Genomic DNA, 50,518 nt, shown 5'->3' on the forward strand with positions numbered 1-50,518 from the left:
TCGAAGTCCCCCGTGCCGAATCAACTTGGCACCAGGGAATCAGAACTCGCTAATTAGGTACAGACCCTAACCCGACCGCGCGAACCTGTCTACTTGGTGCCGAACATCCGGTCGCCGGCGTCGCCCAACCCCGGCACGATGTAGCCGTGGTCGTTGAGCCGCTCGTCGATCGCGGCGGTCCAGACCGGCACGTCCGGATGCTCGCTCTGGAACTGCGCGATACCTTCAGGCGCGGCCAGAAGGCAGACGAAGCGGATGTCGCGGGCGCCGCGCGCCTTCAGCAGCGAGGCGCCGGCGCAGGCCGAGTTGCCGGTCGCCAGCATCGGATCCATCAGGATCACGGTGCGATCCGACAGGTCCTGCGGCGCCTTGAAGTAATACTCCACGGCCTGCAACGTATCAGGATCGCGGTAGAGCCCGATATGAGCGATGCGCGCCGAGGGCATCAACGCCAGCATGCCGTCGAGGAAGCCGACGCCGGCGCGCAGGATCGGCGCCAGCGTGAGCTTCTTGCCGGCGATCTTGGGCGCCCGCATCGGCGCAATCGGCGTCTCGATCTCGACCAGCTCCAGCGGCAGGTCGCGCGTCACCTCGTAGCCGAGCAGCATCCCGATCTCGTTCAGGATTTCGCGAAAGCTCTTGGTCGAGCGGTCCTTCTCCCGCATCAGGGAGAGCTTGTGCTGGACCAGGGGATGGGCGACCACGTTGACGTTGCTGATGCTCATGAAACCGATCTACACGGTTCCGTGAAACTGCGCCAGATCGGCCGAGTGTTTTTGGTGTGGGAGACGTGCCCTCAGCCGGGCGTCGCGACCGCGCTGCGGAGCCGGTTGCTCGCCCCGTAGGCAGCCATGGTCAATTCGCGGTCGATGGGCGTGACGGTTTATGCTCCGAGCCCGCGCGCCACGAGTGTGATGACGAGCGTCAGGACCGCGCCCACTAGCCGAAATTTTCGCAGCCTACCGGCTCGTAGAGCGGGTCAGGCGCGGGGCGAACAGTGGGAACACTCGGACGCGAAACTTCCAGGGCCAATGCCTGAACCTCGATGAAAGCCGACAGCAGTGCGAGCGCGAGATCGGAGTAGCGCGCCTCGACCGCGGCGTCGAGCCAGTCCGGCAATTCGCGCTCGCGCGAGAGAGCGCAATGCCATTCACCCTCGTCATAGGCGATGCGGCGGACTTGCCAGAGCGGCAGCTCCAGCTCCATCAGTGCGCGGCATCGGCCCAGGCCTCTGCTTCGATCAGGCGCGTGACGCGCGCGGTGGGCTCGATCTGTCCGAGCTGAAGGGAAGTGCCGACACGCCTTGTCGATGATCTCGAGCATCAGCGGTTGCGTCATCACCTGCGCATTGCGCAAGCGGTTGCCAAGTGACGGTGGATCGTAGTGTCGGAGAGCGGCGGTGGTCATGTCAGGCCTCCTGGAGGTGGCGTCGGTCAGTCGGCCGGCCTCTCCAAGATGGCCAAAACGGCATTTGAAAACGAGATGGGGGCGGGGCGGGAGATATAGGGATTTCATAAGTGCGGGATGGGGGCGGTCGCGCGCCATTCTCCGCCTTCGCCGGGACGACGATGTGATGTGCCTCGCGAGCGTTGTCCGACCAGGCCAGCCTCGGCCTTTTATGAGATTCCTATAACTTCGCCACGGCCCTCGTCTCGAAAACCTATGCCTGGGGTGGCACTTCAGCACGGTCAAAGGTCCCGGTGGGCGCGGTGGAAATGCACTGGCATTTCCTTTCACGCGCCGACCGGGTCTCCCGAGAAACGGTTGCGTCCAAATCAATGGCGCAACGAGGAGTATCTCCATGATGGACATTCTGATGCTGGCGCTGGGCTTCGGCTTCTTCGCCCTTGCGATTGGCTACACCTACGCCTGCGAACGGCTTTGAAGGAGCGGCCATGATCTTCGATTATTCGCTCGCCGGCGCCGTTTCGCTCGGCCTCCTGTTCTACCTCACTTACGCGCTGCTGCGGCCCGAGCGGTTCTGACCGTGCTCACGAAGCCTGAAGGGTTGATATCATGACTATGATCGGTTGGCTCCAGATCATTCTCTTTTGCGTCATTACCGTCGCGCTCACAAAACCGCTCGGCTGGTACATGACGCGCGTGTTCAACGGCGAGCGGACCTTCCTGTCTCCGGTGCTGCGTCCGATCGAGGCCGGCATCTACCGGTTCTCCGGCGTCGACGAGAAGCGCGAGCAGCATTGGCTGACCTATACGGTCGCCATGCTGTTGTTCCATGTCGGCGGCTTCCTCATCATCTACGGCGTGATGCGGTTGCAGGCCGTCCTGCCGTTCAATCCGGCCGGCCAAAGCGCTGTCGCCGCGGATCTCTCCTTCAACACCGCGATCTCCTTCATCACCAACACCAACTGGCAGAATTACGGTGGAGAGAGCACGCTGTCCTATCTCGTGCAGATGCTCGGCTTGACGCACCAGAACTTCTTGTCGGCGGCAACCGGCATCGCGCTGGCGGTCGCCCTGATCCGCGGCTTCTCGCGCGCGTCGGCGCGCACCGTCGGAAATTTTTGGGTCGACGTCACCCGCTGCAGCCTCTATGTGCTGTTGCCAATCGGTATTGTCTATACGCTGTTCCTGGTCTGGCAGGGCATCCCGCAGACGCTCGGTGACTATGTCGAGGCCACCACGCTCGAGGGTGCCAAGCAAACCATCGCGGTCGGCCCGGTCGCCTCCCAGGTCGCGATCAAGATGCTCGGCACCAATGGCGGCGGCTTCTTCAACGCCAATGCGGCGCATCCGTTCGAAAATCCAACCGCGCTGTCGAACTTCGTGCAGATGCTGTCGATCTTCGTTCTGGGTGCGGCGCTGACCAACGTGTTCGGCCGCATGGTCGGCAACCAGCGCCAGGGCTGGGCGATCCTGTCCGTGATGGGTGTGCTGTTCGTCGCCGGTGTCGCCATCACCTATTGGGCGGAAGCCAACGGTACTTCGACCCTGCACGCGCTCGGCCTGACCGGCGGCAACATGGAAGGCAAGGAGGTTCGCTTCGGCATCGTCGCGTCCTCCCTGTTCGCGGTGATCACGACGGCCGCCTCCTGTGGCGCGGTCAACGCCATGCATGACAGCTTCACGGCGCTCGGCGGCATGATTCCCCTGATCAATATGCAGCTCGGCGAAATCATCGTCGGCGGGGTCGGCGCCGGCCTTTATGGCATGCTGCTGTTCGTCGTGCTCGCGATCTTCGTGGCAGGCCTGATGGTCGGCCGCACGCCGGAGTATGTCGGCAAGAAGATCGAGGCGCGCGAAGTGAAGATGGCGATGCTCGCGATCCTGGTGCTGCCGCTGATGTATCTGGGATGGACCGCGGTCGGCGTGGTCTATCCGGCGGCGGTCGCCTCAATGGCGAATGCCGGGCCGCATGGCTTCACCGAGGTGCTCTATGCCTTCACCTCGGCGACCGGCAACAACGGCTCGGCCTTCGCGGGCCTCACCGGCAACACCTTCTTCTACAATCTCACGCTCGCAAGCGCGATGTTCGTCGGCCGCTTCTTCATGATCATCCCGGCGATGGCGATCGCGGGTTCGCTGGCCGCCAAGAAATCGATCCCGCCGTCCGCGGGCACCCTCCCGACCACGGGCGGGCTGTTCGTCGGCCTCGTCGTCGGCGTGATCCTGATCATCGGCGGCCTCACCTTCTTCCCGGCCCTCGCCCTCGGCCCCATCGTCGAGCATCTCGCGATGAACGCCGGCCAGGTGTTCTGAACGACTAGTGTTCTGATCGACCGCCTTCTGATTGTTTGGAGTGACCTCCATGGATACCACGAAACTGCAAAAACGCGCGTCCGTCTCGGCGATGCTCGATCCCAAGATCGTCGTGCCTGCGATCCGCGCGTCCTTCATCAAGCTCGATCCGCGCTTGATGATCAAGAATCCGGTGATGTTTGTGGTCGAGATCGTGGCCGCGCTCACCACTGTGATCTTCCTGCGCGATCTCCTCACCGGCGGTGAGAATCTCGGCTTCACCTTCCAGATCATCGTCTGGCTCTGGTTTACGGTGCTGTTTGCCAACTTCGCCGAAGCGGTAGCAGAAGGCCGCGGCAAGGCGCAGGCGGAATCGCTGCGCAAGACCCGCACCGAGAGCCAGGCCAAGCTACTGACCGGCTCTGACCGCACCTTCAAGTTGGTGCCCGGCACCAGCCTCAAGGTCGGCGACATCGTGCTGGTCGAGGCCGGCGATACCATTCCCTCCGATGGCGAGGTGATCGAGGGCGTCGCGTCCGTCAACGAGGCCGCCATCACCGGCGAGTCCGCACCCGTGATCCGCGAATCCGGTGGCGACCGTTCGGCGGTGACCGGCGGCACCCAGGTGCTGTCCGACTGGTTTCGCGTGCGGATCACGGCAGCGCAGGGCTCGACCTTCATCGACCGTATGATCAAGCTGGTCGAGGGCGCCGAGCGGGCGAAGACTCCGAACGAGATCGCGCTCAACATCCTGCTGGCGGGCCTCACCATCATCTTCGTGTTCGCCACCGTCACCATCCCGAGCTACGCGGCCTATGCCGGCGGCTCGATCTCGGTGGTTGTGCTGGTCGCGCTGTTCGTGACGCTGATCCCGACCACGATCGGCGCACTGCTGTCGGCGATCGGCATCGCCGGCATGGACCGTCTGGTCCGCTTCAACGTGCTGGCGATGTCCGGCCGTGCGGTCGAGGCCGCCGGAGACGTCGACACGCTACTGCTCGACAAGACCGGAACGATCACGCTCGGCAACCGCCAGGCGACCTCCTTTCGCCCGGTGCGCGGGGTCACCGAGCAGGAGCTCGCGGACGCGGCCCAGCTCGCCTCGCTCGCCGACGAGACCCCGGAGGGCCGTTCGATCGTGGTGCTGGCCAAGGAAAAATACAGTATCCGTGGCCGCGACATGGCCGAGTTGGGAGCCACCTTCATCCCGTTCACGGCGCTGACCCGCATGAGCGGCGTCGATGCCGGCGGCTCGTCGGTGCGCAAGGGCGCGGTCGATGCGATCCTCAACTATGTCGGTGGCGGTGCGCCGCTGGTGGTCGCCTCCGGCAACACGGCTCGTTCCATCCAGCCCGCCGGGCTCTCGGACATCGGCCGCGAGATTCAGACCATCGCCGACGACATATCGAAGGCCGGCGGCACGCCGCTGGCGGTCGCCCGGGACGGCAAGCTGCTCGGCATCATCCAGCTCAAGGACATCGTCAAGGGCGGTATCCGCGAGCGCTTTGCCGAGCTGCGACGCATGGGCATCCGCACCGTCATGATTACCGGCGACAATCCCATGACGGCGGCCGCGATTGCAGCGGAAGCCGGCGTCGACGACTTCCTGGCGCAGGCAACTCCCGAGGACAAACTCAAGCTGATCCGCGACGAGCAGGCCAAGGGTAAGTTGGTGGCGATGTGCGGCGACGGCACCAACGATGCGCCGGCGCTCGCGCAGGCAGATGTCGGTGTCGCCATGAACACGGGCACCCAGGCGGCTCGCGAGGCCGGCAACATGGTCGACCTCGACTCCAATCCGACCAAGCTGATCGAGGTGGTCGAGATCGGCAAGCAGCTCCTGATGACGCGCGGCGCGCTGACTACATTCTCGATCGCCAACGACGTCGCGAAATATTTCGCGATAATCCCGGCGATGTTCCTGGCGTTCTACCCCCAGCTCAATGTGCTCAACATCATGAATCTGTCGAGCCCGCAGAGCGCCATCCTGTCGGCGATCATCTTCAACGCGCTTGTTATCATCGCGCTGATCCCGCTGGCGCTGAAGGGCGCCGCCTATCGCGCGGTCGGGGCCGGCGCACTGCTCCGGCGCAACCTGCTGATCTACGGCCTCGGCGGAATCGTCATTCCCTTCATCGGCATCAAGGCGATCGACCTCGTGGTGACCGCTTTGCATTTGGCCTAACCCCGTCATTGCGAGCGAAGCGAAGCAATCCAGAATTCTTGCCGCGGCTGAGAGACTGGATTGCTTCGTCGCTTCGCCCCTCGCAATGACGAAAGAAATAGGAGAAACACATGCTCAGAGAAATCCGCCCCGCCATCGTCCTGCTGCTGGTGCTCACCGCCATCACTGGCTTAGCCTATCCGCTCGCGATGACCGCTATTGCCGGCGCGATCTTCCCCGCGCAGGCGCAGGGCAGCCTGATCGAGCGCGACGGCAAGGTGGTCGGCTCCGCCCTGATCGGGCAGGAGTTCAAGGACGACAAATATTTCCACGGCCGTCCCTCGGCGACGGTGGCGCCGAATCCGAACGATTCGACCAAGACGGTACCGGCGCCCTACAACGCCGCGAATTCGGGTGGCTCAAATCTCGGCCCGACCAGCAAGGCGCTGGCCGACCGGCTGCAGGAAGACGTGGACAAGCTCAGGGGCGAGAATCCGAATGCCGCCGTGCCGGTCGACCTCGTGACGACCTCAGCCAGTGGCCTCGATCCGGATATCTCGCCGGAAGCGGCGCAATTCCAGGTGCCGCGCGTCGCGAAGGCGCGAAACGTGCCGGAGGATCAGGTCAAGCAACTGGTGGCTTCCAACACCCAGGGCCGCCTGCTCGGCCTGATCGGCGAGCCCCGGGTCAACGTGCTGACTCTGAATCTCGCGCTCGATCGTGCCACGAAGTAGTCTAGGCTAGGTCCGCGCGGATGATTATATTGATCTGATGGTCCGAGAGCGCCGCGATCCCGAACAACGTCCTTCGCCCGAGGCGCTGCTGGAGGCCGCGCGCCGGGAGGAGGGCGTGAGCGGCAAGCTGAAAATCTTCGTCGGCGCCGCTCCCGGCGTCGGCAAGACCTACGAGATGCTGCAAAGCGCCCACGCCAAGCGCAAGGCCGGCATCGACCTCGTGGTCGGCTTCGTCGAGACCCATGGCCGGGCCGAGACAGAGGCGCTGGTGCGTGGGCTGGAAGTGATCCCGCGCAAGAAGCTCGACTACCGCGGCCAGATTGTCGAAGAAATGGATCTCGACGCCGTGATCGCGCGCCGCCCGAAAATCGCGCTGGTCGACGAGCTCGCCCACACCAATGCTCCCCTTTGCCGCCATCCAAAACGCCATCTCGATGTCGAGGAGCTGCTGTCCCACGGCATCGACGTCTACACCGCCGTCAATATCCAGCACATCGAGAGCCTGAACGACGTTGTCGCGCAGATCACCCATGTGCGGGTGCGCGAGACCGTGCCGGATTCGGTGTTCGACCGCGCAGACGCCATCGAGCTGATCGACCTCACGCCCGACGACCTGATCCAGCGCCTGAAGGAAGGCAAGGTCTATGTCCCCAGGCAGGCCGAGCGGGCGCTGGAGCATTATTTCTCGCCGGGCAACCTGACCGCGCTGCGTGAACTCGCGCTGCGGCGCACGGCCGAACGGGTCGACGAGCAGCTACTCAGCCACATGCAGGCGAACGCGATCGCCGGTCCCTGGGCCGCAGGCGAGCGCATCCTCGTCTGCATCAGCGAAGATCCGCGCGCGGCCAGCCTCGTGCGTTACACCAAGCGGCTGGCCGACCGGCTGCACGCGCCGTTTATCGCGGTGTCGATCGAGACGCGGCGGTCCCTGCAAATGTCCGATGAGGAGCGCGACCGGCTCGCCGATACGCTGCGGCTCGCGGAATCGCTCGGCGGCGAGGCACTGACGATTCCGGGCGTCGGCCGCCGCCTCGCCGACGACGTGGTCAACTTCGCGCAGGGCAACAACGTCACCCAGATCGTGATCGGAAAGTCCACGCGCTCGCTCTGGTTCGAGATGACGCGCGGCTCCGTCGTGCACGATCTGGTGCGCCGCGCCGGTAACATCAGCGTGCATGTCATCCCTGGCGACGAATTCACGAACGAGCCGCCGCCGAAGACGGCGGTACAGACCGCAACGCGATCGGACCCGTTCGATGGGCGGCCCTATCTGAAGGCGGTCGGGATCACCGCGCTTGGCCTCGCTGCCGCCGTGGCGATCAAGCCGTATTTCGGCATTGAGAACGTCGACCTGATGTTTCTGACCGCCGTGGTGACGGTTGCCGTGCGCTACGGATTGTGGCCGTCGTTGCTTGCGAGTGTCGCGGCGTCCCTCGCCTACAATTTCTTCTTCCTGCCGCCGGTCTATACCTTCACCATTACCGATCCGACCAATGTCGCGGCGTTCTTTTTCTTCATGCTGATTGCGTTCGTGGTGTCGAATGTGGCGGGGCGGGTCCGCACCCAGGCTGATGCTGCGATCGGCCGCATCCGGACCACCGAGCAGCTCTATGCTTTCAGCCGCAAGCTCGCCGGCACCGGCACGCTCGACGACGTGCTGTGGGCGACCGCCTACCAGATCGCGCTGATGCTGAAAGTCCGCGTGGTGCTGCTGTTGCCGGACGAAGGGCTGCTCACGGTGAAGTCGGGCTATCCGCCCGAGGACGATCTCGATCAGGCCGACCTTGCGGCCGCCAACTGGGCCTGGAGCAATGACCGGCCTGCAGGCCGCGGCTCGGACACGCTGCCTGGTGCAAAACGGCTATTCCTGCCGATGCGCACCGGGCGCGGCCCGATCGGGGTCATCGGAATCGACAACGACCGCAGCGGTCCCTTGCTGACGCCGGACCAGCGCCGGCTGCTCGACGCGCTGGTCGACCAGGGCGCGCTGGCGATCGAACGCGTGCTGCTGGTCGAGGACGTCGATCGCGTCAAGCGCTCCGTCGAATCCGAGCGGCTGCGTTCCGCATTGTTGACCTCGATTTCACACGACCTGAAGACGCCGCTCGCATCCGTGCTGGGTGCGGCCTCGACCATGCGCGATCTCGCCAGCGCGCTCTCCGACACCGAGAATCGCGACCTGCTCGCGACGGTCATCGACGAATCCGAACGGCTCAACCGCTTCATCGCCAATCTGCTCGACATGACCAAGCTCGAATCCGGCGCCATCGTGCCCAACGCTGCGTTGCACGATCTCGGAGAGATCGTCGGCAGCGCGCTCCGGCGGGCAGCCAAGATCCTCACCGCCCACAAGGTGGAGCTGGAGTTGGCCGCAGACCTTCCTATGCTCCAGCTCGATGCGGTGCTGTTCGAGCAGGTGCTGTTCAACCTGCTCGACAACGCCGCCAAATATTCGCAGCCCCACGCGACGGTCTCGATCCGCAGCCGGCGCGACAGCGATCATGTGGTGCTCCAGATTGCCGACGAGGGCGACGGCATTCCGTCTGAGGAGCTCGAGAGGGTGTTCGACAAGTTTTATCGCGTGCAGAAGGGCGACCATGTCCGTCCCGGCACCGGGCTCGGGCTCGCCATCTCCCGCGGCTTCGTCGAGGCGATGCGTGGCACGATCTCGGCGGCGAATCGCAGCGACCGGAGCGGCGCGGTTCTGACCATCCGTCTGCCCATTCCCGCCCGGACCCGTGCATTGGATACCGCCGCATGAGCGCCGCCCCGATCAAAGTGCTGGTCATCGACGACGAGCCGCCGATCCGCAAATTGCTGCGGATGGGGCTCTCGACGCAAGGCTATGAGATCCTGGAGGCGTCGAACGGCAAGACCGCGCTGGAGAAGCTCAGCGAGGATCCCGCGCTGATCATCCTCGATCTCGGCCTGCCCGACATCCAGGGCCATGAGCTGTTGCGTACCATCCGCGCCCGCAACGAAGCTGTGCCGATCGTGGTGCTGTCGAGCCGTGGCGATGAGGCCGGCAAGGTGCAGGCGCTGGATCTGGGTGCCGACGATTACCTGACGAAGCCGTTCGGCATGGACGAGCTGCTGGCGCGCCTGCGCGCCGCGCTGCGCCACCAGCTTCAGATCCAGGGCGAACGGCCGGTGTTTCGTGCCGGCGATCTCTCGGTCGATCTGGTGCGCCGGGTCGTCAGGGTCGGCGAGCGCGACGTCAAACTGTCGCCGAAGGAATATGACCTCCTGCGTGTGCTGGTGCAGCACGCCGGCAAGGTGCTCACCCACCGCTTCCTGCTGAGGGAGTTATGGGACGAGCTGACCGACGCGCAATATCTCCGCGTCTATGTCCGCCAGCTCCGGCAAAAGATCGAAGCGGATCCGGAACGGCCGCAACATGTGCTGACGGAGACGGGGATCGGCTATCGGCTGAAGGCGGGGGATTGACGCTGCATCCCTCATCCTGAGGAGCGCGGAACGCGCGTCTCGAAGGATGAAGGTCCCGACTGTTGCAGCGAGGCCTGCATGGTTCGAGACGGCGCTTCGCGCCTCCTCACCTTGAGGGAAGAGAGTGAGGTGCGCGGTGGAGAGCTAACCCGCCTTCCTCTGCCGCGCTGTCGACCGATGCGTCTTCTTCGCGGCGCCCGTTCGCCCCGACGCCCGGCGCGCATGGGACTTCGCCGCCGTCTTCTTCCCGCCGCGTCCCTTCAAGCTCTGCTTCAGCGCATCCATCAGGCTGACCACATTGCTCGGCTTCTCCTCGGGCTCCGGCAGTTCGATTGTCTTGCCGCTGGCCTTGCGCTTCACCAGGGCCTTCAGCGCGGTCTCGTAGTCGTCCTTGAACTTGCTGGGATCGAAATGGGAGGTCTTGGTCTGGAGGATATGGCCGGCGAGCTCAACCATGTCCTTGGTGATCTTCGGGCTCTTGATGTCGTCGAAGAACTGGTCCTCGTCGCGCAGTTCGTAGGGGAAGCGCAGCGTGGTGCCAAGCAGGCCCTTGCCGAGCGGCTCGATCGCGATGATGTGCTCGCGATTGGTGAGCACGATCTTGGCGAGCGCGACGCGATCCTGGTCCTTCATGGCGTCGCGGATCACGGCAAAAGCATCGACCGCGGCCTTGCCGTCGGGCGCGATGTAGTAGGGGTGGTTGAGATAGCGCTGGTCGATCTCGTCGCTCGGCACAAAGCTCTCGATGTCGATGGTGTGGTTGCTCTCGATCTGGACCGCTTCGAGCTCCTCCGGCTCGATCTCGACATATTTGCCCTTGCGCAGCTCGTAGCCGCGCCCCTTCTGGTCGCTCTCGACGACGTCGCCGGTCTCGGCGTCGATCATCTGCTGCTTCAACCGGTTGCCGGTCTCCCGGTTGATCATGTGAAACCGCGTCTTCTCGGCCGCGGTGGTCGCCGGATAAAGCACAACGGGGCAACTGACCAGCGAGAGCTTCAACGTTCCCTTCCAATAGGCGCGCGGTGCCATTCCGTTCTCCAGCGTCTGCGAGTCATTTTGGAACCCCAACCGTCCCGCGGGGTTTTGGTTCCGGGTGGGATGCGGGCCGTGATAGGCTTCACGCCAAAGAGAATCCGGGACCAGTCGTGCTGCAAAAGCTCTCCAAGTATCGACAGAAACGTGATTTCGAGAAGACGCCCGAGCCATCGGGCAAGACCGCGGTGGCGCCGTCGAAGCAGCGCCGCTTCGTGATTCAGAAGCATGACGCTTCGCGGCTGCACTACGATCTGCGGCTCGAGTTCGATGGCGTCTTCAAGTCCTGGGCGGTGACAAAAGGGCCCTCGCTCGATCCGCACGACAAGCGGCTGGCCGTCGAGGTCGAGGACCATCCGCTCGACTATGGCGACTTCGAAGGCACGATTCCGGAAGGCCAGTACGGCGGCGGCACGGTCATGCTGTGGGATCGCGGCACCTGGGAATCCGATGATCCCGAACGCGGTTTCAAGAAGGGCGATCTGAAGTTCACGCTGCACGGCGAGAAGCTGCACGGCAGCTGGGTCCTGGTGCGCATGCGCAACGACCGCACCGGCGGCAAACGGACCAATTGGCTCCTGATCAAGCATCGCGACGAATATGTTCGCGAGGGCGCAGACAACGACATTCTCGAGGAGGACAAATCGGTCGCCTCCGGCCGCGCGATGGATCAGATCGCCGAAGGCAAGGGCCGTGCGCCAAAACCGTTCATGCTGGCGAAGGGCACCAAGGCCAAGGCCGACGCGGTCTGGCAGTCCAACCGGGCGGACGAGGCGAAAGAGCGCACGGTCAAGCCGGCGCCCCGCGCGGCGTTGAAAACCGGCAAAACAGTCAAGAAGAAAGCGACGACCGCGACGACCGCGAACAAGGCGGCGGAGATGCCGGATTTCGTGGCGCCGCAGCTCTGTACGTCGGTCGAGCGCCCGCCGAGCGGCGACGGCTGGTGCCACGAGATCAAGTTCGACGGCTACCGCGTGCAGCTGCGGGTCGAGGGCGGCAAGGCGACGTTGAAGACGCGCAAAGGCCTCGACTGGACCGAAAAATTCGCAACTATCGCGAAGGAGGCGGGCGCGCTGCCGGATATGATGGTCGACGGCGAGATCGTCGCGCTCGACCACAATGGAGCACCCAATTTTTCGTCGCTCCAGGCGGCGCTGTCGGACGGCAAGACCGAGGAGCTCATCTTCTTTGCGTTCGACCTGCTGTTTGCGGAAGGCCTCGATTATCGCCGGCTGCCGCTCGGCGAGCGCAAGGCGCGCTTGAAGGAGCTGCTGGAAGCGCGTAAGCGCAAATCGAGCCAGATTCGCTATGTCGAGCATTTCGAAAGCGGCGGCGACGCCGTGCTGCAATCCGCCTGCAAGCTCGAGCTCGAGGGCGTGGTGTCGAAGAAGCTGGACGCGCCCTATCGTTCGGGGCGGACAGAAAGCTGGACCAAAGCAAAATGCCGCGCCGGCCATGAGGTCGTGATCGGCGGTTACAAGACCACCAATGGCAAATTCCGTTCGCTGATGGCCGGCGTGCACCGCGGTGATCATCTCGCCTTCGTCGGCATGGTCGGCACCGGCTTCGGCGCGGACAAGGTCAAGCGCATCATGCCGTCCTTGAAGGCTATGGAGGCGAAGCAAAGCCCCTTCGGCGGCAAGAACGCACCGAAAAAGACGCGCGAGGTGCACTGGCTGAAGCCGGAGCTCGTGGCGGAGATCGAGTTCGCCGGCTTCACTGCCGACGGCAATATCCGCCAGGCCGCCTTCAAGGGTCTGCGGCAGGACAAGCCGGCGGAGGAGGTCGAGGCCGAGACACCGGTCGATACCGAGCTTGCCGAGCCCTCGACGAAGCAGCGCGCGAAGCCGCGCGCGCAAGCGAAGACCGGTGCACGAACAGCGCAAGCCGGCACTGCCGAAGTGATGGGTGTCGTGCTCTCGAAGCCGGACAAGGCGCTGTGGCCGGACGACGGCAATGGCGATCCCGTTACCAAGCTGGATCTCGCGCGCTACCTCGAAGCCGTCGGCGAATGGATGATCGTGCACCTCAAGGGCCGGCCGTGCTCGCTGATCCGCGCCCCTGATGGCATCAAGGGCGAATGCTTCTTCCAGCGCCACGCCATGCAGGGCACCTCGAACCTTCTGGAGCTCGCGCGGGTCTCCGGCGACCGCAAGCCCTATTTGCAGATCGACCGCATCGAAGGGCTCGCGGCCGTGGCGCAGATCGGCGGCGTCGAGCTGCATCCCTGGAATTGCGCGCCCTACGCCTACGATACCCCGGGCCGGCTGGTGTTCGATCTCGATCCCGCGCCCGACGTCGTCTTCGCCGAGGTCGTCGAGGCCGCCAAGGAGATGCGGCAGCGGCTGACCGACATCGGCATGGACAGCTTCTGCAAGACCACCGGCGGCAAAGGTCTGCACGTCGTGGTCCCGCTGCGTCACGGCGCGCGCGACCAGGTGAGCTGGAAGGAGGCCAAGGCCTTCGCGCAAGGCGTCTGCCAGTGGATGGCGGACGACGCTCCCGAGCGCTATCTGCTCAACATGTCGAAGAAGCTGCGCAACGGAAAGATCTTCCTGGACTATCTGCGCAACGATCGGATGTCGACGGCGGTGGCGCCGCTGTCGCCGCGTGCGCGAGATGGTGCGACTGTGTCGATGCCGGTCACGTGGGCGCAGGTGAAGAGCGACCTCGATCCGAAGCGGTACACGGTGCGGACGGTGCCCGGCTTGCTGGCGCGATCGAAGGCGTGGGATGGTTATGACGATGCAGCGGCGTCGATCAAGGCGGCGATCAAGAAGCTCGCCGGGAAAACGAAGTAGGGTGGGTAAAGCGAAGCGTGCCCACCATCTTCTCTCAGCCGAGCAAAAAGGTGGGCCCGGCGCATTCCGCCTTTGCCCACCCTACTAGATCTTCGTTTGGTGGCTAGATCCGTCCCAGCAGGAGCAGGATCAGCAGGATCACGATGACGAGCCCGAGACCGCCGCCGCCGTAATAGCCGGTGCCGTAGAACGGGCCGCCGCCGATGCCGCTGAAGCCGCCGAGCAGCGCGATGACCAAAATGATCAGAATGATCGTACCGATAGACATGCGGAAATCTCCTCCAGCCCTTCGTTAGAAGGGTCGTTTGCAACCTGTCCCGTGGTGCGAGGGCAACTTGCCGCAGGTTCTAAAGTTCCGCCAATGAAACACCGTGCACGCGCAACTTGCATGGAACCTTTGTGGTACCGCCGGGCATGACTATGTGAGGTTCAATCACTAACCGGGCAGAGCCATGTCAGCACCGCTTGTCGTCTCCATTCCCCACCGCTTGGGCCGCGAGGAGGCGGTGCGCCGGCTCAAGACTGGGCTAGGCCGTGCTGCGGCGAGCATTCCCGTGATGCAGGTCGAGGAGGAGAGCTGGAGCGGCGACAGCATGAATTTCCGCATCCGCGCGCTCGGGCAGATCGCGACGGGGCAGGTCGACGTCGCCGACGACCATGTCAAGGTGCAGGTGGTGCTGCCCTGGCTATTGCAGCGCTTTGCGGAGATGGCGCAGGCCACGATTCGCAAGCGCGGCCAGCTGCTGTTGGGCAAGGACGGGAAAAGCTAGCGTTCAAGCGCGGGTGCGCTGTCGCACCGGCTTCGCCGCGCCCGCTGGGCGCGCGGGGATGACCGAAGCGGGAAAACCGCGAAGCGCCTGCGCGAGCGGCAGATCGTTGCCGGCGAAACCCGGCACATTATAGCCCGTGACGTCAATAGTGGCGTCGGCCCCATCGAACGCCGGCCATTCGCGGCCTGCTTGCGTGAAAGGTGCGAACTGGCGCCCGACCACGACGATCGCCGCAGCCCGGCCGTGGCGGCGGGCAAACGCTACGACATGGTCGGCATGTGCGCCCCGCACCTGAAGCGGCTGGTAGTCACCTCGCGCGAAGACGTCGGGCAGCTCGTTGCGCAGCTTGAGCAGGTGCCGCGTCCAGGCCAGCTTGAGCTGACCGTCCGGCCAGCTCTTGATCAGATGATTCCAATCCGGGTTGTCCAGCGTGCCCAGCGCCGCGTGTCGCGCGGAAAAATCCACCGGGCGGCGGTTGTCGGGATCGACCAGCGACAGATCCCAGAATTCGGTGCCCTGGTAAAAGTCGGGCACGCCCGGCAGTGTCGCCTTGAGCGTGAGCTGGCTCAGCGCGTTCAGCGCGCCGAGCAGCGCGACGCGGCGAGCCAGCGTGTTCAGCGCCTCCAGGAATTCGCCTGATTGCGCGGGATCGAGGATCTTCGCGATGAAGCTCTTGACGCCGTTCTCATAGGCCTCGTGCGGGTTGAGCCAGCTGGTCTCCTCCTTGCCCTCGCGCGCGGCCTTGAGCGCATAGGCCTGGATACGCGCGACGAAACCGGCATCGGCCGGCTCCACGAGCGGCCAGGCGCCGAGCAGGGTCTGGTAGAGCATGTATTCGAACGTGGCCGACGGAGCGCGCAGATTGCCGTCGAGCGCGAGGTGCGGTGCGTTCAGGACTTTCCAGCGTGCCACAGCGCTGGTCCATTCGCCGGGAATTTCACTTAAGGCAGCGATCCGCGCCCGGGCGTCCTCGCCACGTTTGGTGTCGTGCGTGGCGGTCGCCGTCATCCCTTGCGGCCATTCCCTGGCGCGGGCCTGCATGGTCTCGTGGAAAGCGGGAATGGTGAGGCCCTTGCTCGCGGGATCGCCGCCGACTTCGTTCAGGGCGAGCAGCCGGTGAAATTGATAGAAAGCAGTGTCCTCCAACGACTTCGCCATCATCGGCCCGGTGAATTGCTGCACCTTCAGCGCAAAGCGGCGCACCCGCGGGGCACTGTGCGGGGGACGGCCAGGCTTGAGCAGGTCCATGGTGAGGGCGTCGCGCAGGAAGTCGAAAATGCCTTCGTCCGCGGCGAACCATTCCCGGCGAGCGTGCTCGATGGTGTTGTCGATCAGCTTACGATCGTTCGCCGTTGGCGCGCTTGTCGTCAAATAGGTGCGGTACACCGGAAAATGCAGCACATAGAGCTCGAGCGCCTGCCGCAGGCTGTCAGCGGAAAAGTCGCGGGTCGAGTAGTGCCCGTTGGCGATGCGCGCAAGCAGGCGCGTCAGAACCGTGAATTCGCTGGTCAGCAGCGTCTCCAGCACGCGCCGTTTGGCATCCTTGACGTAAGGCGCGAGCCGCGGCGGCCGGTTGCTGATCTGTCGCCAGGTCTCGTCCATGGCCTCCAGCCCCTTGGCGTCGACCAGAACGTGAGTGATGGCATTCATCCACTCATAGCCGGTGGTGCCCTGGACGCCGGCGAAATGCGGCAGGCGCTCGTGCTCGCACAGGATTTTCTCGATCACCGTATAGAACGGCTTTGTGGTGCCCTGAGCGTCGCGCACCAGCCGGCGCAGCCGCTGGCAATATTGCGCGGGATCGCGCAGGCCGTCGATATGATCGAGCCGGATGCCTTGCAGTTTGCCGTCGGCAATGAGTTGCTTCACCAGCCGGTGCGTGGCGGCGAACGTGCCGGGATCCTCGACGCGCATGCCGGCGAGCCCGTTGACGTCGAAGAAACGTCGATAGTTGATGTCGCTGGAGGCAAGCCGCCAGTGCCCCAGCTTGTAGTGCTGGCGCTCCAGCAAATGATGCAGCGCCAGCGTCTGCGCGGGACGGTCCTTGGCCGCGCGATAGGCGCCGAGGCCGCGCCCGATGATATCGGCGCTGCCTGCGATCTCCCTGAGCTCCGCCTTGAAGCCGGGTGCTTCCTTGCGGTTGGGGCGGCGCAGTCCCGTGTAGCGCGCCGCGAGCGACAGCAGGCGCTTGCCCGTCTCGGTCTCGGCGGCGTCGGCGTCCTTCACGATCATCCGCAGCACCTCGCCATAGCGCTCCGGCGCGATCGGCAATCGATGTTCGAAATACCAGGCGGAAAAACTACCTTCGTTGGGATCGTAGCGCAGCTCGATATCGCCGCTCTCGAGCGCTTCGCCATAGGACGCTCCGAGGATCGGCAGCAGCACGCCGCCGCGGGCGCGGAAGGCCAGTTGATCCCAGTCGATATCGAAGGAGACGGCGTGCGGCGAGGCCTGGCCCCATTCCAGCACGTCCAGCCACCAGGGATTGTCGGCGAAGTGCACGCCGACATGGTTCGGTACGAAGTCGATGATGAGGCCGAGGTCGTGTCGCGTCAGCGCCTCGCTCAGCCGCGCGAAGCCGGCCTCGCCGCCGAGCTCCGGATTGAACTGGCTGTGGTCGACGGTGTCATAGCCGTGCGTCGAGCCCTTGCGGGCCTTCATCACCGGCGAGGTGTAGAGATGCGTGATTCCCAGCGCCTTCAGGTAGGGCACCACCGCGGCGGCCTTGTCGAAGTCGAAATCCGCGGTGAGCTGAAGCCGGTAGGTTGCGAGAGGAATGGCTGGAGGCATCTCAACCTCCGAGGCGCCAGACCACCGACCAGGGCGCAAGCCGGTCGCCGGTTGCGCCGCCCCAGATCAGGGTCCCCACACCGCCGTCGGAACACGCGATGTCCTTGTCGGAGAGATTGGCCACGAGGCGCAACGTCGCGCCATCTCCCATGTGCCAATGTGCGGTGAGCAGGCCGCTATCGGCCACGGCGGCATCACCGAAGCGCGCACCTTTCAGTCGTGGCGCGATCTCCTTGTGGCGGAGTGCGAGCAGCTCCCGCACCAGCGCGAGACGCGCATCCTGCTCCGGCGTGTGGTCGGTCCAGTCGAGCACGGCCGATTGCAGTGTTGCCGGATCGAGCGGGTCGGGCACCTCGTCGCCGTACTTTTCATAGGCCCAGGCGTATTCCTGCCTGCGCCCCCTGCGGACGGCATCAGCCAGTCCGCCCTGGAAGTCGCAGAAGAACGGGAAGGGCGCGATGGAGCCCCACTCCTCGCCCTGGAACAGCATCGGCACCATCGGTGCGAGCAGGGTCACCGCGAGTGCGGCTTCGATCTGCTCGGGCGATGCCAGGCTTTCGAGCCGGTCGCCAAGCGGCCGGTTGCCGATCTGGTCGTGGTTCTGCAGGAAGTTGACGAAGGTTGCCGGCGGCAGCTCGCCGCTGTTCTCGCCCCGCGGCTTCTTGCCCCAGAATTCCGAGATCTCGCCCTGATAGACGAAGCCGGAGGCGAGCGCGCGTGCGAGATCGAGCCGCGGCGTTTGATAGTCCGCATAATAGCCGGCGAGTTCGCCCGTCAGCATCACGTGCCAGACGTGGTGGTAGTCGTCGTTCCACTGGCCGCGATATTTGCCGTTCGGAGGCTCCTGCGCCGCGTCGAGCAGGCTCGCGCGGTTGTCGCCGTTCTCCAGCACGAGATGGATATGGCGCTCCGTCGCCTTGGCAAGCTCGCCCGCGGCGACGCTAAGGTCTTGCAGCATCGATTGCTCGCCGGGGATCGCCATGATGTGATTGGCGGCATCGAGCCTCAGGCCGTCGAAGCGATAGTCGCTGAGCCACGACAGCGCGTTCTCGACGGCAAAAGCGCGAACCTGCGGCACGCGATAATCGATCGCACTGCCCCATGGCGTGTGCGCGTCGGTGAAGAAGGCCGGCGCGTAGCGGCCGAGGTAATTTCCCTCGGGGCCGAAATGATTGTAGACGACGTCGAGGAACACCATCAGCCCGCGCAGATGGGCTTCGTCGATCAGCGTCTTCAATTCATCGGGATGACCATAGGCGCTGTCGGGCGCGTACCACAGCACGCCATCATAACCCCAGCCGCGGCGACCGGCGAAGTCAGCCAGCGGCATCAGTTCGATCGCGGTGATGCCGGTCGCGACGAGATGATCGAGCTTGTCGATCATGGCACGATAGGTGCCTTCCGCAGTGAAGGTGCCGACATGCGTCTCGATCAGCACCGTCTCTTCCCACGGGCGGCCGCGCCAATCGGATGCGCGCCAGGCGAAGGCGTCATGATCGATCACCTCGCTCGGGCCGAACACGTCGTCGGGTTGGAATGCAGACGCCGGATCGGGCACGTCGATCTCGTCATCGATCCTGAATTTGTAGTTGCTGCCGACGGGCAGATTGGCAATCTCGGCGACATACCAGCCATCCTGCCGGCGCTGCATCGCGTGTCGTCTGTCGAGCAGGAGATCGACACGGCGCGCGGCAGGCGCCCACAGCCGGAACGATACGCCGTCCCTCGTCGGCCTCGCCCCGAAGGATGGCCTCATAGCGCCCCCGCGAAAGCGAGCACGGAGCGCGGCGGCGCCTTGCTGTCGCTCCCGGGCTGGAAGTCGATCGTATTCAGCTTGGCGTCGGTCGTGTTCAGGATCTGCTGCCAGCTCTTGTATTCAGTCATTTTTGGCAATTTGAATGCGATCTCTTCGGGGGCTGCGTTGAGTACGATAAAGATCGCGGCGCTGCCCGGTTCCATCGGCCCCATCACATAGGAGAGGAACCGCCCTTCCGGGAATTTCCAGTCGCTTTCCGTCATTTCGTCGCCGGCCGGCGTCAGCCACAGCGCGCCATAGGAGATGCCGTCCTTGGGGCGGCCGTCGAGCCAGCGATGGCTGCGAAGCTGCGAGAACCGGCGGCGGATATCGGCGAGTTCGGCGACAAAACCGACCATGTCGTCGCCGTCCTTGCCGAGATTGTCCCAGCCGACCCAGCCCACCTCGTTGTCCTGGCAATAGGCGTTGTTGTTGCCTGATTGCGAATTCCCGACCTCGTCGCCTGCGAGGATCAGCGGAATGCCCTGCGCCAGCATGAGGCAGGCCAGTACGTTCTTGCGAAGCTGCCGGCGCAAGCTGACGATTTGGGGATCGTCGGTCGGACCCTCGACACCGCAATTGTTGCTGTGGTTGTCGTTGGAGCCGTCGCGATTGTCCTCGCCATTGGCCTCGTTATGCTTCTCGTTGTAGCTGAAGAGATCGGCCAGGGTGAAGCCGTCATGCACGGTGATGTGGTTGATGCTGGCGCGCGGCCGCCGTCCGTCGTGGTTGAACAGGTCGGAGGACGCCGTCATGCGGCTGGAGATATCGCCGATCAGGCTGCCTTCGCCGCTCCAGTAGCGGCGCATGGCGCTGCGGTAACGGTCGTTCCACTCCGACCATTGCGAGGGAAATGCGCCCACCTGATAGCCGCCAAGGCCGAGATCCCAGGGTTCGGCGACGAGCTTGACGCTCGCCAGCACCGGGTCCTGGCGGATCGCGGTCAGGAACGAGCTGCCTCGATCATAACCGTTCGGTCCGCGGGCCAGCGTGGTGGCGAGGTCGAAACGGAAGCCGTCGACGTGGCAGACCTCGACCCAGTAGCGCAGTGAATCCATCACCATCTGCAGCACGCGCGGGTGGGTGAGGTTCACCGACGAGCCGCAGCCGGTAAAATCGTCGTAGTAGCGCGGGTTTTCGCGGTTCAGCCAGTAATAGGAGGCGTTGTCGATGCCGCGATAGCACAGCGTCGGACCGAGATGATTGCCCTCGGCGGTGTGATTGTAGACGACGTCGAGCATCACCTCGATGCCGGCATCGTGCAGACGTGCGATCGTGGTGCGGAAGGAATCGAGAGCGTTGTCCTGGGCGTAGCGCTGCTCGGGCGCGAAGAAGGACAGGGTGTTATAGCCCCAGTAGTTGACGAGCTTCTTCTCCACCAAGATGCGGTCGTCGACGAAGCTGTGCACCGGCAGAAGCTCTACCGTGGTGACGCCGAGCTTCTTCAGGTGCTCGATCATCGCGGGCGAGGACAGGCCGCCATAGGTGCCGCGCAAATTCGGCGGCACGTCGTCGCGCTTCTGTGTCAGTCCCTTGACGTGGGCCTCGTAGATGATGGTATCTTCCCAGGGAATGTTGGGCCGGATCTCGCGGCGGCCCCAGTTGAAGGTCTCGTCGACGACGACGGCCTTCGGCATGCCGCGCGCGTTGTCGCGCCGGTCGAACGACAGGTCTTCGCGCGGGCTTCCGGTGCGATAGGCGAAATGCGCGTCACTCCAGACCAGCCGCCCGGAAAGCCGCTTGGCATAGGGGTCTAGCACGAGCTTGTTGGCATTGAAGCGGTGGCCGTGCTCCGGCTCGTAGGGGCCATGCACGCGGTAGCCGTAGAGCTGGCCGGGCGAGACGTCGTTGAGATAGCCGTGCCAGACATCCTCGGTGCGCTCCGGCAGCTCGACGCGCTCGAGTTCGCGGCGGCCCTGCATGTCGAACAGGCACAGCTCGACCTTCTGCGCGTTGGCGGAGAACAGCGCGAAATTGGTGCCGCGTCCGTCCCAGCTTGCGCCGAGGCGTGCGGGCGATCCAGCAGTCAGGCGCATCGTTCAGCTTTCCGGAACGAGGAAGATCGCGGCGAGCGGCGGAATGGTGAGGCGGAGCTCGCCATTGACGGCGTGGACTTCGCCGATGTTGCCGACATTGCTGCCGCCGTAATGAGCGGAGTCCGAGTTGAACACTTCCTTCCACTTGCCACCGAACGGCGCGCGAACGCGGTAATTGCGATAGACATTGGGTGAGAAGTTGACGATCACCATGCACCGGGCGTGCTCGTCAAATCCCTTGCGCAGCCAGGCGAACACGTTGCGGTTGGCGTCGTCGGTGATCAGCCATTCGAAGCCGGCCTGCTCGCAGTCCATCTGGTGCAGGGCGGGCACCGCGCGATAGAGCCGGTTGAGATCGCGGATCAACGCCTGGATGCCTGAATGGGGCTTGTACTCGAGCAAGTGCCAGTCGAGCGATTGGTCGTGATTCCATTCTCGGCTTTGCGCGATCTCGGCGCCCATGAACAGCAGCTTCTTGCCGGGATGGCCGAACATGAAGCTGTAATAGGCGCGCAAATTCGCGAAGCGCTGCCATTCGTCGCCGGGCATGCGCCCGAGGATAGAGCGCTTGCCGTGCACGACTTCGTCGTGCGACAGCGGCAGGACGAAGTTCTCCGAGAAGGCGTAGTGCAGGCCGAACAGGATGTCGCCGTGATGATGCTTGCGGTGGATCGGGTCCTTGCTGATGTAGTTCAGCGTGTCGTGCATCCAGCCCATATTCCACTTGTAGCCGAAGCCGAGCCCTCCGAATTCGACCGGGCGCGAGACCTGCGGCCAGGCGGTGGACTCTTCGGCGGCCGTGGTCGCCTGCGGGAAACGCGCGAACAGCTCGGTGTTGAAGCGGCGCAGGAACGCGATCGCCTCGATGTTCTCCCGGCCGCCATGCTGGTTCGGAATCCACGCGCCGGGCGGACGGCTGTAGTCGAGGTAGAGCATGGACGCGACGGCATCGACGCGCAGTCCGTCGATCGCGTAGCGCTCGAGCCAGAACAGCGCGTTCGAGACCAGGAAGTTCGTCACTTCGGTGCGGCCGTAATTGTAGATCAGCGTGCCCCAATCGAGATGCCGGCCCTGGAGCGGATTGGCGTGCTCGTACAGCGCTGTGCCGTCGAAGCTGCCGAGCCCGTGCGGATCGTCCGGGAAGTGGCCGGGCACCCAGTCGAGCAGCACGCCGACGCCCTCGCGGTGGCAGGCATCGACCAGCGCGGCAAAATCCTCCGGCGTGCCGAAGCGGCTGGTCGGCGCATACAGCCCCGTCGGCTGATAGCCCCACGAGCCGTCGAAAGGATGCTCGCTGACGGGGAGGAATTCGAGATGGGTGAAGCCCATGTCGCGGGCGTAGGCCGGCAGCTGCTCGGCCAGCTCGCGATAGGTCAGCCATTCATTGCCGTTCTTGCGCCGCCATGAGCCGAGATGGACCTCGTAGATCGACATCGGCGCGGACAACGCGTTGATGCCGTCGGGCGCCGGTCGCGGCCGGGGCAGATGTGCTTCGTCGAACACGATAGAAGCGGTCTTCGGGCGCACCTCGCTTGCAAAAGCCATCGGATCGGACTTCAGCGGAAGCAGATGGCCATGCGGTCCGATAATTTCGAACTTGTAGTGGTCGCCGGCCTTGGCGTGCGGGATGAACAATTCCCAATAACCCGCGCCGCGCACCCGCATCGGATGGCGCCGTCCGTCCCAAAAATTGAAATCGCCGACCACGGAGACGCGCCGGGCGTTGGGCGCCAGCACCACGAAGCCGATGCCATCGATGCCTTCGAGCCGCATCGGATGCGCGCCGAGCTTGTCGTAAAGGCGCTGGTGGGTGCCTTCGCCAAGCAGATAGAGGTCGAAATCGGTCAGGATCGGCGGAAAGCGATAGGTGTCCTCGAATTCGATGACGTTGTCGCCGAACTTCGCGCGGAGCTGGTAGTGCTTCGCGCCGTTCGGCAGAGCTCCGATGAACAGGCCGGCATCATGGACGCGATCGAGCTTCGCCACCTCGCCGTGCTCGCCCACCGCCTCGACGTTGGAAGCATCGGGAAGAAACGCGCGCACCACGCTCTTGTCGCCCTCGGGATGCAGCCCGAGATAGTGGAACGGATCGGAGTGGCGACCCTCGATGATCGCATAGGCCTCGGCAGGGAGTTTAGGCATGGGCTTCGCTCTCGATACTGGACAGAATGCGAAGCAGTCCGGACAGCGGCGCATGGAGCCCCTCAGGCCGGTGGGACAGCTCGTACTCTACTTCCTCGAACGCTTGATCAAGCAGGAAAAACCTTAACAGGCCAGCCGCAGATTGCGGATCTTCCGGCCACAGCCGCCGATCGGTCATGGCTTCGCGGTAGGCGGTGAGGAACGTCGCGGTGGTGCGCTCGCGCCATTCGTCGAGCGCTGCCGTGAGACGGCCCTGTTCGTCGGAGGCGCCCGTGAGCGCGCGGTGAAGCGCCGCGTTAACCGAAAGATCAATCGAGCGGATCAGGCCGGCAACGTCACGCGCCGCAGGCAGCTTGCGCCGCTTGTCGGCCAGCGGCAAACGCGGATCTCCGTCGAAGTCGATGATGAAGATATCGTCCTTCACAATCAGAGTTTGCCCGAGGCGGAAATCGCCATGATGACGGATGTTCAACCCGCCGAGCTCGGAAGGTAAGAGCGCGTTGAGCCGGCCGGACAGGGTCGCGCGCTCCGCGGCGAGCTGATTGATCAGCGGTCGGTCCACCTCCCGCAGGCGGTCGGTGCTGGCGGCCAGCCGCTCGAAAACCCGCTCGGCCCGTGTCTCGAGCTCGGATGACCAGCGCTTGACGTGTGCGGAGCCAATGGGCTCCGGCGCGAGATCTCCGGGCTTTGCAGCGGCCAGAGCCACATGCAGCTCGGCGAGCCGTCGGCCGATCTGCGTAATGAAGTGCAGATAGGGCGCTTGCTCCTGGGTCTCGCGGGGCATCTCGCCCGGTGGCAGCACCCGTTGCTCGTCGATATAGCGGTCGAGATAGCCCGCGGTGACGCCCCAGCCGTCGCCCTGGTTCTCGACATAGGCGTGCAGCACGCCGACTGCGCTGCGACGGTCGTCTTCGACCAGCTCGACGCTGCCGAGCAGTGCCGGCGTATTGGCAAAGCGGGCGATCTCGGTGAGGTAGGAGCCGATCTCGATCTCGGGATTGATGCCGGCTTCGAGCTGACGATAGATCTTGGCGACATACTGGTTGTCGACCAGCGCGGTGCTGTTCGACTGCTCGATCGTGCGGATGCGTTCGGGCTCCTTGATGGTGTACTCGGCAAACCGGCTGGTCGCCTTGAACTCCAGCCGCAGATTGTTTTCTTCCACCACCAGGTTCTGCGACAGATTGCGCAGGAACAGGCCGATGAAGATCTGCTCGGTTGCCACGTCCAGCAGCGTCCCTTCGCGGGCCCCCTGACGCACGGCGGCGAGCGCCCTGGGATTGAAGCGTTCGCGGTCGAAGCGCACCCATTCGATCTGCATCGGCAGCACGTAGCGCGTGGTGACGTCGCCCTGCGCCGCCTCGAAGAACGCGATCCAGGGCCTGTTGTCGCCGATGTCGCAGAACGGCACCGCCGAGGTCAGCGTCGGCTTGATGTGCTTGGGATTGTGCTCCGGATACCAGCGCGTGCGCGACAGGAATCCCGGCAGCACCTCGTGCTCGAACACGCCGCGCTCGCGCGCCAGCGACACCCAGGTCGAGTTCACCGGCACCACCAGCGTCTCGAATTCGGGCACTGCGCGCGGCGTCACCGGCTCGGACTTGTCGCGCTCGGTGAGCTGGAACCAGTAGAAGCCATAGGGCCCCAGCGTGACCATGTAGGGCAGTTCGCCGATCGCCGGAAAACGCGTGCGGCCGAGCATCTCCTGCGGGATGCGGTCCTTCCAGGGCGACAGATCGAGCTCGGTCGCCTGGGCCGCGCGCGACAGATTGGCGACGCAGAGGATCACCTCGTCGCGGTACTGCCGGACATAGGCCAGCACGGCGCGGTTGGCCGGGCGGATGAAGGTCATGGTGCCGCGGCCGAAGGCGAGCGTCGATTTGCGCACCGAGATCAGACGCTTGGTCGCGCTGAGCAGCGAGGACAGGCTGCGCGACTGCGCCTCCACGTTCACCGATTCATAGCCGTAGACCGGATCCATGATCAGCGGCGCGTAGAGGCGGGCCGGGTCGCAGCGCGAGAAGCCGCCGTTGCGGTCCGGGCTCCACTGCATCGGCGTGCGCACGCCGTTGCGGTCGCCGAGATAGATGTTGTCGCCCATCCCGATCTCGTCGCCGTAGTAGATGATCGGCGTGCCGGGGAAGGACAGCAGCAGCGAGTTCATCAGCTCGATCTTGCGCCGGTCGTTGTCCATCAGCGGCGCGAGGCGCCGGCGGATGCCGACATTGATGCGGGCGCGCGGATCGTTGGCGTAGGTGGTCCACAGATAGTCGCGCTCGACGTCGGTCACCATCTCCAGCGTCAGCTCGTCATGGTTGCGCAGGAACAGCGCCCATTGGCAGCTCGCCGGAATATCCGGCGTCTGGCGCAGGATGTCGGTGATCGGGAAACGGTCCTCCTGGGCGATCGCCATGTAGATGCGCGGCATCAGCGGGAAGTGGTAGGCCATGTGGCACTCGTCGCCGCGGCCGAAATATTCCTGCACGTCCTCCGGCCATTGATTGGCCTCGGCCAGCAGCAGCTTGCCCTTGGAGTAGGAATCCAGCTCGTGGCGGAGCCGCTTGATGATGGCATGCGTCTCGGGGAGGTTCTCGTTCGAGGTGCCTTCGCGCTCGCAGAGATAGGGAATGGCGTCCAGACGGAAGCCGTCGACGCCGGCATCCAGCCAGCGCTTCATCACCTGGATCAGCGCGCTGACGACGCGCGGATTGTCGAAATTGAGATCCGGCTGGTGCGAGAAGAAGCGGTGCCAGTAGAACGCGCCGGCCTCGTGATCCCAGGTCCAGTTCGACTTCTCCGTGTCGGTGAAGATGATACGGGTGCCCTGGTATTTCTGGTCGGTGTCGCTCCAGACATACCAGTTGCGGGCGCTCGAGCCTGCCGGGCTGCGGCGAGCACGCTTGAACCAATTGTGCTGGTCCGAGGTGTGGTTGACGACGAGCTCGGTGATGACGCGCAAGCCTCGCTTCTGGGCCTCCTGGATGAAGCGCTTGAAATCCTTCATCGTCCCGAAATCGGGATTGACCGAACCGTAGTCGGCGATGTCGTAGCCGTCGTCGCGGCCGGGCGAGGGATAGAACGGCAGCAGCCAGAGCGCGGTGACGCCGAGCTCCTGGAGATAGGGCAGCTTCTCGGTCAGCCCGGCGAAGTCGCCGATGCCGTCATTGTTGCTATCGGCAAACGCCTTGACGTGAAGCTGATAGATAATGGCGTCCTTGTACCAGAGCTCGTCCACGATCTCGGCAGCCTCGGCTTTCTTGGTGTCGACGGAAGACAATACGTTCATGGCGTGCGCCCTTACGCCAGGCAGCGGAACAGCAGCGCCGGATCGCGCTCGGGATCGATACGCAACCTGATCCCGCCCCATTCGATGCGGGCCTGTTCGCCGGTGAGGAGGTTTTCGAGTGCCGACACATGGTGTCGCTGCCCGCCGGCGTCAACCGTGACGTCGCCGAGCGGCAACCAGAATTCGCGCACGTGGCACGAGAGCGCAACCACGGCCACGACGATGTTGGCCGGGTCGGTCGCTTCCTTGACGAAGGCGATCGTCTCGCCGTCTTCGATGCCGAGGAAGCGCAGGTTCGCCGTCTGCTGAAGCGCAGCATTCTCGTTGCGGATGCGATTGATCTCCGTGATGTAGGCCTTGATGTGGCCGGGCTTGTTCCAGTCGCGCTGCTTGATCTGGTATTTCTCGGAGTTGAGATATTCCTCGCGGCCGGGGATCGCGTCGTGCTCCAGCAGCTCGAACCCGCTGTAGACGCCGTAATTGCCGGACAGCGTCGCCGCCAGCGCGACGCGCGATTTGAACGCCCATGTCTCGCCGCCCTGGAGATGATAGGGCAAAAGATCGGGCGTATTCACGAACAGGTTCGGCCGATAGAAGTCACGTTCGGGATAGCGCGTCAGCTCGCCGAGATATTGCTCCAGCTCCCACTTCGCCGTGCGCCAGGGGAAATAGCTGAACGATTGCGCAAAGCCGAGCTTGGCGAGGCCCTTCATCAGCTTCGGGCGCGCGAACGTCTTGGAAAACAGGATCACCTCGGGATGCCGGCGGCGGATGTCACGGATCAGCCACTCCCAGAAGGCGAGCGGCGCGGTGTCGTGATTGTCGATGGCGAAGATGGTGACGCCGTGGTCGATCCAGAACAGCATGGCGTCGCGAAACGCGTTCCACAGTCCAGCCCGGTCGACGGACGCGAAATCGGGGATGACGATATCGGAATAGGGCCCGTCAGCCGTCCGCACCGACCGATCCGGGCGCCATTTGAACCATTCCGGATGCTGCGTCAGCCACGGGTGGTCCGGCGAGCATTGCACGGCGAAGTCGAGCGCGAGTTCGAGGCCGTATTCCAGGCAGGTCGCGACCAGCGCGCGAAAATCCTCGATCGTGCCGAGTTCGGGGTGCAGCGCGTCGTGCCCGCCCTCGATGGCGCCGATCGCATAAGGCGAGCCGGGATCGCCGTCGCCCGCCACCGGCATGTTGTTGCGGCCCTTGCGCCGGGTGCGGCCAATGGGATGGATCGGCGTGAAGTACAGCACGTCAAAGCCCATCGCGGCGATGTCGGGCACGCGCGCGATGCAGTCGCGAAGCGTGCCATGCTGTCCTGGCACCACGCTCTGGCTGCGCGGCATCATCTGATACCAGGCGCCGAAGCGTGCCTTGTCGCGGTCGACGAACAGTGGGAATAGCGCCGAGCGCGTGAGATCAGGCCGCAACTGGCTCTCGGCCATGGCTGCGCCGAGCTCGGTTGCCAGCAGCGGGGCAACGTCGCCGGTCTGAAGATAGTCCTCGCATCGCCTGACGATGACGGCGGCGGCGTCCTGCTGCGCGCCATGCGCCTTGGTCAAAAGGCCGGCGCCCTCGATCGCATCGAGCGTGACGTCGGCACCGGAGCGCTGCTTGCGCGCGACCGCGTGCGACCAGGTGGCGAATTCGTCGGTCCAGGCTTCGATCGCATAGACATATTTGCCGGGCTCGACGGGTGTGAACGCGCCGGACCAGCGGTCATTGCCGTGAGGGATCATCGGCTCGCTCTGCCATTCGCGGTCCTGCTCCTGTCGCCAGATCAGCGCTGCGCCGATCACGGCGTCGCCGTCCCGGTAGATGTCGGCCCAGACCTCGACCGGTTCGCGCGCGATCCGCTTCACGGGGAAGCGCCCGCCGTCGATCAGGGGATAGACGTCCTCGATGAGGAAAGTGCTGCCGGCTGCGGCACTCTCGACAGTTTGAATTGTCTTGTTCACGGTGATGCCATTGACAAGAAAGCAGGAGCCCGTTTCCCTTGCCGGGAACCTACGCTTGATACCACTATAGAAAGCCGCTTGTGTGTCATTGGTTCCCTGGGGAACGGCAGGCGCGGCTCGCGAGTTAACCCTGACTAACTTCTTCCGCGACCTCGTTAAAATCGATGCCCCCGGCCACAAAATGGCCTGCAAGCTGCGTGCCGAATGGATCTTTTAGCTCAAGCCCGGATCAAGGGCGTTCAATCCGAATTCGTCGATGCCCTCGGAAAGCTGCGGGTCACCGATCCCGTGGCCCTCAAATCCATCCTCGACGCCTTGCCGGAAAAGCGGGTTTACCGCTTCGTCAGCGGGCCTGTGGTGGTACGCGCCTTGGGCCATCCGCGCACCGAATTGGTGACGATCGGTGCGCCGCCGCTCAAATGGAAGATGACCGGCAACGGCAATTTGATCGCGCAAGGTGAGACGCGCGAGCCCGTGATTGCCTGGCCGGCCGGCCTGCCGCTCGGCTATCACCGGCTGACGCTGACGGATGCCGGAGGCGTGACGGAAGAGGTGCCGATGATCGTGGCGCCGGAGCGGGCCTTCGGCGGCGATTTCGACCGGGGCTGGCTGCTTGCCGTGCAGCTCTACAGCGTCCGCTCGGACCGCAATTGGGGCATCGGCGATTTCACCGACCTCGCCGGTCTGGTCCGGCTCGCGAAGCAGTTGGGCGCCGACGGCGTCGGGCTCAATCCCCTGCATGTGTTGTTCGATGACCATCCGGCCGATTGCAGCCCCTATTCGCCGAACAGCCGGCTGTTTCTCAATCCGCTCTATATCGACGTCGAGGCGATCCCGGAATTTTCCCCCGACCTCGTCCCCGATGCGGCCGCGACCGCCGCGCGGCTCCGCGACGGTGATCGTGTGCCCTATCCGGACATGGCGGCCTTGAAATGGTTGGCCTTGCGTGCCGCCTTCGACAGCTTCGCGAAAACCGCGAGCGGCGTCCGCCGCAACCAGTTCGACGCCTTCCGGGCGGCTCGCGCGCCGCTGTTGTCCCGTTTTGCCTGCTTCGAGGTGCTACGCCATCGCTTTGCGGCGCCGTGGTGGGAATGGCCGCAGGAATGGCAACAGCCGGATGAGACGAAATGCGCCGAGCTGCGCAACGGCCCGGACAAGCACGAGGTCGAGTTCGTCGAATTCGTGCAATGGACCGCCGATAGCCAGTTGCATGCGGCCAAGGAGCTGGCCGGCCAGCTCGGCATGCGGGTCGGGCTCTATCTTGACGTTGCCGTCGGCGTGCAGTCGAACGGCTTCGATGCTTGGAACGAACAGGGGGCGATCTCCCGTCATCTCGCCGTCGGCGCGCCGCCGGACGTGCTCAATACCATTGGCCAGGATTGGGGCTTGGCCGGCTTCAATGCCGGCGGCCTGGAGGCGCAATCCTTCGTGCCATTCGCCGATATGCTCGCGGCTTCGATGCGCCATTCCGGAGCCATCCGTCTCGATCACGTGCTCGGCTTGAAGCGGCTTTATCTGGTGCCGCGCGGCTTCAAGCCCGACAACGGCGCCTATGTGCAGATGCCGTTCGAGGCGCTGCTGGCGACCGTGGCGCGGGAGAGCGCGGCCCATAAGTGCATTGTGATCGGCGAGGACCTCGGCACGGTGCCGGAAGGTTTTCGCGAGACCATGCAGGATTTCGGCATCTGGTCCTACCTCGTCATGATGTTCGAGCGCGACGATGCCGGTCACTTCCGGCCCGTCGATCACTACCGGCCCAACGCGCTGGTGACGTTGAACACGCATGATCTGTCGACCTATGCCGGCTGGCGCTCTTTCAGCGATCTCAGGATGAAGCGCTCGCTCGGGCTCGATCCGGGCGAGAACGATCAGGCCCGCTGGGATGCGCTCGGCCTGCTCGACGAGATCCTGCGTGCCAACGGCATCCGTGCCAATGATGTCTATTCGGTGCTCGCCTTCCTGTCGCGCACGCCGTCGCGGCTGCTTGCGGTGTCGCTGGAGGATCTGCTCGGCGTGATCGACCAGCCCAACATTCCCGGTACGATTGACGAGCATCCGAACTGGCGCCAGCGCCTGCCTGTGACGCTCGACAAGATCGTTTCGAAGGTCGATGTCGCAGCCTTGAAGGCCGCGACACGGGAACGCTCGTTACCCGGCGGGCGTTGATCGCCGGGGTCTCCGGACGTCGTTTTCGAGGCTCGCACGACATTGTCTCAGAGGATTGAAGATTATGCGCTGATCGGCGACTGCGAGACCGCGGCGCTGGTCGGCCGCAACGGCTCGATCGACTGGCTGTGCTGGCCGGCCTTCGATTCCGACGCCTGTTTTGCAGCGCTCCTCGGCATGCACAAGAACGGCCGCTGGCTGATCGCGCCGGACGAGGGCGTCACCGCCACGTCGCGCCGCTATCTCGGCGACACCCTCGTCCTCGAAACGCGCTTTGAGACTGACGGCGGCACCGTTGCGCTGATCGACTTCATGCCGCCGCGCGGCAAGGCCTCCGACATCGTGCGGCTGGTCCGCGGTGTCAGCGGCACGGTGAAGATGCGGATGGAACTCGTCATCCGCTTCGGCTTCGGCGTCGACATCCCTTGGGTGCGGCGGATCGATCATTCCCTGCTGGCGGTCGCCGGGCAGGACATGACTGTGCTGCGGACACCGGCCAAGACCCGAGGCGAGGATCTGACCACGGTTTCCGATTTCGAGGTGAAGGCCGGCGAGACCGTGCCGTTCGTGCTGACCTACGGCCCCTCGCATCTCGAGCCGCCCGCGCCAATCGATCCGGAGGTCGCACTCAAGGAGACCGAGAAATTCTGGCAGGACTGGTGCAGCCACTGCAATCGCGATGGCGACTATCGCGACCTGATCGTGCGCTCGCTGATCACACTCAAGGCGCTGACCTTCGCTCCGACCGGCGGCATCGTCGCGGCGCCGACCACCTCGTTGCCGGAGAAGCTCGGCGGCGCCAGGAATTGGGACTACCGCTTCTGCTGGCTGCGCGATGCCACCTTCACGCTGCTGGCGCTGATGAACTCGGGTTACACCGAGGAAGCCTCGGCCTGGCACAATTGGCTGTTGCGTGCGGCGGCAGGCTCACCGGCGAACATGCAGATCATGTACGGCATCTGGGGCCAGCGGCGGCTGCTGGAATGGGAGGCCGGTTGGCTCGATGGCTACGAGGGCGCACAGCCGGTGCGCGTCGGCAATGCCGCGCATGCGCAGCTCCAGCTCGACGTCTACGGCGAACTGATCGACGCCTTCCACCAATCGCGGATGGCCAAGCTCAAGCTCGACGACGAGAGCTGGGCGCTGGAATGCGCCGTGCTCAAGCATCTCGCCGAAGTCTGGGACCAGCCCGATCACGGCATCTGGGAGCGGCGCGGACAGCCGAAGCACTATGTCTTCTCCAAGGTGATGACCTGGGTCGCCTTCGACCGCGGCATCAAGAGCGCCGAGACCTTCGGCTTCAAGGCGCCGCTGCTGCACTGGCGCACCTTGCGCGACGCCATTCATCGCGACGTCTGCAACCGGGGCTTCGACGCGGAGGAGAATGCCTTCGTGGAGTCCTACGGCTCGAAGCTGCTCGATGCCAGCGTGCTGCTGCTGCCGTCCGTTGGCTTCCTGGAAGCGTCGGATCCGCGCATTCGCGGCACCATCGCGGCGATGGAAAAGCACATGATGCCTGACGGCTTTGTGCTGCGGCACGATCCGCGCGAAGTGTCCGAGGAGAAGCAGCCGATCGAGGGCGCCTTCCTCGCCTGCAGCCTGTGGCTGGCCGATGCCCATGTACTGGCGGGCGATCTCGACAAGGCGCAAGCCTTGTTCGATCGCGTGGTCGGTGTCGCGAATGATGTGGGACTGCTGGCCGAGGAATATGATTCAGGCGCCAGGCGTCAGACCGGCAATTTCCCGCAGGCGCTGACTCATATCGCGCTGGTCAACACCGCGCATAACCTGTCGGCCGCAAGGCAGGGCAGCAAGAAGCCTGCAATGCAGCGGTCGAAGCAGTGACCTAGGCGACCTCGTTCCGCTTCAAAATCATCTCCATCGCTTCCGCAAAACCGTCGTGCTCGTTGGTCGCGGTGACGTGGGTGGCCTGGTCCTTGACGTTGTCGGCCGCATTGCCCATTGCGATCGAAACGCCGCTGACGCGAAACATCGCGAGGTCGTTCTGCATGTCGCCGATGGTGGCGACCGCGTCCGTTGAAATGCCGAGGCGCTTGGCCATGGCTTGCACGAATGTGCCCTTGTCGAAGCCGGGCGGGGTGATGTCGAGGTAATAGGTCTGCGAGCGCACCGCCATCGCCTCGCTGCCGAGCGCCTTCTGCATCGCCTTCTCGCAAGCTTCGAGGCCGGCTGCATCGGCGCTGGCCCCGACGATCTTGCAGGCGCTCGCGAGATACGGCGAGAAATCCGTCACGATGGTCGGGTCGGAGCGGATGGTGTGCTGCTCATGTGCCACGTATTGGCCATCAGGCTTGTCGATCAGCCATTTGTCGGTGGTGAACAGCCAGATGTCGGCGCCGAAGTCCCGCAGAATTTGCAAGCTTCGCTCGGCCGCCGCGGCGGGGATGAGATGCTGTTCGACCGGATTCATCTCGGGGTCGACGATCGAGGAGCCGTTGAACGGGCCGAGCGGTAGCCAGAGCGCCAGCGGTTCGATCAGGAAACGCATGCCGATCGCGGGGCGGCTCGACGTAATCGTGAAGCCGATGCCGGCCTGGTGCAGACGCTGAACCGCGGACCTCGCGCGGTCGGTCAGCGTCTTGTCCTTGGTCAGCAGCGTACCGTCGACGTCGGAGACGACGAGCGAGATTTTTGTCATGACGGTCCCTTGGGTGTTTCTTGGGTGTTTGGCCTCAGCGTTTCGCGCCGCCCAGTTTCAACTGCCGCACCGCGCCGTCTACGATCGCTTCCACGGATTCGTCGATCGAGACTGTGATCACGTGCTCGCCAGCCTCCGGCGGCTCCAGCGTGTTGAACTGGCTCGTCAGCAGGCCGGGCGGCATGAAGTGCCCCTTACGTTGCGCCAGGCGTGCGGCGATCAGCTCCTTCGTGCCCCTCAGGAAGATGAAGCGGACGTCGTCGCGTCCGCGCAGGAGCACGTCCCGATAAGTATGCTTCAGCGCCGAGCAGGCGATGATGACGTGCTCGCCCTTGTCACAGACCCTCGCGATCTCGTCGGCAATGGCGTTGAGCCAGGGCCAGCGGTCCTCGTCGGTGAGGGGATGGCCGGCCCGCATCTTCTCGACATTGCTGGCGGGATGAAAGCTGTCGCCGTCCTCGAAACGCCAGCCGAGGCGCTCGCCGAGCGCTTTTGCAACCGTGCTCTTGCCCGAGCCCGACACGCCCATCACGATCAATGCACAAGGTGCTTCAACGCCGGCCACGAATTCCCTCCGGAAGCGCGGCCCGGTCGACCAGCCAGACGGTCTCGCCATTCGAGCGCGCGCGTACAGCCGGCAGAGTCTCGCCATTGAGCAGGCGCGTCAAGATCGGCTGCTTGTCGTGCCCCGCTATCTCGAACAGCATTTCGCGGCAGGACGCCAGTGCGGGCAGGGTGAGCGAGACCCGCGGCACGAAGGGGGCAACATTGGCCTTGGGGACGCCGACCACCCAGCGTCCCGTCTCCTCGATCGCGGGGTAGCCCGGGAAGAGCGAAGCCGTGTGGCCGTCCGGCCCCGCGCCCATCAAGACCATGTCGAACAGCGGCCGTGCCGGATCCAGGCTTTCCGCGCCGTAGAAAGACTGCAGCTCGCGCGCATAGGCCTCGGCGCTCTGATCAGGGTCGTCAGCCGTCGTCGGGATCGGGTGAACATGGCCGGAGGGCGCGTTGCGATCGAGAAAGGTCGCGCGCGCGACCGCCATGTTGTTGAGGGGATCGCTTTCGGGCACGAAGCGCTCGTCACCGATGAACCAGTGCACGCGCTCCCACGGGATTTTTTCGCGCCAGGCCTCGCTGCCCAGCAGCTGGTAGAGCCTCTTCGGGCTGGAGCCGCCGGTCAGGCAGATCGCAATGCGCCCGGGATTGGCCGCGATTTGCGCCATCACCCGTTCGGCCGCGCCTCGCGCGAGAGCCTCGGCGTCGGCCTCGACGATCAGCTTCGGCTGTCTCGCCGCCGTCACGAAAACTTACGCCAGCTTCGGCCGTCGCGGCGGAGCAATTCATCGGCGCAGGCGGGGCCGTCGCTGCCGGCTTGATAGGTTTCGATGCCGTTGCTGCCCGCGTTCTTCCAGGCGTCAAGGAACGGCTGCACCGCCTCCCATCCGGCTTCGATGCCGTCGGCGCGCTGGAACAGGATGTTGTCGCCGATCATGCAGTCGTAGATCAGCGTCTCGTAGCCGGTCGAGGGATCGGCCCGGAAATAGTCGCCATAGCGGAACTTCATCTCGACGCCGTCGATGGTGACGCTCGGCCCCGGGATCTTGGCGTTGAACTGGAGCTCGATGGTCTCGGTGGGTGCGATGCCGATCGTGAGGAAGTTTTGGGAGAGGCGATCGACAGCGGTGCCTGAGAACATCGACAACGGTGCCTGCTTGAACTTGATCGCCACCTCGGTGCGCTTGTGGCCGAGCGCCTTGCCGGTCCGCAAATAGAACGGCACGCCGGCCCAGCGCCAATTGTCGATCATCAGCTTCAGCGCGACATAGGTCTCGGTAGTGCTGCCGGGTTTGACATCCTCGGTCTTGCGATAGTCCGGGATCTCATCGTCGCCGATGCGCCCTGCGAGATATTGGGCGCGCACCGAGCTCTTCAGCGCTTCCTCTTCGCTCGGGCGCTGAATCGAGGTCAGAATCTCGGCCTTCTCTGAGCGCACCGAATGGGCGTCGAAACGCGCCGGCGGCTCCATCGCGACTAGCGACATCAGCTGGAACAGGTGGTTCGGCACCATGTCGCGCAGCGCGCCGGTGGCATCGTAGAAGCCGCCGCGATGGCCGACGCCGAGCTTTTCCTCCACCGTGATCTGGATGTGGTCGATATGGTTGCGATTCCAGATCGGCTCGAACATGCCGTTGGCAAAGCGCAGCACCAGGATGTTCTGCACCGTCTCCTTGCCGAGATAGTGATCGATCCGGTAGATCTGGTGCTCGTCCATGATCTTCAGCAGCTCGCCATTCAGCGCGCGCGCCGAGGCGAGGTCGGTGCCGAACGGCTTTTCGATCACCAGGCGCCGCCACGCCCCGTTCTCCTTCATCATGCCGGTGCGGCCGAGCTCGCGCGCGGTCGGCGCGAACGCAGCCGGCGGGGTCGCGAGGTAGAACAGCCGGTTGCCGCCGGTATCCTGCGCGCATTCCAGGGAATCCAGATGCTCGCGCAGGCGATCAAAGGATGGCGGATCCTTTGCGTCGGCTTCGACGAAGGTCACGCATTCCAGCAGCTTCTTGGCAATGTCGTCGTCCACCGGCCGGGTCGCGAACTGGCGCAAGCCCTTCAATAGGCTGTCGCGCAGCTCGTTGTCCGACTGGCCCCGGCGGGCGACGCCGACCACGCAGAACTTTTCGGGTAACAGATGCTCGGCCGCCAGATTGTAGAGCGATGGCATCACCAGCCGATGGGTGAGGTCGCCGGTGACACCAAAGATGACGAAGGCGCAATTTTCCGGCTTGCGCTTGGCTTGCGGGTCTTTTGTCACGAGCTATTGGCCTTCGTTCTGCTAATTGCTATTTCGGCTTCGAAGCAGTCGGCTGCTTCGGCTCCTTGTGGCCGCCAAAACCGGCTCGCATCGCTGAGAGAATTTTCTCGGCGAAAGTGTGTTCCTTGCGGGAACGGAAACGTGCGAACAGCGCCGCGGTCAGGACTTCGGCCGGCACGGCCTCGTCGATCGCCGCGTTCACGGTCCAGCGTCCTTCGCCGGAATCCTCCACGAAACCCGAATACTCCGCCAGTGCAGGGCTATCCGCGAGCGCGGTCGAGGTAAGGTCGAGCAGCCAGGACGGGATCACGCTGCCACGCCGCCACACCTCGGCGATATCGGCGAGATCGAAATCGTAACGATGATCCGCCGGCAAGGCCTCGATGTTGGCGTTCTTGAGGATGTCAAAACCTTCGGCGTAGGCCTGCATCAGGCCGTATTCGATACCGTTGTGGATCATCTTGACGAAATGACCGGCGCCGACGGGGCCGGCATGGATGTAGCCCTGCTCGATGCGGGGATCGCGCCCCTCACGTCCCTCCGTGCGCGGAATGTCGCCGGCGCCGGGCGCGAGCGCGGCGAAGATCGGATCGAGCCGATCGACCACCTGTTTCTCGCCGCCGATCATCATGCAATAGCCGCGGTCGAGGCCCCAGACGCCGCCGGAGGTGCCGACGTCGACATAGTGGATGCCGCGCTCCTTCAGCGCCTTGCCGCGGCGGACGTCGTCCTGCCAGAACGTGTTGCCGCCGTCGATGATGACGTCGCCGTCCTGCATCGCAGCCGCGATCGTGTCGATCGTGGTCTCGGTGATGTGGCCGGCCGGCAGCATCACCCAAGCCGTGCGCGGCCGCTCCAGTTTCGCAATGAACTCTTCGAGCGTCGCCGAGCCTGTCGCGCCGTCTGCGGCAAGGCCCGCGACGGCCTTGGCGTCCTTGTCATAGACCACGGTCGAATGTCCCTGGCGCATCAGGCGGCGAACGATATTGCCGCCCATCCGGCCGAGGCCGATCATGCCGAGTTGCATTTGAGGAATTCCCTTAGTTCAGTGCGTCGTTAAGCGCCGCATTGAGCGCCGCGAGACCCTTCTTGAGCCCGCCCTTCAAGTGGACCCGCAGCGCGCGCCGGCCGCGCTCGGTAAGCACGTCGAAGTCGCCGCGTGCCTGCGCGGCCTTGATCACGCCGAAGCTGGCCTTCTGGCCCGGCACCGGCAGGTCCCTGGCATCGTCGGCGGTGATCTGGAGGAACACACCGGTGTCGGGGCCGCCCTTGTAGGCCTGTCCTGTCGAGTGCAGGAAGCGGGGGCCGAACTCGGCGCAGGTCGCAACGTGTCGTTTCTCGCGCACCTCGAGCCGCATGGTCTGGAGCGCGTCGATCGTCGCCTTGTCGCGCGCGATGTAGCCGAGCAGGGCGACATAATCGCCATGGTTGGAGCGCGACAGATGCGCCTTCAGCCACGAGGTGAGGTCGCCGTTGGCGCCGGCGGCGCGCAGGGCTGCGGCATTGGTCTCGTCGGTGTAGAGATCGGCCTCGGTGGTGCTGACCACCGGCTGCTCGGCCGGCAGCGCGCCGGTCTTTTCGAACGAGGCGGTGAGCTCTCGGGTCTTGATCTTGGCCGCTTCCACGTCCGGCTGGTCGAACGGGTTGATGCCGAGGATGCTGCCCGCGACCGCCGTTGCCATCTCGAAGCGGAAAAACTCCTGGCCGAGATGGTCGATCGACTTCATCACGATGCGCACGACGGGATGGCCGGCCGCTTCGATCGCAGCAAGCTGCGAGTCATGGGCGGCGTCCGCTTCGCCCTCGATACGGATGTCGATGAAGAGCCGGTCATTGCCGTAGACCGCCGGCTCGCCCAGCGGCTCGCCGTCGATCGGGATCAGGCCCTTGCCGTCCTTGCCGGTCGATTCCGCGATGAGCTGCTCGGCCCAGGCGCCGAAATCGGCAATCTTCTTCGACGACAGGATCGTCACCTTGTCGCGGCCTTCGAGCGCTGCATGGCCCATGGCAAGGCCGAGCTGCACGCCGGGGTTCTCGGCCGGCGGCACGTCCGGTCCGCAGGAGCGGGCCATCGCAAGCGCGTGCTTGATGAAGGTCTTGATATCGACGCCCGCGGTTGCCGCCGGCACCAGGCCGAACGGCGAGAGCACCGAGTAGCGTCCGCCGATGGAGGGCTCGCCGTGGAAGATGCGCGCATAGCTTAGCGTCTTCGCCGCCGTCTCCAGCGACGATCCGGGATCAGTGACCGCAATGAAGCGACGGCCGGTCTTGACCTTCGGTCCGACCGCCTGCGCGACGCGCTCGTGGAAATAATCCTTCATCGCATTCGGTTCGGTGGTGCCGCCGGACTTGCTGGAGACGATGAACACGGTGTTGGCGATGTCGATCCTGGCCTCCATTGCCCGCACCTGCGCCGGATCGGTGGAATCCAGCACGTGCAGCTTCGGGAACCCGGGCTTCTTGCCGAAGGTCTCGGCCAGCACCTCCGGCCCGAGGCTTGACCCGCCCATGCCGAGCACGACGGCGTCGGAGAATTTCTGGCCTTTCACGCGGCTGGCATAATCCTCATAATCGGCGACGTCGGCCTTGGCGGCGCTGTCGAGCCAGCCGAGCCATTTGTCCTCGTCGGTGCCGGTCCAGACCGATTTGTCCCGTTGCCACAGCCTGCGGATCTTTGCCGACGCGCGCCATTCCTCGGTGCTCTTGGCCACGGCCTTGCCGAGGCCGTCGCCGAGCGAGAGCAGCTGGCGGTCGATCGCAGGCCCGAGCACGGTGGCGCGCTTGTGGGCGACAGCGCCATAGAGCTTGTCGGCGGCGTCGGCGAACTGCTTGACGCCGTCCTTGACGAGTTCCTCGGTGATAGCATCGAGCGAGACGCCGGAGCGCTCCAGTTCTTCCAGCACGCGCCTGGCGTCGTCGACATTCTCTTCCAGGCTGTCCCGCGGCGTGCCGTGGTCGCGGAACGCATCCAGTGTCGCCGGCGGCACGGTGTTGATGGTGTCGGGACCGATCAATTCCTCGACATAGAGGACGTCGCTGTAGTCCTTGTTCTTGGTGCCGGTCGAGGCCCACAGCATGCGCTGCGGCTTGGCGCCCTTGGCCGCGAGCTTGTCCCAGCGCGGACCTGAGAACAGGCGCTTGTAATCCTGGTAGGCGACCTTCGCATTGGCGATCGCGACCTTGCCCTTCAGCGCGGCGAGCCGTTCCTTCTCACTCGGGTCGTTGGCGCGGGCGATCTTCTCGTCGAGCTGTTTGTCGACCACCGAGTCGATACGGCTGACGAAAAAGCTCGCCACGCTCGCCACGTGCAAGGGGTCGCCGCCGCCTGCGACGTATTTCTCCAGGCCGGCGATATAGGCCTCGGCAACCTGCAGATAGACGTCCCTGGAGAACAGCAGCGTGATGTTGATGCTGATGCCGTCGCCGATCAGGGTCTCGATCGCCGGCAGGCCCTCCGGCGTCGCCGGCACCTTCACCATCAGGTTCTTGCGGTTGACGTCCTTCCAGAGCCGCCGCGCCTCGGTGACCGTGCCGGCGGTGTCCATCGCCAGATAGGGCGAGACTTCCAGGCTGACATAGCCGTCGCCGCCCTTGAGGCGGTCATAGACCGGACGCAGCACGTCGGCGGCGTTCTGGATGTCCTCGACCGCGACGGCCTCGAACAGGTCGGCGACCGACTGATCGCCGCGCTTCAACGCCTTGCCGATCGGCGCGTCGTACTCGTCCGAGCTGCCAATCGCTTTCTCGAAGATCGAGGGGTTGGAGGTGACGCCCTTGACGCCGTCGGTATCGATCAGCCGCTTCAGGTCGCCCTTGGCGATGAAGCCGCGGGCCAGGAAGTCCAGCCAGACGGCTTGTCCGTGCTTTTCCAGTTCTTTGACGGGATTCATGATGCTAATTTATCTCCAAGCCTGCGGGCGAGGGGTTTCCGCGCCCGTCCTGACGCGCTATCCTCTAGCTTACATGCTTCCTTGAGGGAACCAATCAAGGGTATGGGCGTCATATCCTCCAGTGTAACTCCGTCGCGATCATGGCGATCCGCGTAGAGGGAGCCGAGTTGCGTAAAAGGTCGTTGGCCGTGAGGAATCGGCTAGGCCCTTGTTGTGTAACGCCAGCTGCCTCGCCTCGCCGCCAGCGGCTGCGTGGAGTACTCATCAGCGGATTCCGGTCCGCCTGATGCATCGTGGCTCGGTCGCGAATGGCCATGCTGGGGGAAAGCATGCAAGCACATCATGACCGTCTGGCGCTCGCTGTCACAGACAGCCCCCAGTCGGTCACGTCGACCGGATGCGTCGATGCGTCCCACGATCTCGAAATCGGTCCATGTACGACCCAACTGCGGTTGCTGATCGTTGCGGGTTTCGCCATGACGCTGCTCAGCGCAACGCTCGCCTTGGGCTGGTGGAACGCTTTTGGCGATTACGACACGACGGTCGGCTATGCCGGCGTGGTGGCGTTCGCCGCGATGACCGGCCGGCTGATCTGGATGCTCCCCGCCGAGCGGGCATCGGTGGTGATCGTCACCCCCTATGGCATTCGCGACCTTCGCATCGGCAATGAATTTCTGCTGTGGGACTCGATCGCGGAGATTTCGGCTGAAGAACGCCGCGGGCGCAAGGTGATCGTGCTGACGCCGACGCCGGCCTTGCAGAGGCAGCTCTGCAGCATCCGCGGCTTGGCCCGCGGTGTGACGGACGATCGCATCGTCATCCGGTCGGAGGGCCTGGCGACCGATTTTGATACACTGCTGCGCGTTTGCCGCGACTGTCACGCCGCCGGCGGTCCACGCACCGCATTGCAGCAGGAAGATGAACGCGCCACGCAAGGCTTCGCCGCACAAGCGTCATAAGATCGCCGTTCGCAGACGGCTATGATGCGGCGCCGGATGAACGCATCCCCGGTAATGCCCGGATGTTGCGAGCGAGTGACATTTTCTGGAAATGAGCCAATATAGACAAAGATTCGCTCAAATATCAGGCAGGTGCCTGTTCGTAACTCACCCTGTGCCTACGTTGTGCGTTGCGCCGAGAAGGCGCCCGGGTGTCGAATGATCGTCATGTGCTCACGCTGATTCGAGAGTGGCGCTAAGGAACGGTCCGGTCGCTGCTTTCGTTCAATTGTGTAGCGGAACTCACGCGGAGAGGGATCATGTACAACGATTCTCTATTCAACGCTTTCGCTAAGTCGTTCGAGGCGAGAAGCCAACACGACATGTCGATGGCGGAGTATCTGGAATCGTGTCGAAGCGATCCCATGAAATACGCAAACGCGGCCGAACGACTGCTAGCAGCGATCGGTGAGCCCCAGACGATTGACACGGCCAAGGACCCACGCCTTGGCCGTATTTTTTTGAACCGCACGATCCGCACCTATCCGGCCTTCGCCGGCTTCTACGGCATGGAAGAAACCATCGAGCGCATCGTCGGTTTCTTCCGTCACGCGGCGCAGGGCCTCGAAGAGCGCAAGCAGATCCTGTATCTGCTCGGTCCGGTCGGCGGCGGCAAATCCTCGCTCGCCGAGCGGCTCAAGTCGCTGATGGAGGTGCATCCGATCTACGTGCTCAAGGCCGGCGACGAGCTCTCGCCCGTGTTCGAAAGCCCGCTCAGCCTGTTCGATCCGGATCAGCTCGGCCCAATGCTGGAAGAGAAATACGGCATTCCGCGCCGCCGTCTCACCGGCCTGATGAGCCCGTGGTGCTACAAGCGGCTGGAAGCCTTCGGCGGCGACATTTCCCAGTTCCGGGTTGCAAAGATCCAGCCGTCGCGGCTGCGCCAGATCGGGATCGCGAAGACCGAGCCGGGTGACGAGAACAACCAGGACATTTCCTCGCTGGTCGGCAAGGTCGACATCCGCAAGCTCGAAACCTACGCGCAGAACGATCCCGACGCCTACAGCTATTCCGGCGGCCTCAACCGCGCCAACCAGGGCGTGCTCGAGTTCGTCGAGATGTTCAAGGCGCCGATCAAAATGCTGCACCCGCTGCTCACCGCGACGCAGGAAGGAAACTATATCGGCACCGAGAATATCGGCGCGATCCCCTTCACCGGCGTCATCCTTGCGCACTCCAATGAAGCCGAGTGGTCGAGCTTCAAGGCCAACAAGAACAACGAGGCCTTCATCGACCGCATCTGCGTGATCAAGGTGCCGTACTGCTTGCGGATCACGGAGGAGCAGAAGATCTACGAGAAGCTGATCCAGGGCTCCGAGCTCGCGGCCGCGCCTTGCGCGCCCGCGACGCTGGAAACGCTGGCGCGGTTCTCGGTGATGTCGCGCCTGCGCAAGCACGAAAATTCCACGATCTACGCCAAGATGAGGGTCTACGACGGCGAGAGCCTGAAGGAGACCGATCCGAAGGCGCGCAGCGTCCAGGAATATCGCGATGCCGCCGGCGTCGACGAGGGCATGGACGGTGTTTCCACCCGCTTTGCCTTCAAGATCCTGGCTGCGACCTTCAACCACGATCCGCAGGAAGTCGCCGCCGACGCCGTGCATCTGATGTACGCGCTGGAGCAATCGATCAAGCGCGAGCAACTGCCCGAGGAAGTCGAGAAGCGCTACCTCGAATTCATCAAGGCCGACCTTGCGCCGCGTTATGCCGAGTTCATCGGCAACGAGATCCAGAAGGCTTATCTCGAATCCTACTCGGATTACGGCCAGAACCTGTTCGACCGCTACGTCGACTACGCCGATGCCTGGATCGAGGACCAGGATTTCAAGGACGCCGACACCGGCCAGCTGCTGGATCGTGAGCTTTTGAACCAGGAGCTGACCAAAATCGAGAAGCCGGCGGGCATCGCCAACCCGAAGGATTTCCGCAACGAGGTGGTCAAATTCTCGTTACGGTCGCGCGCCCAGAACGGCGGCAAGAATCCGACCTGGATCTCCTACGAGAAGATTCGCGATGTGATCGAAAAGCGGATATTCTCCCAGGTTGAGGACCTGCTTCCGGTCATCTCCTTCGGGTCGAAGAAGGACGGCGAGACGGAGAAGAAGCATGGCGAGTTCGTCGCACGCATGGTGGAGCGCGGCTACACCGAGCGTCAGGTTCGCCGGCTCGTCGAATGGTACATGCGCGTGAAGCAGGCCGGTTGAGGCGGATGGAAAAGTGCCGATTCACATTATTGACAGGCGCCTGAATCCAGGCGGCAAGAGTCTCGAGAACCGGCAGCGGTTCTTGCGTCGGGCCAAATCCCTGGTGCAGGGCGCCGTCAAGAAGACCTCGCAGGAACGCGACATCAAGGACGTCCTGGAGGGTGGCGAGGTCACCATTCCGCTCGACGGCATGCACGAGCCGCGTTTCCGCCGCGACGGCGGAACGCGCGACATGGTGTTGCCCGGAAACAAGAAGTTCATCGAGGGCGACTATCTCCAGCGCTCCGGCCAGGGCAGTGCCAAGGATTCCGGTCCGGGCGAAGGCGACAGCGAGGACGCCTTCCGCTTCGTGCTCAGCCGCGACGAATTCGTCGATCTCTTCCTCGATGACCTCGAACTTCCTGATCTCGCCAAGCGCAAGATCGCGCAGACCGAGAGCGAGGGCATCCAGCGCGCCGGCTACACCACGTCGGGCTCGCCATCCAACATCTCGGTGAGCCGGACGGTTCGGCGCGCAATGGCGCGCCGTATCGCGCTCAAGCGTCCCAGCAAGGAGGAGATCGAAGAGCTTGAATCCGCCATCGCTGCCTGCGCAGATGAGGACGAGCGTCTGCTGCTGCTAGCCCAGCTCGAAAAACTGAAGGCGAAATCCAAGCGCATTCCCTTCATCGATCCGCTCGACATCCGCTACCGCCGCTTCGAGACGGTTCCAAAGCCCGTTGCCCAGGCTGTGATGTTCTGCCTGATGGACGTGTCGGGCTCGATGTCCGAGCACATGAAGGATCTCGCCAAGCGCTTCTACATGCTGCTCTACGTATTTCTGAAGCGCCGCTACAAGCATGTCGACATCGTCTTCATCCGCCACACCGATCGCGCCGAGGAGGTGGATGAGCAGACCTTCTTCTATGGCCCGGCTTCCGGCGGCACGCTGGTCTCCAGCGCGCTGCAGGCCATGCACGAGATCGTGCGCGAACGCTTCAGCCCGTCGGACTGGAATATCTACGCTGCGCAAGCTTCCGACGGCGACAATTCCTATTCCGACGGCGAGCTCGCGGGCATGCTGCTGACCGACAAAATCCTGCCGGTCTGCCAGTTCTTCGCCTATCTCGAGGTCGGCGAGTCCGGCGGCAGCGCCTTCGATCTGTCCGACTCCTCGCTCTGGACCCTCTACGAGCGCTTGCGCAACAGCGGCGCACCGCTCTCGATGCGCAAGGTCAGCGAGCGCAGCGAAATTTTTCCGGTGTTCCACGATCTGTTTCAGCGCCGCGACACTGCCCAGGAGAAAGCCGCTCCATGACGGAACGCTTGTTCGAAGGCGCCGATTGGGATTTTCACACCTTGCAGCGCATCACGGATGCCTGCGAGGAGGTGGCGACGAAAGATCTCGGGCTCGACGTCTATCCGAACCAGATCGAAGTCATCACCGCGGAGCAGATGCTGGACGCCTATTCGTCGGTCGGCATGCCGCTGTTCTACAAGCACTGGTCGTTCGGAAAGCACTTTGCGTATCACGAGGCCTCATACCGCAAGGGCCTCATGGGCCTCGCCTATGAGATCGTGATCAACTCCTCGCCCTGCATCTCCTACCTGATGGAAGAGAACACGGCGACGATGCAGACGCTGGTGATCGCGCACGCCGCCTTCGGCCACAATCACTTCTTCAAGAACAACTATCTGTTCAAGCAGTGGACCGACGCCGATGGCATCCTGGACTATCTGGATTTCGCCAAGAACTACGTCATGCAATGCGAGGATCGCTACGGCCGCGTGGAGGTCGAGCGCACCCTCGATGCCGCGCATGCGTTGATGTCGCATGGGATCGACCGCTATCCCGGCAAGAAGAAGCTCGACCTCCGCGCCGAAGAGAAGCGGGCAGGGCGCCGCCGCCAGCACGAGGAGGAGGTCTTCAACGACCTCTGGCGCACCGTGCCGGCGGGAAAGAGCAAGACCCGGTCCGCGCTCAGCATCGAACGCCGCCGCAAGCTGCTCGGCCTGCCGCAGGAGAACCTGCTGTATTTCCTCGAGAAGAGCGCGCCGCGGCTGGCGCCCTGGCAGCGCGAGCTGTTGCGCATCGTCCGCCACATCGCGCAATATTTCTATCCGCAGAGCCAGACCAAGGTGATGAACGAGGGGACGGCGACCTACGTCCACTATCGCATCATGACCAAGCTGCATCAGCAGGGCCGCATCAGCGACGGCAATTTCCTCGAATTCCTGCAGTCGCACACCAATGTCGTGTTCCAGCCCGAATTCGATGACCAGCGCTTTTCCGGCTTTAATCCCTATGCGCTCGGCTTCGCCATGATGCAGGACATCGAGCGCATCGTCACCAGGCCGGAAGACGAGGACCGCGAATGGTTCCCGGACATCGCCGGCAAGAACGACGTGATGGGCGTGCTGCGCGACGTCTGGGCCAACTACCGCGACGAGAGTTTCATCGCCCAGTTCCTGAGTCCGAAGCTGATGCGGCACCTCCGCATGTTCCACCTGCATGATGACCCCGAGGAACGCGCCGGCATCCGGGTCGACGCCATTCACGACGAGCGGGGCTTCCGCCGCGTTCGGCGCGAGCTGGCACGGCAGCACGATGTCGGCTACATCGACGCGAATATTGAGGTGGTCGACGTCGATCTCTCCGGCGACCGGCGGCTGATCCTGCATCACCATGTCATCAAGGGCGCGCAGCTCAACGAGACCGACGCCAAGCGCGTGCTCCAGCATCTGGCCGATCTCTGGACCTACGACGTCGCACTGATCGAGGTCGACGCCAATGACAAGGTGCTGCGCGAATATGTCGTGAGCCCGCGCCCGATCTCGGCGGTGGCCTGACGCTGCTGACTATGCGGAGCAATACGGCGAGATGCGCGTTGATGCGCCCTCGCCCCTTGTGGGAGAGGGCGGCGACGCTCGGAGACACAAGCTCACTGCGGTGAGGGGTATCTCTCAACGTTTCCCGTGTCGATAGAGACCCCTCATCCGGCGCTTCGCGCCACCTTCTCCCACAAGGGGAGAAGGAAAGCGTTCGTGGCTCCACAACGGCTGTTCTATCCGGAACGTTTCGCCGGCTTCTTCTTGGACGCATTCAGCGCCACGGCTGCGCGGATCAGCGCCTTCAACGCCTTCTCGTTGATCTTCTCGCCTTCGCGAATATCGATCGCGCGCCGCACGTTGCCGTCGAGGCTCGAGTTGAACAGGCCGGCTGGATCGTCCAGCGCTGCGCCCTTGGCAAACGTCATCTTCACCACGGCCTTGTAGGTCTCGCCGGTGCAGATGATGCCGTCGTGCTCCCACACCGGAACGCCGCGCCATTTCCATTCCTCGACGACGTCAGGATCGGCCTCCTTGATCAGGCCGCGGATTCGTCCGAGCATGTCGCCGCGCCAGTCGCCGAGCTCCTTGATCCTGCCGTCGATCATCCTGGATGGCGAAGCGCCATCCGCCTTCGTCGCGCTGCTGTTTTTCACGGTGACGGCCTTCTTCATGTTCACGCCTCTTGTCGGGCGCCGCGGCGGCGGCCGAGATATGGCAGCGCGAACATGTAGAGTCCGGTCGCAAGCAATGGGATCAATGGGACGAAGGCGAGCAAGCCGATCCACGTCGCCTGGACTTGCAGCGTCAGGGCGACGATGTTGGCGATGACGGCAAGCGTGAAAGCGATCGACAGCCAACGATGGATCTGTCGAACCCACATGTTTCCGGTCAATGAAACCTCCTCTTGAGATGATTGAATGAAGGCCGGCGGCCGAGCTAGTCTGCCCTTGCCAGCAGCTCGTCCAGCTTGGCGAGAAACTGCTTCCAGCCGGCATGCGCGCCGCCAAAAGCCTGCTTCTGCGTCGGGCTGAAGCCCGCTTGCTCGACGCGCAGATGCGTGCCTGCGCCCGCCGGCGTCAGCGTGAAGGTCACGACACTCTTGAGATCGAACGCCGCGTCGTCATGCGAGAAATTCCAGGTGTAGGCGAGCGTCTTCTGCGGCTCGATGGTGAGGACCTCGCAGTCCAACACGCCGCCCCACTCGCCGCGAAGGTTGAAGCGGTGGCCCACGGTCGGCTTGAAGTCGTTCTTCATCAGCCATTCCTCGATCAGATGCGGCTGCGTCAGCGCGCGCCAGATCCGCTCTGCCGGAAAGGCATATTCGCGCTCGACGACGACAGATCGGGTTTCGGTGGGGGATTCGTTCATTGGTCCATCCTCTTCAGGAGATCGTCGAGCGCATCGAGCCGGTTCTGCCAGAATCCGGTCATCTGGCTGGTCCAGTCGATCAGCGGATTGAGCGCGCCGGGCTGGGCGCTGTAATGCGTCTGCCGCCCTTGATGCCGGTCGCGCACCAGACCAGCCTGCTTCAGCGCGCCGAGATGTTTTGAGACTGCGGGCTGGGAAACGCCCGACAGTGCTGTCAGGGCTCCGACCGTCTGTTCGCCCTCGCGGCACAATCGCTCGAAGATCGCCCGACGAGTGGGGTCGGCGAGCGTCCTGAACAGAAGGTCGTGGGCGATGGCGGGCATAAAATCCATAACCTGCAAGTTATGGATATATTCATAACCCTGGGGTTATGGGTACGTCAAGGGGGATGTCGAGCGCGCGCTCCTACGGCCGCAGATAGAGATAACCCTGCGACTGGAGCTCGGCCAAACGGACGACGCCACCCTTCTCCGCGCTGACGAAGCCCGGCAGGAGATCCGTGAGCGTGACGTTCTGCGCCTTCATCGTGTTGCCGCAGGCGGCAAGCTCGACGCCATCCTTGGAAAAATCGCCGACGCGCTTGCTAATGTCAGGGTTGGCCTGCGCCGAGTGAAACGCCTTCAGTGCCGGGCCGTGGATCACCAGCGCGATCGTCACATGGTCGGGGCCGCCGACGCCATCGATGTGGTTCTGGATGTTGCCGAGGACGAAGTTGACCTTCTCGGCATCGCTCAGGTGATAGACCACCTTCAGCTTGTTGCCCGTGCCGGCCTCGGTCGCGGCCTTCGCGCTGGAGGCGCCAAGTGCCGCGCCCAGGCCTGAGACGGCGCTCCACAAGATGTTCCGGCGGTTCATGACGATCTCCCCTCGATTGTGCCGGACACATATCATTTGTGGCGGAGCGCGGCGAGTTCCTTGCGGTCGGTCACGAGCGAGGCGCATTCCTTATTGTCCGTTCGATCTAGGCGGAAAATCCCGTCGTCGGCCCCGGCGACCAGTGACAGTTCGGCATCGTCGTCCGGCTTGTTGTTCTGCCAGACCCTGACCCGCGCCAGCCGCACGATCGCCGATTTGTCGTCCTTCGAGAGCGCGACGCCGATGCCGCCGCCCTCGCAGTCGACGCCGCAATCGAGGCGGATTTCGGTGCCGTCCTTGGTGAACACAGCGTGATGACAGGAGCCGCTGGAATCGAAATCGCCGGAGCGGTGACGATATCTGAAGCCGAGGCGGAAGGAGTTGTGGAACTGCTTGTCTTCGGTGTCCATCTCCGCCGAGATCAGCAGCTTCATCGAGGCGACCTTCTGCTTCGGATGGTGCGCCAGATGCTCGGCATCGTAGCGGCGCACGAAGCAGGCATAGGCCTTGTTGCCGGGTTCGCCGGCATACATGCGCGCGTTGAAGGTTTCGGCTTCGGCCTTGATGGCCTCACGAATATCGTCGGCCTCCTCGGCGTGAGCGGCGCCGCCGAGCGCGGCAAGGAAGACGGCCGCAACGAGAAAAGACTTCATGATGGCCTCGCGTGCAGCAGCTGAGCTGTACGCTGTAGACGCAGCCCCGGTGCGACGCGTTCAACGTCCGCACAGCTGACAGCATCATCGCAGGGCGGAGCGAGGTGATTAGTTCCACGCCGGGCATTAGTCGTCGGTGGGGTCCTGAAGGTTCATTCGACGTGACGCCTTCGCCTTTCGGAACTCGGCGCCTGCGATTCCACGGACATTGCCCGATTCCATCGATGTGATAGCCTTCACAGACGATCGCCTTTGGCAGTCGTAGGCTGGGGTCTGCCTTTGCAAGTTTGTGGAGTCCCCGCAATGGGCGAAATTCGCAACTTCAGATCCGGGAATGACGAGCCGCCTTCGCACGGCCCTATGCCTCGTCGCCTCGCGGCCATCATTGTCGGTGACATCGCTTCCTACAGCCGCCTGATGCAGGCCGACGAAGAGGGCACGCACGTCCGCGTCAAGCGGATCGAGCGGGATCTCATCCAGCCCAGCATCGTCGAGCACAACGGAAGTCTGGTGAAGACGACGGGCGATGGCTTCATCGCGATTTTCGACAGTCCGGTCGAGGCCGTCCGATGCAGCATCGTCATCCAGCAGAATCTCATCGGCCGCAACGCCTCGCTTCCGAAGAACACCCGGATCGAGTACCGGATTGGCGTCAATCTCGGTGACGTCATCGTGGAGCCTGACGACGTCTACGGCGACGGCGTCAATATCGCCACGCGTATCGAGGGCATCGCCGAGCCAGGCCAGGTCTTTATCTCCGGCGCGATCTACGAGCAGATCAAGCACAAGGTCGTGTGCGGTTACGAGTCGCTCGGGGACCGCAAGGTCAAGAACATCACCGATCCCGTGCGCGTTTATAAAGTGCTGCCGGATGCAGACGCGGTCGGCAGGACGCGGGGGCGGCGCGAGAATGCCCTGATCTTTCTCCTGGGTATCACGCTGTCGGTGATGGCCGCCGGCGTGCTGTGGTATCTTCTGGCTCAGGCGCCGGGCAGGGTAGGCGAGCAGGCCGCCGTCACTCCCGCCTCTCCTGCCGCATCGCCGAGCCCGCAGCCTCCGCCGCGCGAAGCGGCGCCGCAGACGCCGCAGCCTTCTCCCTCGTCGGCTTCATCATCTCCATCGCCCGCTCCGGCGCCAAATCAATCGACGAGTCAATCGGTAAGTCAATCGCCGATTCCCGTCCGCGAACCCGAGATGGTCGCCATTCGCGGCGGCAGCTTTGCGATGGGAAGCAACGACGACCCGACCGAGCGTCCCGTCCATCAGGTGACGGTGAAGCCGTTCTCGATCGGAAAATATCCCGTGACCGTGCAGGAATGGAACGAGTGCGCCGCTGCAAAGGCGTGCAGCTTCACCGCCATCGGCAAGGACGATGCGCCGGTCAGCAATGTGAGCTGGACCGACGCGCAGCAATATGCGGCCTATCTCGCCAAGGCGACGAAGAAGACGTA

At 64.0% G+C, this 50,518-nt stretch carries 36 protein-coding genes and 1 pseudogene; 15 read left to right on the plus strand and 22 right to left on the minus strand.

Going from position 1 to position 50,518, the window contains the following annotated elements:
• Positions 1-89: 89 nt before the first annotated feature.
• Entirely contained in the window at positions 90-725 is a 636-nt protein-coding gene (gene upp / locus IVB13_RS04995; protein ID WP_018454040.1) for a uracil phosphoribosyltransferase, read from the minus strand.
• A 214-nt stretch (positions 726-939) separates the two neighbouring features.
• Positions 940-1,407, minus strand: a pseudogene (locus IVB13_RS05000) (hypothetical protein).
• 488 nt (positions 1,408-1,895) lie between these two features.
• On the opposite strand from IVB13_RS05000, the gene IVB13_RS05005 reads away from it, so the two are divergent.
• From IVB13_RS05005 to IVB13_RS05030, 6 genes are all read left to right on the plus strand, one after another.
• A complete protein-coding gene (locus IVB13_RS05005; protein WP_018454042.1) occupies positions 1,896-1,985 on the plus strand; it encodes a K(+)-transporting ATPase subunit F in 90 nt (29 codons plus the stop codon).
• A 31-nt stretch (positions 1,986-2,016) separates the two neighbouring features.
• Positions 2,017-3,720 carry a potassium-transporting ATPase subunit KdpA gene (gene kdpA, locus IVB13_RS05010; RefSeq protein ID WP_247295041.1) on the plus strand — a complete coding sequence of 568 codons (1,704 nt, stop codon included), beginning with the start codon at positions 2,017-2,019 and terminating at the stop codon, positions 3,718-3,720.
• A 49-nt stretch (positions 3,721-3,769) separates the two neighbouring features.
• Entirely contained in the window at positions 3,770-5,884 is a 2,115-nt protein-coding gene (gene kdpB / locus IVB13_RS05015; RefSeq protein ID WP_247295038.1) for a potassium-transporting ATPase subunit KdpB, read from the plus strand.
• A gap of 110 nt (positions 5,885-5,994) precedes the next feature.
• Positions 5,995-6,597, plus strand: a complete 603-nt coding sequence (locus IVB13_RS05020) for a K(+)-transporting ATPase subunit C (protein WP_018454045.1) — start codon at positions 5,995-5,997, stop codon at positions 6,595-6,597.
• A gap of 37 nt (positions 6,598-6,634) precedes the next feature.
• Positions 6,635-9,358 (plus strand): sensor histidine kinase KdpD, encoded by a 2,724-nt coding sequence (locus IVB13_RS05025; RefSeq protein WP_247295034.1) that lies wholly within the window; start codon positions 6,635-6,637, stop codon positions 9,356-9,358.
• On the plus strand, positions 9,355-10,044 hold the full coding sequence (locus tag IVB13_RS05030; RefSeq protein ID WP_018454047.1) for a response regulator transcription factor: 690 nt from the start codon (positions 9,355-9,357) through the stop codon (positions 10,042-10,044). Before IVB13_RS05025 ends, IVB13_RS05030 begins: the two co-directional genes overlap by 4 nt.
• A 144-nt stretch (positions 10,045-10,188) precedes the next feature.
• On the opposite strand, the gene IVB13_RS05035 is transcribed toward IVB13_RS05030, so the two are convergent.
• Positions 10,189-11,073: a Ku protein gene (locus tag IVB13_RS05035; RefSeq protein WP_018454048.1), complete on the minus strand. Its 885-nt coding sequence runs from the start codon at positions 11,071-11,073 to the stop codon at positions 10,189-10,191.
• A 116-nt stretch (positions 11,074-11,189) separates the two neighbouring features.
• Here IVB13_RS05035 and ligD point away from each other — a divergent pair, with 116 nt between their 5' ends.
• Entirely contained in the window at positions 11,190-13,877 is a 2,688-nt protein-coding gene (ligD, locus tag IVB13_RS05040) for a DNA ligase D (RefSeq protein ID WP_085361508.1), read from the plus strand.
• Between the two features lie 103 nt (positions 13,878-13,980).
• Here ligD and IVB13_RS05045 read toward each other — a convergent pair whose 3' ends face one another.
• Entirely contained in the window at positions 13,981-14,145 is a 165-nt protein-coding gene (locus tag IVB13_RS05045; RefSeq protein WP_007595743.1) for a DUF3309 family protein, read from the minus strand.
• A gap of 184 nt (positions 14,146-14,329) precedes the next feature.
• Between IVB13_RS05045 and IVB13_RS05050 the strand changes: the two genes are divergently transcribed.
• The gene (locus IVB13_RS05050) at positions 14,330-14,647 is read left to right on the plus strand and encodes a polyhydroxyalkanoic acid system family protein (protein WP_085351913.1); all 318 of its coding nucleotides are present in this window, start codon (positions 14,330-14,332) and stop codon (positions 14,645-14,647) included.
• A gap of 3 nt (positions 14,648-14,650) precedes the next feature.
• Here IVB13_RS05050 and treY read toward each other — a convergent pair whose 3' ends face one another.
• From treY to IVB13_RS05080, 6 genes are read right to left on the minus strand one after another with little or no spacing between them, the layout of a single operon-like run.
• On the minus strand, positions 14,651-17,437 hold the full coding sequence (treY, locus tag IVB13_RS05055) for a malto-oligosyltrehalose synthase (protein WP_247295031.1): 2,787 nt from the start codon (positions 17,435-17,437) through the stop codon (positions 14,651-14,653).
• Position 17,438: 1 nt separating this feature from the next.
• A complete protein-coding gene (treZ, locus tag IVB13_RS05060; RefSeq protein WP_247295029.1) occupies positions 17,439-19,193 on the minus strand; it encodes a malto-oligosyltrehalose trehalohydrolase in 1,755 nt (584 codons plus the stop codon).
• Positions 19,190-21,268, minus strand: coding sequence for a glycogen debranching protein GlgX (glgX, locus tag IVB13_RS05065; RefSeq protein WP_085351910.1), 2,079 nt, complete (start codon positions 21,266-21,268; stop codon positions 19,190-19,192). Before glgX ends, treZ begins: the two co-directional genes overlap by 4 nt.
• A 3-nt stretch (positions 21,269-21,271) precedes the next feature.
• A complete protein-coding gene (gene glgB / locus IVB13_RS05070) occupies positions 21,272-23,410 on the minus strand; it encodes a 1,4-alpha-glucan branching protein GlgB (RefSeq protein WP_018454055.1) in 2,139 nt (712 codons plus the stop codon).
• Complete coding sequence (gene treS / locus IVB13_RS05075; protein ID WP_085351909.1) at positions 23,403-26,696, minus strand: maltose alpha-D-glucosyltransferase; 3,294 nt, start codon at positions 26,694-26,696, stop codon at positions 23,403-23,405. Before treS ends, glgB begins: the two co-directional genes overlap by 8 nt.
• 11 nt (positions 26,697-26,707) lie before the next feature.
• The gene (locus IVB13_RS05080) at positions 26,708-28,654 is read right to left on the minus strand and encodes a maltotransferase domain-containing protein (protein WP_247295027.1); all 1,947 of its coding nucleotides are present in this window, start codon (positions 28,652-28,654) and stop codon (positions 26,708-26,710) included.
• Between the two features lie 204 nt (positions 28,655-28,858).
• On the opposite strand from IVB13_RS05080, the gene malQ reads away from it, so the two are divergent.
• Entirely contained in the window at positions 28,859-30,820 is a 1,962-nt protein-coding gene (gene malQ, locus IVB13_RS05085) for a 4-alpha-glucanotransferase (protein WP_247487999.1), read from the plus strand.
• Between the two features lie 42 nt (positions 30,821-30,862).
• A complete protein-coding gene (locus IVB13_RS05090) occupies positions 30,863-32,665 on the plus strand; it encodes a glycoside hydrolase family 15 protein (protein ID WP_247488001.1) in 1,803 nt (600 codons plus the stop codon).
• 1 nt (position 32,666) lies between these two features.
• Here the strand turns inward: IVB13_RS05090 and IVB13_RS05095 are convergent, their stop codons facing one another.
• Genes IVB13_RS05095 through IVB13_RS05120 form a run of 6 tightly spaced genes read right to left on the minus strand, consistent with a single transcriptional unit; the run spans position 32,667 to position 40,178 of the window.
• A complete protein-coding gene (locus IVB13_RS05095) occupies positions 32,667-33,479 on the minus strand; it encodes a Cof-type HAD-IIB family hydrolase (RefSeq protein ID WP_247488003.1) in 813 nt (270 codons plus the stop codon).
• 34 nt (positions 33,480-33,513) lie between these two features.
• Positions 33,514-34,044: a gluconokinase gene (locus tag IVB13_RS05100; RefSeq protein ID WP_026232661.1), complete on the minus strand. Its 531-nt coding sequence runs from the start codon at positions 34,042-34,044 to the stop codon at positions 33,514-33,516.
• Positions 34,031-34,780, minus strand: coding sequence for a 6-phosphogluconolactonase (gene pgl, locus IVB13_RS05105; protein WP_247295023.1), 750 nt, complete (start codon positions 34,778-34,780; stop codon positions 34,031-34,033). Before pgl ends, IVB13_RS05100 begins: the two co-directional genes overlap by 14 nt.
• On the minus strand, positions 34,777-36,288 hold the full coding sequence (gene zwf, locus IVB13_RS05110) for a glucose-6-phosphate dehydrogenase (protein WP_018454061.1): 1,512 nt from the start codon (positions 36,286-36,288) through the stop codon (positions 34,777-34,779). The genes pgl and zwf overlap by 4 nt, the downstream gene beginning before the upstream one ends.
• A 28-nt stretch (positions 36,289-36,316) precedes the next feature.
• Positions 36,317-37,315, minus strand: coding sequence for a phosphogluconate dehydrogenase (NAD(+)-dependent, decarboxylating) (gene gnd / locus IVB13_RS05115; RefSeq protein WP_247295021.1), 999 nt, complete (start codon positions 37,313-37,315; stop codon positions 36,317-36,319).
• Between the two features lie 13 nt (positions 37,316-37,328).
• Entirely contained in the window at positions 37,329-40,178 is a 2,850-nt protein-coding gene (locus tag IVB13_RS05120; protein ID WP_247370173.1) for a bifunctional transaldolase/phosoglucose isomerase, read from the minus strand.
• Positions 40,179-40,486: 308 nt separating this feature from the next.
• Here IVB13_RS05120 and IVB13_RS05125 point away from each other — a divergent pair, with 308 nt between their 5' ends.
• The 4 genes from IVB13_RS05125 to IVB13_RS05140 all read left to right on the plus strand — a co-directional run bounded on the left by IVB13_RS05125 (position 40,487) and on the right by IVB13_RS05140 (position 46,209).
• Positions 40,487-41,137, plus strand: coding sequence for a hypothetical protein (locus IVB13_RS05125; RefSeq protein WP_085351899.1), 651 nt, complete (start codon positions 40,487-40,489; stop codon positions 41,135-41,137).
• 299 nt (positions 41,138-41,436) lie between these two features.
• Positions 41,437-43,380 (plus strand): PrkA family serine protein kinase, encoded by a 1,944-nt coding sequence (locus IVB13_RS05130; RefSeq protein ID WP_018454065.1) that lies wholly within the window; start codon positions 41,437-41,439, stop codon positions 43,378-43,380.
• Between the two features lie 19 nt (positions 43,381-43,399).
• The gene (locus IVB13_RS05135; protein WP_026232663.1) at positions 43,400-44,677 is read left to right on the plus strand and encodes a YeaH/YhbH family protein; all 1,278 of its coding nucleotides are present in this window, start codon (positions 43,400-43,402) and stop codon (positions 44,675-44,677) included.
• Positions 44,674-46,209: a SpoVR family protein gene (locus IVB13_RS05140; RefSeq protein WP_007613791.1), complete on the plus strand. Its 1,536-nt coding sequence runs from the start codon at positions 44,674-44,676 to the stop codon at positions 46,207-46,209. Before IVB13_RS05135 ends, IVB13_RS05140 begins: the two co-directional genes overlap by 4 nt.
• A 215-nt stretch (positions 46,210-46,424) precedes the next feature.
• On the opposite strand, the gene IVB13_RS05145 is transcribed toward IVB13_RS05140, so the two are convergent.
• The 6 genes from IVB13_RS05145 to IVB13_RS05170 form a co-directional block, all read right to left on the minus strand.
• Positions 46,425-46,862, minus strand: a complete 438-nt coding sequence (locus IVB13_RS05145; RefSeq protein WP_085352024.1) for a DUF1801 domain-containing protein — start codon at positions 46,860-46,862, stop codon at positions 46,425-46,427.
• A gap of 2 nt (positions 46,863-46,864) precedes the next feature.
• The gene (locus IVB13_RS05150; protein WP_085385331.1) at positions 46,865-47,083 is read right to left on the minus strand and encodes a hypothetical protein; all 219 of its coding nucleotides are present in this window, start codon (positions 47,081-47,083) and stop codon (positions 46,865-46,867) included.
• Between the two features lie 44 nt (positions 47,084-47,127).
• Positions 47,128-47,559, minus strand: a complete 432-nt coding sequence (locus IVB13_RS05155; RefSeq protein WP_085361497.1) for an SRPBCC domain-containing protein — start codon at positions 47,557-47,559, stop codon at positions 47,128-47,130.
• Positions 47,556-47,882, minus strand: a complete 327-nt coding sequence (locus IVB13_RS05160; RefSeq protein ID WP_085361496.1) for a metalloregulator ArsR/SmtB family transcription factor — start codon at positions 47,880-47,882, stop codon at positions 47,556-47,558. The genes IVB13_RS05155 and IVB13_RS05160 overlap by 4 nt, the downstream gene beginning before the upstream one ends.
• A gap of 82 nt (positions 47,883-47,964) precedes the next feature.
• Positions 47,965-48,414: a DsrE family protein gene (locus tag IVB13_RS05165; RefSeq protein WP_085385332.1), complete on the minus strand. Its 450-nt coding sequence runs from the start codon at positions 48,412-48,414 to the stop codon at positions 47,965-47,967.
• A gap of 32 nt (positions 48,415-48,446) precedes the next feature.
• Positions 48,447-49,067: a hypothetical protein gene (locus IVB13_RS05170; protein ID WP_247488005.1), complete on the minus strand. Its 621-nt coding sequence runs from the start codon at positions 49,065-49,067 to the stop codon at positions 48,447-48,449.
• A 303-nt stretch (positions 49,068-49,370) separates the two neighbouring features.
• Between IVB13_RS05170 and IVB13_RS05175 the strand changes: the two genes are divergently transcribed.
• Positions 49,371-50,518: SUMF1/EgtB/PvdO family nonheme iron enzyme (locus IVB13_RS05175; protein ID WP_247488007.1), on the plus strand; the 1,148-nt coding region annotated here is incomplete at its 3' end.

It is taken from the genome of Bradyrhizobium sp. 17 (genome assembly GCF_023073515.1).
In the GTDB taxonomy this organism is placed as follows: domain Bacteria; phylum Pseudomonadota; class Alphaproteobacteria; order Rhizobiales; family Xanthobacteraceae; genus Bradyrhizobium; species Bradyrhizobium canariense_D.

Excerpts from the sequence above, each read along its gene's own strand:
- upp (WP_018454040.1), bottom strand. The coding sequence starts at position 725 with ATGAGCATCAGCAACGTCAACGTGGTCGCCCATCCCCTGGTCCAGCAC.
- IVB13_RS05005 (WP_018454042.1), top strand. The coding sequence starts at position 1,896 with ATGATCTTCGATTATTCGCTCGCCGGCGCCGTTTCGCTCGGCCTCCTG.
- kdpA (WP_247295041.1), top strand. The coding sequence starts at position 2,017 with ATGACTATGATCGGTTGGCTCCAGATCATTCTCTTTTGCGTCATTACC.
- kdpB (WP_247295038.1), top strand. The coding sequence starts at position 3,770 with ATGGATACCACGAAACTGCAAAAACGCGCGTCCGTCTCGGCGATGCTC.
- IVB13_RS05020 (WP_018454045.1), top strand. The coding sequence starts at position 5,995 with ATGCTCAGAGAAATCCGCCCCGCCATCGTCCTGCTGCTGGTGCTCACC.
- IVB13_RS05025 (WP_247295034.1), top strand. The coding sequence starts at position 6,635 with ATGGTCCGAGAGCGCCGCGATCCCGAACAACGTCCTTCGCCCGAGGCG.
- IVB13_RS05030 (WP_018454047.1), top strand. The coding sequence starts at position 9,355 with ATGAGCGCCGCCCCGATCAAAGTGCTGGTCATCGACGACGAGCCGCCG.
- IVB13_RS05035 (WP_018454048.1), bottom strand. The coding sequence starts at position 11,073 with ATGGCACCGCGCGCCTATTGGAAGGGAACGTTGAAGCTCTCGCTGGTC.
- IVB13_RS05045 (WP_007595743.1), bottom strand. The coding sequence starts at position 14,145 with ATGTCTATCGGTACGATCATTCTGATCATTTTGGTCATCGCGCTGCTC.
- IVB13_RS05050 (WP_085351913.1), top strand. The coding sequence starts at position 14,330 with ATGTCAGCACCGCTTGTCGTCTCCATTCCCCACCGCTTGGGCCGCGAG.
- treY (WP_247295031.1), bottom strand. The coding sequence starts at position 17,437 with ATGCCTCCAGCCATTCCTCTCGCAACCTACCGGCTTCAGCTCACCGCG.
- treZ (WP_247295029.1), bottom strand. The coding sequence starts at position 19,193 with ATGAGGCCATCCTTCGGGGCGAGGCCGACGAGGGACGGCGTATCGTTC.
- glgX (WP_085351910.1), bottom strand. The coding sequence starts at position 21,268 with ATGCGCCTGACTGCTGGATCGCCCGCACGCCTCGGCGCAAGCTGGGAC.
- glgB (WP_018454055.1), bottom strand. The coding sequence starts at position 23,410 with ATGCCTAAACTCCCTGCCGAGGCCTATGCGATCATCGAGGGTCGCCAC.
- treS (WP_085351909.1), bottom strand. The coding sequence starts at position 26,696 with ATGAACGTATTGTCTTCCGTCGACACCAAGAAAGCCGAGGCTGCCGAG.
- malQ (WP_247487999.1), top strand. The coding sequence starts at position 28,859 with ATGGATCTTTTAGCTCAAGCCCGGATCAAGGGCGTTCAATCCGAATTC.
- IVB13_RS05095 (WP_247488003.1), bottom strand. The coding sequence starts at position 33,479 with ATGACAAAAATCTCGCTCGTCGTCTCCGACGTCGACGGTACGCTGCTG.
- gnd (WP_247295021.1), bottom strand. The coding sequence starts at position 37,315 with ATGCAACTCGGCATGATCGGCCTCGGCCGGATGGGCGGCAATATCGTT.
- IVB13_RS05120 (WP_247370173.1), bottom strand. The coding sequence starts at position 40,178 with ATGAATCCCGTCAAAGAACTGGAAAAGCACGGACAAGCCGTCTGGCTG.
- IVB13_RS05125 (WP_085351899.1), top strand. The coding sequence starts at position 40,487 with ATGGCCATGCTGGGGGAAAGCATGCAAGCACATCATGACCGTCTGGCG.
- IVB13_RS05130 (WP_018454065.1), top strand. The coding sequence starts at position 41,437 with ATGTACAACGATTCTCTATTCAACGCTTTCGCTAAGTCGTTCGAGGCG.
- IVB13_RS05140 (WP_007613791.1), top strand. The coding sequence starts at position 44,674 with ATGACGGAACGCTTGTTCGAAGGCGCCGATTGGGATTTTCACACCTTG.
- IVB13_RS05145 (WP_085352024.1), bottom strand. The coding sequence starts at position 46,862 with ATGAAGAAGGCCGTCACCGTGAAAAACAGCAGCGCGACGAAGGCGGAT.
- IVB13_RS05155 (WP_085361497.1), bottom strand. The coding sequence starts at position 47,559 with ATGAACGAATCCCCCACCGAAACCCGATCTGTCGTCGTCGAGCGCGAA.
- IVB13_RS05160 (WP_085361496.1), bottom strand. The coding sequence starts at position 47,882 with ATGCCCGCCATCGCCCACGACCTTCTGTTCAGGACGCTCGCCGACCCC.
- IVB13_RS05165 (WP_085385332.1), bottom strand. The coding sequence starts at position 48,414 with ATGAACCGCCGGAACATCTTGTGGAGCGCCGTCTCAGGCCTGGGCGCG.
- IVB13_RS05170 (WP_247488005.1), bottom strand. The coding sequence starts at position 49,067 with ATGAAGTCTTTTCTCGTTGCGGCCGTCTTCCTTGCCGCGCTCGGCGGC.